The sequence below is a fragment of the Denitratimonas tolerans genome, assembly GCF_037203605.1.
Lineage (GTDB): Bacteria > Pseudomonadota > Gammaproteobacteria > Xanthomonadales > Xanthomonadaceae > Denitratimonas > Denitratimonas tolerans.
Window position 1 is genome coordinate 1 of the sequence record NZ_JBBDHC010000013.1, and the last position, 56555, is coordinate 56555.

52 protein-coding genes and 1 tRNA gene (1 of these 53 running past the window's edge) are annotated in these 56555 nt (G+C 69.9%); 41 read left to right on the plus strand and 12 right to left on the minus strand.

What is annotated here, in order from left to right:
- The first annotated feature begins 222 nt into the window (after positions 1–222).
- On the plus strand, positions 223–780 hold the full coding sequence (locus WB794_RS09460; protein ID WP_337335615.1) for an RNA pyrophosphohydrolase: 558 nt from the start codon (positions 223–225) through the stop codon (positions 778–780).
- A gap of 41 nt (positions 781–821) precedes the next feature.
- On the opposite strand, the gene WB794_RS09465 is transcribed toward WB794_RS09460, so the two are convergent.
- Positions 822–1949 (minus strand): peptidoglycan -binding protein, encoded by a 1128-nt coding sequence (locus tag WB794_RS09465; RefSeq protein WP_337335616.1) that lies wholly within the window; start codon positions 1947–1949, stop codon positions 822–824.
- A 3-nt stretch (positions 1950–1952) separates the two neighbouring features.
- The gene (locus WB794_RS09470; protein WP_337335617.1) at positions 1953–2999 is read right to left on the minus strand and encodes a flagellar motor protein MotA; all 1047 of its coding nucleotides are present in this window, start codon (positions 2997–2999) and stop codon (positions 1953–1955) included.
- Between the two features lie 90 nt (positions 3000–3089).
- Between WB794_RS09470 and WB794_RS09475 the strand changes: the two genes are divergently transcribed.
- The 17 genes from WB794_RS09475 (at position 3090) to rlmH (ending at position 19081) form a co-directional block, all read left to right on the plus strand.
- Positions 3090–3677 (plus strand): EF-hand domain-containing protein, encoded by a 588-nt coding sequence (locus WB794_RS09475; protein WP_337335618.1) that lies wholly within the window; start codon positions 3090–3092, stop codon positions 3675–3677.
- 69 nt (positions 3678–3746) lie between these two features.
- Positions 3747–4307: an RNA polymerase sigma factor gene (locus WB794_RS09480; RefSeq protein ID WP_337335619.1), complete on the plus strand. Its 561-nt coding sequence runs from the start codon at positions 3747–3749 to the stop codon at positions 4305–4307.
- A gap of 45 nt (positions 4308–4352) precedes the next feature.
- The gene (locus WB794_RS09485; RefSeq protein WP_337335620.1) at positions 4353–4805 is read left to right on the plus strand and encodes a hypothetical protein; all 453 of its coding nucleotides are present in this window, start codon (positions 4353–4355) and stop codon (positions 4803–4805) included.
- A gap of 88 nt (positions 4806–4893) precedes the next feature.
- Positions 4894–5367 carry a periplasmic heavy metal sensor gene (locus WB794_RS09490; RefSeq protein WP_337335621.1) on the plus strand — a complete coding sequence of 158 codons (474 nt, stop codon included), beginning with the start codon at positions 4894–4896 and terminating at the stop codon, positions 5365–5367.
- A gap of 55 nt (positions 5368–5422) precedes the next feature.
- Positions 5423–6601, plus strand: a complete 1179-nt coding sequence (locus tag WB794_RS09495; protein WP_337335622.1) for an efflux RND transporter periplasmic adaptor subunit — start codon at positions 5423–5425, stop codon at positions 6599–6601.
- On the plus strand, positions 6598–8571 hold the full coding sequence (locus tag WB794_RS09500) for a MacB family efflux pump subunit (RefSeq protein ID WP_337335623.1): 1974 nt from the start codon (positions 6598–6600) through the stop codon (positions 8569–8571). The genes WB794_RS09495 and WB794_RS09500 overlap by 4 nt, the downstream gene beginning before the upstream one ends.
- A gap of 45 nt (positions 8572–8616) precedes the next feature.
- Positions 8617–9258 carry a thymidine kinase gene (locus tag WB794_RS09505; protein WP_337335624.1) on the plus strand — a complete coding sequence of 214 codons (642 nt, stop codon included), beginning with the start codon at positions 8617–8619 and terminating at the stop codon, positions 9256–9258.
- A 97-nt stretch (positions 9259–9355) separates the two neighbouring features.
- Positions 9356–10960 carry an AAA family ATPase gene (locus WB794_RS09510; RefSeq protein WP_337335625.1) on the plus strand — a complete coding sequence of 535 codons (1605 nt, stop codon included), beginning with the start codon at positions 9356–9358 and terminating at the stop codon, positions 10958–10960.
- A 29-nt stretch (positions 10961–10989) separates the two neighbouring features.
- Positions 10990–11754 carry a general secretion pathway protein GspB gene (locus tag WB794_RS09515; protein WP_337335626.1) on the plus strand — a complete coding sequence of 255 codons (765 nt, stop codon included), beginning with the start codon at positions 10990–10992 and terminating at the stop codon, positions 11752–11754.
- 21 nt (positions 11755–11775) lie between these two features.
- Positions 11776–12459, plus strand: coding sequence for a rhomboid family intramembrane serine protease (locus WB794_RS09520; RefSeq protein WP_337335627.1), 684 nt, complete (start codon positions 11776–11778; stop codon positions 12457–12459).
- 141 nt (positions 12460–12600) lie between these two features.
- Complete coding sequence (leuS, locus tag WB794_RS09525; RefSeq protein WP_337335628.1) at positions 12601–15318, plus strand: leucine--tRNA ligase; 2718 nt, start codon at positions 12601–12603, stop codon at positions 15316–15318.
- Positions 15319–15342: 24 nt separating this feature from the next.
- Positions 15343–15984: a glutathione S-transferase family protein gene (locus tag WB794_RS09530; RefSeq protein WP_337335629.1), complete on the plus strand. Its 642-nt coding sequence runs from the start codon at positions 15343–15345 to the stop codon at positions 15982–15984.
- Positions 15981–16478 carry an LPS-assembly lipoprotein LptE gene (locus WB794_RS09535; RefSeq protein WP_337335630.1) on the plus strand — a complete coding sequence of 166 codons (498 nt, stop codon included), beginning with the start codon at positions 15981–15983 and terminating at the stop codon, positions 16476–16478. The genes WB794_RS09530 and WB794_RS09535 overlap by 4 nt, the downstream gene beginning before the upstream one ends.
- On the plus strand, positions 16478–17497 hold the full coding sequence (gene holA / locus WB794_RS09540) for a DNA polymerase III subunit delta (RefSeq protein WP_337335631.1): 1020 nt from the start codon (positions 16478–16480) through the stop codon (positions 17495–17497). The genes WB794_RS09535 and holA overlap by 1 nt, the downstream gene beginning before the upstream one ends.
- Positions 17498–17506: 9 nt before the next feature.
- Positions 17507–18163, plus strand: coding sequence for a nicotinate-nucleotide adenylyltransferase (gene nadD / locus WB794_RS09545; protein ID WP_337335632.1), 657 nt, complete (start codon positions 17507–17509; stop codon positions 18161–18163).
- Positions 18164–18196: 33 nt separating this feature from the next.
- Positions 18197–18592 carry a ribosome silencing factor gene (gene rsfS, locus WB794_RS09550; protein WP_337335633.1) on the plus strand — a complete coding sequence of 132 codons (396 nt, stop codon included), beginning with the start codon at positions 18197–18199 and terminating at the stop codon, positions 18590–18592.
- 18 nt (positions 18593–18610) lie between these two features.
- Complete coding sequence (gene rlmH / locus WB794_RS09555; RefSeq protein WP_337335634.1) at positions 18611–19081, plus strand: 23S rRNA (pseudouridine(1915)-N(3))-methyltransferase RlmH; 471 nt, start codon at positions 18611–18613, stop codon at positions 19079–19081.
- A gap of 71 nt (positions 19082–19152) precedes the next feature.
- On the opposite strand, the gene putA is transcribed toward rlmH, so the two are convergent.
- On the minus strand, positions 19153–22380 hold the full coding sequence (gene putA, locus WB794_RS09560) for a bifunctional proline dehydrogenase/L-glutamate gamma-semialdehyde dehydrogenase PutA (protein WP_337335635.1): 3228 nt from the start codon (positions 22378–22380) through the stop codon (positions 19153–19155).
- 139 nt (positions 22381–22519) lie between these two features.
- Here putA and WB794_RS09565 point away from each other — a divergent pair, with 139 nt between their 5' ends.
- Positions 22520–23197 carry a response regulator transcription factor gene (locus tag WB794_RS09565; protein ID WP_337335636.1) on the plus strand — a complete coding sequence of 226 codons (678 nt, stop codon included), beginning with the start codon at positions 22520–22522 and terminating at the stop codon, positions 23195–23197.
- On the opposite strand, the gene WB794_RS09570 is transcribed toward WB794_RS09565, so the two are convergent.
- Positions 23189–26692 carry a PAS domain-containing hybrid sensor histidine kinase/response regulator gene (locus tag WB794_RS09570; RefSeq protein WP_337335637.1) on the minus strand — a complete coding sequence of 1168 codons (3504 nt, stop codon included), beginning with the start codon at positions 26690–26692 and terminating at the stop codon, positions 23189–23191. The two genes, WB794_RS09565 and WB794_RS09570, sit on opposite strands and share 9 nt — an antisense overlap.
- Before the next feature lie 348 nt (positions 26693–27040).
- On the opposite strand from WB794_RS09570, the gene rplM reads away from it, so the two are divergent.
- From rplM to WB794_RS09585, 3 genes are all read left to right on the plus strand, one after another.
- Positions 27041–27469, plus strand: a complete 429-nt coding sequence (gene rplM, locus WB794_RS09575) for a 50S ribosomal protein L13 (RefSeq protein ID WP_337335638.1) — start codon at positions 27041–27043, stop codon at positions 27467–27469.
- A 10-nt stretch (positions 27470–27479) separates the two neighbouring features.
- Positions 27480–27872, plus strand: a complete 393-nt coding sequence (gene rpsI, locus WB794_RS09580; protein WP_337335639.1) for a 30S ribosomal protein S9 — start codon at positions 27480–27482, stop codon at positions 27870–27872.
- A 23-nt stretch (positions 27873–27895) separates the two neighbouring features.
- Positions 27896–27970, plus strand: a tRNA-Gln gene (locus WB794_RS09585).
- A gap of 89 nt (positions 27971–28059) precedes the next feature.
- Here WB794_RS09585 and bioH read toward each other — a convergent pair.
- Both bioH and WB794_RS09595 read right to left on the minus strand, forming a co-directional pair.
- Positions 28060–28821: a pimeloyl-ACP methyl ester esterase BioH gene (gene bioH / locus WB794_RS09590; protein WP_337335640.1), complete on the minus strand. Its 762-nt coding sequence runs from the start codon at positions 28819–28821 to the stop codon at positions 28060–28062.
- A gap of 17 nt (positions 28822–28838) precedes the next feature.
- Positions 28839–30050, minus strand: a complete 1212-nt coding sequence (locus WB794_RS09595) for an aminotransferase class I/II-fold pyridoxal phosphate-dependent enzyme (RefSeq protein ID WP_337335641.1) — start codon at positions 30048–30050, stop codon at positions 28839–28841.
- A gap of 150 nt (positions 30051–30200) precedes the next feature.
- Here WB794_RS09595 and WB794_RS09600 point away from each other — a divergent pair, with 150 nt between their 5' ends.
- From WB794_RS09600 to WB794_RS09610, 3 genes are all read left to right on the plus strand, one after another.
- On the plus strand, positions 30201–30917 hold the full coding sequence (locus WB794_RS09600; protein ID WP_337335642.1) for a ComF family protein: 717 nt from the start codon (positions 30201–30203) through the stop codon (positions 30915–30917).
- 207 nt (positions 30918–31124) lie between these two features.
- Positions 31125–31343: a hypothetical protein gene (locus tag WB794_RS09605; protein WP_337335643.1), complete on the plus strand. Its 219-nt coding sequence runs from the start codon at positions 31125–31127 to the stop codon at positions 31341–31343.
- Between the two features lie 25 nt (positions 31344–31368).
- A complete protein-coding gene (locus tag WB794_RS09610) occupies positions 31369–33888 on the plus strand; it encodes a diguanylate cyclase domain-containing protein (protein WP_337335644.1) in 2520 nt (839 codons plus the stop codon).
- Between the two features lie 15 nt (positions 33889–33903).
- On the opposite strand, the gene mutM is transcribed toward WB794_RS09610, so the two are convergent.
- Positions 33904–34716: a bifunctional DNA-formamidopyrimidine glycosylase/DNA-(apurinic or apyrimidinic site) lyase gene (gene mutM / locus WB794_RS09615; protein ID WP_337335645.1), complete on the minus strand. Its 813-nt coding sequence runs from the start codon at positions 34714–34716 to the stop codon at positions 33904–33906.
- A 112-nt stretch (positions 34717–34828) separates the two neighbouring features.
- Here mutM and WB794_RS09620 point away from each other — a divergent pair, with 112 nt between their 5' ends.
- Together WB794_RS09620 and xth are read left to right on the plus strand one after the other, a co-directional pair.
- Positions 34829–35212 carry an EF-hand domain-containing protein gene (locus WB794_RS09620; protein ID WP_337335646.1) on the plus strand — a complete coding sequence of 128 codons (384 nt, stop codon included), beginning with the start codon at positions 34829–34831 and terminating at the stop codon, positions 35210–35212.
- Between the two features lie 106 nt (positions 35213–35318).
- Positions 35319–36089 (plus strand): exodeoxyribonuclease III, encoded by a 771-nt coding sequence (gene xth / locus WB794_RS09625; RefSeq protein WP_337335647.1) that lies wholly within the window; start codon positions 35319–35321, stop codon positions 36087–36089.
- 86 nt (positions 36090–36175) lie between these two features.
- Here xth and WB794_RS09630 read toward each other — a convergent pair whose 3' ends face one another.
- Positions 36176–38368 carry a primosomal protein N' gene (locus WB794_RS09630; RefSeq protein ID WP_337335648.1) on the minus strand — a complete coding sequence of 731 codons (2193 nt, stop codon included), beginning with the start codon at positions 38366–38368 and terminating at the stop codon, positions 36176–36178.
- Between the two features lie 469 nt (positions 38369–38837).
- Between WB794_RS09630 and WB794_RS09635 the strand changes: the two genes are divergently transcribed.
- The 6 genes from WB794_RS09635 (at position 38838) to WB794_RS09660 (ending at position 43464) form a co-directional block, all read left to right on the plus strand.
- Positions 38838–39548: an RNA polymerase sigma factor gene (locus tag WB794_RS09635; RefSeq protein ID WP_337335649.1), complete on the plus strand. Its 711-nt coding sequence runs from the start codon at positions 38838–38840 to the stop codon at positions 39546–39548.
- Positions 39545–40204, plus strand: a complete 660-nt coding sequence (locus WB794_RS09640) for a DUF3106 domain-containing protein (protein ID WP_337335650.1) — start codon at positions 39545–39547, stop codon at positions 40202–40204. The genes WB794_RS09635 and WB794_RS09640 overlap by 4 nt, the downstream gene beginning before the upstream one ends.
- A gap of 82 nt (positions 40205–40286) precedes the next feature.
- Entirely contained in the window at positions 40287–40973 is a 687-nt protein-coding gene (locus tag WB794_RS09645; RefSeq protein ID WP_337335651.1) for a 2OG-Fe(II) oxygenase, read from the plus strand.
- A gap of 92 nt (positions 40974–41065) precedes the next feature.
- A complete protein-coding gene (locus WB794_RS09650) occupies positions 41066–42133 on the plus strand; it encodes a hypothetical protein (protein ID WP_337335652.1) in 1068 nt (355 codons plus the stop codon).
- Positions 42130–42789 carry an orotate phosphoribosyltransferase gene (gene pyrE, locus WB794_RS09655; protein WP_337335653.1) on the plus strand — a complete coding sequence of 220 codons (660 nt, stop codon included), beginning with the start codon at positions 42130–42132 and terminating at the stop codon, positions 42787–42789. The genes WB794_RS09650 and pyrE overlap by 4 nt, the downstream gene beginning before the upstream one ends.
- A gap of 18 nt (positions 42790–42807) precedes the next feature.
- On the plus strand, positions 42808–43464 hold the full coding sequence (locus tag WB794_RS09660) for a DUF4124 domain-containing protein (RefSeq protein WP_337335654.1): 657 nt from the start codon (positions 42808–42810) through the stop codon (positions 43462–43464).
- A gap of 1 nt (position 43465) precedes the next feature.
- On the opposite strand, the gene WB794_RS09665 is transcribed toward WB794_RS09660, so the two are convergent.
- From WB794_RS09665 to xdhA, 3 genes are read right to left on the minus strand one after another with little or no spacing between them, the layout of a single operon-like run.
- A complete protein-coding gene (locus tag WB794_RS09665; RefSeq protein WP_337335655.1) occupies positions 43466–44353 on the minus strand; it encodes an XdhC family protein in 888 nt (295 codons plus the stop codon).
- Positions 44346–46724 (minus strand): xanthine dehydrogenase molybdopterin binding subunit, encoded by a 2379-nt coding sequence (gene xdhB, locus WB794_RS09670; protein WP_337335656.1) that lies wholly within the window; start codon positions 46722–46724, stop codon positions 44346–44348. Before xdhB ends, WB794_RS09665 begins: the two co-directional genes overlap by 8 nt.
- Positions 46721–48106 carry a xanthine dehydrogenase small subunit gene (xdhA, locus tag WB794_RS09675; protein WP_337335657.1) on the minus strand — a complete coding sequence of 462 codons (1386 nt, stop codon included), beginning with the start codon at positions 48104–48106 and terminating at the stop codon, positions 46721–46723. The genes xdhB and xdhA overlap by 4 nt, the downstream gene beginning before the upstream one ends.
- 100 nt (positions 48107–48206) lie before the next feature.
- On the opposite strand from xdhA, the gene WB794_RS09680 reads away from it, so the two are divergent.
- The 5 genes from WB794_RS09680 to WB794_RS09700 are packed head-to-tail and all read left to right on the plus strand — an operon-like array spanning position 48207 to position 52426.
- A complete protein-coding gene (locus tag WB794_RS09680) occupies positions 48207–49262 on the plus strand; it encodes an adenosine deaminase (RefSeq protein ID WP_337335658.1) in 1056 nt (351 codons plus the stop codon).
- A gap of 5 nt (positions 49263–49267) precedes the next feature.
- Entirely contained in the window at positions 49268–49621 is a 354-nt protein-coding gene (gene uraH / locus WB794_RS09685) for a hydroxyisourate hydrolase (RefSeq protein WP_337335659.1), read from the plus strand.
- Between the two features lies 1 nt (position 49622).
- Positions 49623–50846, plus strand: a complete 1224-nt coding sequence (locus tag WB794_RS09690) for a urate hydroxylase PuuD (RefSeq protein ID WP_337335660.1) — start codon at positions 49623–49625, stop codon at positions 50844–50846.
- Positions 50847–50855: 9 nt separating this feature from the next.
- Entirely contained in the window at positions 50856–51539 is a 684-nt protein-coding gene (locus WB794_RS09695) for a BglII/BstYI family type II restriction endonuclease (protein WP_337335661.1), read from the plus strand.
- Positions 51540–51595: 56 nt separating this feature from the next.
- Entirely contained in the window at positions 51596–52426 is an 831-nt protein-coding gene (locus WB794_RS09700; protein ID WP_337335662.1) for an MT-A70 family methyltransferase, read from the plus strand.
- Between the two features lie 41 nt (positions 52427–52467).
- On the opposite strand, the gene WB794_RS09705 is transcribed toward WB794_RS09700, so the two are convergent.
- Entirely contained in the window at positions 52468–54087 is a 1620-nt protein-coding gene (locus WB794_RS09705; RefSeq protein WP_337335663.1) for a Na+/H+ antiporter, read from the minus strand.
- A gap of 254 nt (positions 54088–54341) precedes the next feature.
- Between WB794_RS09705 and WB794_RS09710 the strand changes: the two genes are divergently transcribed.
- The 3 genes from WB794_RS09710 to WB794_RS09720 form a co-directional block, all read left to right on the plus strand.
- A complete protein-coding gene (locus tag WB794_RS09710; RefSeq protein ID WP_337335664.1) occupies positions 54342–55094 on the plus strand; it encodes an SDR family NAD(P)-dependent oxidoreductase in 753 nt (250 codons plus the stop codon).
- The gene (locus WB794_RS09715) at positions 55094–55246 is read left to right on the plus strand and encodes a hypothetical protein (protein ID WP_337335665.1); all 153 of its coding nucleotides are present in this window, start codon (positions 55094–55096) and stop codon (positions 55244–55246) included. Before WB794_RS09710 ends, WB794_RS09715 begins: the two co-directional genes overlap by 1 nt.
- Positions 55247–55395: 149 nt before the next feature.
- On the plus strand, positions 55396–56555 hold the 5' end (the start) of the coding sequence (locus WB794_RS09720) for a Tex family protein (RefSeq protein WP_337335666.1). The gene runs 1228 nt beyond the window's last position; the window shows 1160 of its 2388 coding nt (coding positions 1–1160); it begins with the start codon at positions 55396–55398; its stop codon lies off the right edge, out of view.

Consider the following 56555-nt stretch of genomic DNA (forward strand, 5'->3'; position numbering starts at 1 on the left):
ATGCGAGAGTAGGTCATCGCCAGGGCCTTGTGCCAAAACCCCGCAGCTCACGCTGCGGGGTTTTTCTTTGCGCGCGCCAGTGCCGAAGATTTCGATCGCATGCCGGTCGGAGCGAGCGGCCTGGCGTCACAGCCGATTGCGCGCAGCGCGCCGACGGCTCCCGGGTTGTTCGAGGCGTGTGGCTGTGGCACTCTCGCTCGAGAAGTTCCTGGAGAGTGACCCGTGATCGATCCAGACGGATATCGACCCAACGTGGGCATCATCCTCATGCATTCCGACGGCCGTGTGTTCTGGGCGCGGCGGGCGCGGCGGGATGGCTGGCAGTTTCCGCAGGGCGGCATGCGCACGGACGAGACGCCGATCGAGGCCATGTATCGCGAGCTGGAGGAAGAAACCGGCCTTCGGGAAGAGCACGTGGAAGTGCTCGCCAGCACGCCGGGCTGGCTGCGCTACCGCCTGCCGAAGCGCTTCGTGCGCACTGCGCAGCGTCCGGTGTGCATCGGCCAGAAGCAGGTCTGGTTCCTGCTGCGCCTGGTGGCCGACGAGCGCCACGTCAAGCTCGATCTGACCGACAAGCCCGAGTTCGACCGCTGGCAGTGGGTGGATTTCTGGTACCCGTTCGAGCACGTCGTCGACTTCAAGCGCGAGGTCTACCTGCGTGCCCTGCGGCACGTCGCGCCCATCGCGCAGGCCGTGGCGGAGGCGGCGGTGATCCTCGGTGGCGTGCCGGAGAACGATGCTTCGGCCGCTGCGGGAATGCCGCAGCGCCGCGCTGGCTGAGCGTGCCCGAACGGTCCGCGGGCCGTTCGGTTGTTCCGCACTCAGCGGTTGGTGAGCTGGATCTCGATGCGTCGGTTGATCGCGTAGGCGGCTTCGTTGTCGCCGGGATCCAGCGGCCGGAACTCGCCGAATCCATTGGCGGACAGCCGATTGGCGGGCACGCCGCGGGTCACCAGGTACTTCACGATGGCAATGGCGCGCGCGCTGGAAAGCTCCCAGTTCGACGGGAAGCGTCCGGTGGCGATGGGGCGTCGATCGGTGTGGCCGTCGATGCGCAGCACCCAGTCCACGTCGCTCGGTATTTCGCTGGCGACTTCGCTGAGCGTGGTAGCCAGGGAATCGAGTTGCTGCCGCGCGACGGGCGTCAGTTCGTCGGTGCCGGAGGCGAAAAGCAGTTCGCTGGGAACCACGAAGCGGTCGCCCACGATCTGGATGTCCGAACGCCCGCCCAGCACTTCGCGCAGCTTGCCGAAGAAGTCGGAGCGGTAGCGCTGCAGTTCGTTGACGCGCTGCGCGAGCGCAAGGTTGAGCTCCTTGCCCAGCTCCTCGATGCGCACGTCCTTGGCCTTGCCCTGCGCGCGGGCAAGATCCAGCGAGGCGGCAATCTCTTCCAGCTGAAGGCGCAGTGCGGCCACTTGACGGTTCAGCAGCTCGACCTGCGCGGCGGATTTGGCCGAAAGCTCGGTCTGGGCGGCGAGCTTTTCGCGCTCCTCGTCAAGCGCGCCCAGCTGCGCGGCGATCTCGGCTTCGAGCTGGCGCTTCAGTTCGTCCAGCGCGCTGATGTCGGAGGAGAGACGCGCGATCTGCGCCTGGTCCTCCTCGCCGCGCGCCTGGGCCTGGGTCAGAGCGGCCTGGGTGGTGTCGAGAGACAGCCGCAGCGCGTCGCGTTCGCCGGATGCGGTGGCCAGCGTAGCGGAGAGTTCGTCCACCTGCTTCATTGCGACGGCCTTGGCGTCCTGCTCCATCGACAGCGTTTTCGCCAGCTGCGCCAGTTCGGCGTTGAGCTGCGCCAGCGCCCGGTCACGGCCGGAGAGGGCATCGGACAGCACGAACTGGCCGATCGTGAAAATCAGCAGCATGAAAACCAGCACCATCAGCAGCGAGCTGAGGGCATCGACGAAGCCGGGCCAGAAATCGATGCCGCGGCGGCGGCGTGCCAGTGAGGTCATGGCTCAGCGCCGGCCTTCGACCGCAGCGGCCAGCGTGCGCGACAGCAGGCGGAACTCGGCGCGCAGTTCGTCGCTGACCCGCGCTCCGCCGCCACCCTGCTGCGCCAGCGCCTTCAGCGCGTTGCGTACCTCGGCCTGGGTGTCGGCCAGTTCCGCCAGGCCACGTGATTCACGCGCGAGGTGCTCGGAAAGCCGCGCCAGGTGATCGTTCAATTCAGCCATCTGCTGTACGCTGCCGCGCCGCTCGCGCTCGCTGTCCACCAGCGCGCGCTGCATCCGCTCCAGACCATCCGCGGTCTGCTCCAGCAGCGCCTGCACGTAGGCCGGTACGCTGGCCTCGCCTTCACCCAGCGCGCCGCCGGACGACAGGCGCGTCATGCCCGAGAGCCAGTCCTCAACCTCCGTGTAGAAGCGGTTGGCCGCGCGCGCGGCGAGCAAATCGACGAGGCCCAGGATGAGCGAGCAGGCCAGGCCGAACAGGGAGGTGGAAAAACTCGTCGCCATGCCCGAGAGCGGTTGCTGCAGCTGCGACTTGAGCGTATCGAACATCGCCACCGCATCGCTGCCGGCACCCAGGCCCGCGATGATTTCCCCGACCGAGGCTATCGTGATGAGCAGGCCCCAGAAGGTGCCGAGCAGGCCTAGGAAGATCAGCAGGCCCACGAGATAGCGCGACAGGTCGCGTTGTTCCTCCAGCCGCAGGTGGATCGAGTCGAGGATCGAGCGCATCGACTGGGTGGAGAGCGTCTGCGGCTTGCGCCCGCCCTGCGAAAGCATGCGCGCCATGGGGGCCAGCAGCACCGGCGTTTCGAGCGTGCGCTCCGGGCTGGAGCGCCGGTAGGCCTCGATCCAGTCGACCTCGCGCTGCAGGCGCAGCACCTGGCGCAGGTTCGCGATGATGCCGATGGCGAACACCGCGAGGATCACCGCGTTGAAGATGGGCGTGGCCGAGAATGCGCGCAGCAACGGTGCGTACAGCGCACCGGCGACGAGGGCAATGGCGGCGAGGACGCCGAGTATCCAGAGGAGGACGCGCTGGGGCTGGCTCATGGAAATCCTGCGTTGGAACCGGAACGAGGGCCGCAGAGCATGGCGGCTGCTGGCTGAACCGTCGGGCGCGTGCCCGAAGGAGGCGGCGGGTTGGACAAGCTGAACGCCGACAGGTTCCGCTGCCGCGCATCGCGACGGAATCGCCGGCCCGGCACGTTGAAGACTCCGGATGCGCATCCCGCGCACCGTTTCAGAAATTTCGATGAAACAAGGAGTGTTCCCATGTCGAACCCACGTTTCCCGCTTCTTGCGCTGGCGCTGCCGGCGCTGCTCCTGGCCGTGCCCGCGTTCGCTCAGGCCCCGCAGGGCGAACGTCCCATGCGCGACGGGCGCGGATCGCAGCCGGTGGTTCTGGCTGAGGCCCACCAGCGCGCGATTGACCACGCCAGCGCGATTGATGCCAACGGCGACGGCGTCATCGACGCGGCCGAACTACAGGCCATGCACGAGAAGGCACGGACCGAGCGCGCGCAGCGTCGTCTTGACACGCTCGATGCCGATGGCGACGGGCGCGTGACGGTGGAAGAGTTCGTGGCCGCCCGCCAGGCCCGCCTTGCAAGCATGGATACCGATGGCGACGGTGTGGTCAGCGTCGAGGAATTCCGTGCCGCGAGCCATGGCAAGGGCCGCAGGCACCGTCACGGGCAAGGCCCCGGTCCCGGCCCGAAGCCGCGCTGACCGCAGCCGGCGGCTCTGCTAACGTCCATGGATGCGAGCCTCCCCTGGCCCCGATGGCAGGTTCCGGCGATGAGTTCGTCGCTGGAGCCTGCGCCCGTGCACGATCCGGATGCGGACGATCTCGTCTGCGCGGCGACCGGCGACGAGCGCGCGTTTTCGCGCCTGGTCGATCGCCATCTGCCCATGGTGTACCGGCTGGCCTGGCGCACGCTCGGCGTGGAGGCGGATGCCGAGGACGTGGCGCAGGAAACGTTTCTGCGCGCCCACCGCCAGCTGCCGCGCTGGCGCTCCGGGCAGGCGCGCTTTTCCACTTGGCTGTACCGGGTGGCGCTGAACCTGTGCCAGGACCACCTGCGCCGCCGCCGCGACTGGGTGCCGATCGACACCATGGAACTGGTCGATCACGATGCCGCACCCGAACGCGCGCTGGAGCGCATGGACGTGTCGCGCCGCGTTGCCGATGCCATCGCCGCCCTGCCCGTGCGCCAGCGCGAGGCCCTGCTGCTGTGCCACTTCGAAGGGCAGAGCAATGCCGAGGCGGCGCGGGTGCTGGAGGTGTCGGTGGATGCGCTCGAATCGCTCCTGGCGCGGGCGCGCCAGAACCTGCGCGCGGTGCTTGGTCATGAATGACCATCCCGCCCGCAGGCCGGTTTCACTGTATCAGGAGGCAAGACCATGACATCGCGTTCGCCCGCCGAAGCCAATCGCCTGCTCGCCATCCACGGTGCCGATCCGGCGCGTTGGCCAGCGCCGGATCGCGCGCTGATCGAGGCCGTCGATCCGGCGGCGCGCGCCGCGCAGGCGCGGCTGGACCAATCGCTGGCGGCGTTCGAGTCGCCGCCGCTTCCGATGCATCTGCGGACAGCGATCCTGGCGGCGGTACGGGCAGACAGCCAGTCGCGGCGTGCCGCCTGGCGCGCGGCGCTGCTGGCGCTGTGGCATGAATTGGGCGGGGCGCGCGTGGCGGCACCCGTGTTCGCACTGGCCCTGGCAGCCGGCATCGGATTGGGCAGTGGCCTCATGCCCGCCACCGGCCCGGGTGACGGCATCGACGACCTGCTGACCCTGGCGCTGATCGACGACACCTACCTTGCGCTGGCCCCTGACTGGAGCGGAAACGTCCCATGACCTGCTTGCATCTCCCGACCAGCCCCTTCCCGGAAGGCTGCGCCGCAGCGGTGCGGCGACAGGCCGGGCGCGCGCCGAGGATCCACCCATGACCCGATCCGTTCGCCTCATCCTGCTCGCTTCGCTCGCGCTCAATCTGGCCTTGGGCGCGAGCCTGGCGTGGCTTGTGTTCCAGCCCGGGCGCGCGGCGCTCGAGACGCGCCAGCGCGAGACGCCGACGATGTTCCGCCCCGAAGCCTTGCGCCGCGCCTTGCCGAAGGAGCGCAGCGAGGTGGTCGATGCCGTGCTCGCGCGGCACCGCGACGCCATGCACACGCGCATCCGGGCACAGTCACAGGCGCGCGATGGCGTACGCGAAGCGCTGCGCGCCGAGCCGTTCGTGCGTTCGCAGCTGGAGGATGCGTTTGCGCGGCTGCGCGACGCGGAAGGACACACCGCCGAAGAAGCCCATGCGCTGCTGGTCGATCTGGCCTCGCGCGCCACGCCGGAGGAGCGCGAGCGCCTGTCGCGCATCATGAAAAATCGCCATGGCTCGCGCGAGCGGCACAGGTCGGACCACTGAAATCCGGCCGCGCCGACCCTGTTTCCACCCCGATCGATTCGAAGAAGGAAGACCCATGGCCAACCCGCGCCGTCGCCTCGTTCCCCTCCTTGTGGCCGCCATCATCCTTGCTGCCGGCGGCCTGGCCTGGTGGAAGTTCTCCGGCACGAGCGGCCAGTCCACGGCGCAGGCCACCGCGGTCGCTGCCGTCGCCGACATCGAGAACACCGTTTCGGCGCTCGGCAAGATCGGCCCCAAGACCTATGTCGACGTGGGCGCGCAGCTTTCAGGCCAGCTCGAAAAGCTGCACGTGGAGGTGGGTGATCGGGTGACGCAGGGCGCGCTGCTGGCCGAGATCGACCCGCGGATCTATGAGAGCCGCGTGGACGGTGATCGCGCGCGGGTCGCCAGCCTGACCGCGCAGCTGGCCGAGCGCGGTGCCAATCTCGAGCTGGCGCGCATCACCCACGAGCGCAACGCCTCGGTGGCCGAGCGTGGCCTGATCGCGCGCGACGTGCTCGACACCAGCGCGGCGCAGCTCAAGCAGGCGCAGGCACAGGTCACCTCGCTGCGCGCCCAGCTCGAGGAGGCCCAGTCGACCCTGGAGGGCAACGAGGCGAATCTGGGGTATGCGCGCATTTATGCGCCCATCGCCGGCACCGTGGTATCGCTCACCGCGCTCGAAGGCCAGACCCTCAACGCCAACCAGATCGCGCCCAACATCCTGCGCATCGCCGATCTCGACACCATGACCGTGATCGCCCAGGTGGCCGAGGCTGACATCGGGCGCGTGCTCGTGGACATGCCGGCCTGGTTCACCACGCTCGGCCAACCCGATCGGCGCTGGCACGGGACGGTGCGCCAGATCCAGCCCACCCCCGACATCGTCAACGAGGTGGTGCTCTACAAGGTGCTGATCGACGTGGAAAATACCGATGGCGCGCTGCTGCCGGACATGACCGCGCAGGTGTTCTTCGTGATCGCCCAGGCGCAGCAGGTGGTCACGGTGCCGGCAGCGGCCGTATTCAGCCCGCCCGATGCGCGCGGGCAGAGTTTCGTGCGCGTGCCGGGGCCGGAAGGCACGCCGCCGCGTGCGGTGGAAACCGGGCTGCGCGATCGTGAAAAGGTGCAGATCGTTTCGGGCCTGGCGGCGGGCGACACCGTGCTCCTGCCCGATGCCGGCCCAGTGCGCGGGGCCGCGCCGGGCGCGGCCCCGCGGCCGCCGATGGGCATGATGGGCGGGCCGCGCCGATGAACGCCCCCGAGCGCGCGGCCGCGGCGCTGCCTGCGAAGAGCGCGACCCTGCTGCGCCTGTCGCAGGTGTGCCGCTACTACGGCAGCGGCGAGGCGCAGGTGAAGGCGCTCGATGGCGCGGATCTGGAGATCGGCGCGGGCGAGTTCGTCGCCATCATGGGCCAGTCCGGTTCGGGCAAGAGCACGCTGATGAACATTCTCGGCTGCCTGGATCGCCCGACCTCCGGGCGCTACGAGGTGCTGGGGCGAGACGTGGGCACGCTGTCGCCCGACGAGCTGGCGGCACTGCGCCGCGATGCCTTCGGCTTCGTGTTCCAGCGCTACAACCTGCTGGCCGATGCCACCGCCACGGAGAACGTGGAAATCCCCGCCGCCTACGCCGGATCGACGCGCCGCGAACGGCAGGAGCGTGCGGTCGAACTGCTGGGCGAACTGGGCCTGGGAGATCGTGCCGACCATCGCCCCAGCCAGCTTTCCGGCGGCCAGCAGCAGCGCGTGGCCATCGCCCGCGCGCTGGTGAACGATGCGCCGGTGATCCTCGCCGACGAGCCCACCGGCGCACTCGACAGCCAGAGCGGGCAGGACGTGCTGGCCCTGCTCAAACGTCTCAATGGCGAAGGCCGCACCGTCATCCTCATCACCCACGATCCGGGCGTCGCGGCGCATGCCGAGCGGATCATCGAGCTGCGCGACGGGCGGGTGGTTTCCGATGTTCCCGGAGCGGGGACATCGGCGCGCAGCGTGCCTGCCGCGCTGGGGGAAAAGCGCACGCGCGGGCTGGCGAGCGAGATGTCCGAAGCGGTGAAGATGGCGCTGCGCTCGATGCGCAGCAACCTGTTCCGCACTGCGCTCACCCTGCTGGGCGTGGTGATCGGCGTGGCCGCCGTGATCGTGATGCTGGCGATCGGTGACGGCAGCAAGCAGGACGTGCTCGATCGCATCGCGGCCATGGGCAGCAACCAGCTCTCGGTGCGTCCGGGCTTCAGCGGTTTCCGCGGTTCCGGCGACATCGCCACGCTCACGCCCGAAGACGCCGAGGCGATCCGCGCCATCGAGAACGTGCTGCTGGTGTCGCCCGAACGCTCGGGCAGCCAGGTGCTGCGCGCCGGCAGCCGCGACTACCGCAGCCAGGTGCAGGGCGTGTGGCCCGATTTCCAGGCGCTGCGCGACTGGCCGGTGGCGAGCGGCAGCTTCATCACCCGGGAGGACGTGCGCGGCTATGCGCCGGTGATCGTGCTGGGCCAGACCGTGGTGAAGAACCTCTATCCCGACGGCGCCGATCCCCTCGGCAGGTTCGTGCTGGTGCGCAACGTGCCCTTCGAGGTGATCGGCGTGCTCGGTGCCAAGGGCGCGTCGAGCTGGGGCCAGGACCAGGACGATGTGGCGCTGATTCCGCTGTCCACCGGCTTCATGCGTCTGTTCGGGCAGAGTTTCTTGAGCGGCATCACGGTGAAGGTGGCCAACGATGCGGCGATGGCGCGCGCCGAGGAGGCCATCATCGCGCTTTTGACCGAGCGCCACCGCACCGTGGATTTCCAGGTGCGCAATACCGCCTCGCTGCAGGAGGCCGTCACGGCCACGGCCGACACCCTGACCGCGCTGCTGGGGTCGGTTGCGGCCATTTCGCTGATCGTGGGCGGCATCGGCGTCATGAACATCATGCTGGTCAGCGTCACCGAACGCACCCGCGAGATCGGCATCCGCATGGCGACCGGCGCGCGCCGGCGCGACATCCTGCTGCAGTTCAACATCGAGGCCATCGTGGTGTGCGGCATCGGCGGCCTGCTGGGCGTGGCGCTGGGGCTGGGCGTGGGGATGCTGGTGCAGAACCTGGGCATGACGGTCGCGTTTTCCGCCGCGCCGGCGCTGCTGGCCTTCACCTGTGCCTTCCTCACCGGCGTGGTATTCGGCTACCTGCCGGCGCGCAAGGCGGCGCACATGGATCCGGTGGCGGCGCTGGCTTACGAGTGATCGCGCGGAGGATCGCGGTAGGATGCGTCCTCGCGCGAGGATTCCATGGCCAAGCTCTATTTCTACTATTCGGCGATGAATGCCGGAAAGACCACCACGCTGCTGCAAAGCGCGCACAACTATCACGAGCGCGGGATGCGCACGCTCATCCTCACGCCCAGGCTGGACAACCGCTTCGGCGAGGGCACGGTGGCGTCGCGCATCGGCCTGTCGGCGCGCGGGCGCATCTTCGAGCGCGACGACGTGCTCGATGCGCTGGTCGAAACCGATATCGCGGCCCATGGGCGGCTGCACTGCGTGCTGGTCGACGAGGCCCAGTTCCTCACCCGCGCCCAGGTCTGGCAGATCACCGAGATCGTGGATCGGCTGGACGTACCGGTGCTGGCTTACGGCCTGCGCACCGATTTTCGCGGCGAGCTGTTCGAGGGCAGCCAGTACCTCCTGGCCTGGGCCGACTCGATCACCGAGATCAAGACCATCTGCCACACTGGCCGCAAGGCCACGATGGTGGTGCGGGTGGACGAGCAGGGCCGCGCCGTCACCGACGGGCCGCAGGTGGAGATCGGCGGCAACGAGCGCTACGTCTCGGTGTCGCGCCCGGAGTTCAAGAAGATCGTCGCCGGCGAGGGGCGCATCGAACTGCAGCAGCCGCAGCTGCCCTTGCCCCCGACGCGTCCCGACGGTTGATTTAACCGATTCCTAACGCGAGTTTCCCCCGACGCTGGCTACAGTGCCTTCCCGTGCGCCTCACCGCGACGGACGTCCCGCCTGCCCTGTGGAGCGCATGTACCTCGATTTCTACGGCCTGCGCGAAGCGCCTTTTTCGATAACGCCGGATCCGCGCTTCGTTTTCCTTAGCGAACGCCATCGCGATGCGCTGGCGCACCTCCTCTATGGCATCGGCCAGGGCGGCGGCGGCGGCTTCGTGCAGCTGACCGGCGAAGTGGGCACCGGCAAGACCACGCTCTGCCGCCTCCTGCTGGAGCAGCTGCCCGACAACGTGCGGGTGGCGCTGGTGCTCAATCCGCGGCTGACCCCGCTGGAGCTTTTGCAGAGTATCGCCGAGGAGCTGAAGATCGACATTTCCGGGCGGCGCGAGTCGCTCAAGGGCCTGGTCGATGCGCTCAACGCCTTCCTGATCGACGCCTACGCCAAGGGCCTGCGGGTGGTACTGATCGTCGACGAGGCGCAGAACCTGTCGAACGAGGCGCTGGAGCAGATTCGCCTGCTCACCAATCTGGAAACCGCCACCCAGAAGCTCCTGCAGATCATCCTGCTGGGCCAGCCGGAGCTGCGCCAGATCGTGGCCCAGCCCGAGCTGCGTCAGCTTTCCCAGCGCATCACCGCGCGCTACCACCTGCAGCCGCTGGACGAGGGCGAAACCGATGCCTACCTGCGGCATCGGCTGGCGGTGGCGGGCAGCACGCGCTTTCCCTTCACGCGGCTGGCGGTGCGCCGCCTGCACCGTCATTCCGGCGGCGTGCCGCGGCTGATCAACACCATCGCCGATCGCGCGCTGATGGCCGGCTACGCGCGCGAGCAGGCGCAGGTGGGCGATTCGCTGGTCGATCGCGCCGCCGGCGAGGTGCTGGCCTCGCCGCTGCGGCGCTGGCGCGTGCGCCGGCTTGGCTGGCTTGTGGCCGTGGTGCTGCTGGCGGCGCTAATAACAACATTATGGGCTTGGCCGGTGCGCTCGCCCGAGGATCCGGTGCCGGCGGTGGCAGAGTCCGCGGAGCCGTCCGGGAGCGAGGGACGGGCGCTGCCTGACGTGCCTGTGGGCGAGCTTGTGGCGCGCGCCGATGCCACCCGCGAAGTCGCCTTCACCCGCCTTCTGGCCCAGTGGAAGCTGCGTGCCTCGGACGTGGGCGTGGCGACGGCCATGCGCTGCCCGGCGACGCTGGCACCCGGCATCCACTGCCTGCGCGGCAGCGGCAGCCTCGCCAAGCTCACCGCGCTGGGGCGGCCGGTGGTGCTGCGGCTCCATGTCGATGCGCAGGATGTCTGGGCCGTGCTGCTGGGCGTGGGCGAAAAGCAGGTGCGTCTGGCCCTGGGCGGGGAAACCCATGACATCCCGCGCGAGCGGCTGGATCCCTACTGGCTGGGCGAGTACTACGCCATCTGGCGCGCGCCGGCGTTCCTGTCCGGCACCACCCTGCGGCGCGGCGACAGCGGTCCCGCGGTCGAATGGCTGCAGCAGCGGCTGGTCGAGGGCGGCTTCGTCACGATGGACCTCGATGGACCGGCGCTGTTCGATGCGCGCATCGAAGCCGGGGTGCGGGCGCTGCAAGGTGCCACCGGCCTTTTGCCCGACGGCATCGTCGGCCCCGAAACCCTGATGGCGGTCAGCGGCATCGGCCGCGATGCCCCGCGCCTGCGGCGCACGCGCTGAGACGCGGCTGCAATGCGAGAACGCCGGCCATGTCATTGATTCTGGAAGCCCTGAAGAAATCCGAGGCCGAGCGCCGCCTTGGACAAGCGCCGGATATCTTGACGCCGGCACCGCGCGTGGCGGCGCGACGCCCGGCGTGGATCGGCGGTTTCGCGCTGGGCCTGGGCCTGGCGCTGCTCACCCTTGGCGCGGCGGCCTGGTGGTTCGCTGGTCGGACGCCCGATGCCGTGCCAACCGCGCCGGCGGCCGCCGTGGCCGATGGTCCGGCCGTCGAAGGTCCGAGCGTCGCACCCTCGAGCGCGCTGCCTACCCGCGCGCCGGCGCGGCGGCGGGCTCCCGACCTGCGCCCGCGGTCCGCGCCGGACCCGGTGCTGGCACCGGCTCCGGCAGTGCGCGACCCCGAGTTTTCCGGCCGCGAGCGCGAATCGGCGGCGCGGCCTGCGGGCAGTGGGCCGTTCGATATGCCGACGAGCGCCGCTCCGGCACTTGCGTCGCCGCATCCGGTGCCCATCGCGCCTTCCACGCCCGCGCCCGCGCCGGTCGCGCCGCCGGAACCGCTCGAGGCGCTTCCGGGCCTCGGCTGGCTCTCTGCGGCCGAGCGCGAGGGCCTGCCGCCGCTACGGCTGTCGATGCACGTCTACGACGAGGATCCGGCGGCCCGCTTCGTGCTGATCGACGGTCACCGCCTGCGCGAAGGCGATACGGTGGCCGAAGGGCTGGTGGTCGATACGATCCGGCCCGACGGCGTGGCGCTCGATCGGCGCGGCCGCCGCTTCCTGCTGCTGCGGCCCTGAGCGGCGCGGCGGGGGTTCGCGATGTTCATCCACGTTCCATCCCGCCGCCGCCCCGCCCCGCCTTGGGCGATGCCGCTCCTGGTGGTGGCCTGCATGACGGTCTGGATCTGGCTTGCCACGGGAGAGCCGGCCGCACGCGGCCCGTTCCTGCAGCGCTGGGGCACGGTGCCCGAAACCCTGTTCGCCGGCGGGGGGTTCTGGGACACGGTGCGCGACGGGCGCGTGCTGACCCTGTTCTCCGCGGTATTCGTGCATGCCGACTGGCTGCACCTGGTGGGAAACATGCTGTTCCTGGTGATCTTCGGCGTGCCGTCGGAGCGCGCGCTGGGGCCGTGGCGGCTGCTGGTGCTGTTCCTGGTCTGCGGCGCGCTTTCCAACCTCGCTGCCGCCTGGTCGCTCCAGCACACCCACGCGGCGGTCATCGTCGGTGCCAGCGGGGCGATTTCCGGCGTGATCGGTGCTTACCTCGCGCTGTTTCCGCGCGCCCACCTCGGTTTCGTGGTGCCGCTCGGGCTGTTCCTGGAGTTCGTGCGGACCCCGGCACCGCTGCTGATCGCGATCTGGGCGCTGCTGCAGCTCGGCTTCGTCTGGGTCGGCCCGGCCTTCGGTGCCGTGGCGTGGTGGGCGCACCTGACCGGTTTCGTGGTGGGCATGGTGATGGCGTTGCTCTGGCGTCCGGCCGTGGCCAGGCGGCTGCGGAGCTGACCGGATCGCCGGGTCGGCGGACTTTCCGTCGGCTTGGCTGGCCCGCCGGAGCACTTGCCGCGCGCCGGGCGTGCGCGTGCCGATTGAGCCGCATCGGGCTGCTGCGCTAGGCTGGCGCATTGCCTTCCCGTGTTCGCGACCATGCAAGAGACTTACGATCCCAAGGCGGTGGAAGCCGCCGCGCAGCAGTTCTGGACCGCGACCCGCGCCTTCGAAGTGAAGGAGCTGCCCGGGCGGCCCAAGTTCTACTGCCTCTCGATGCTGCCCTATCCGTCGGGCGCGCTGCACATGGGGCACGTGCGCAACTACACGATCGGCGATGTCATCAGCCGCTACAAGCGCATGACCGGCCACAACGTGCTGCAGCCGATGGGCTGGGATGCCTTCGGCCTGCCGGCCGAGAACGCCGCGATCAAGAACCGCACCGCGCCGGCGAAATGGACCTACGCCAACATCGGGCACATGCGCGAGCAGCTCAAGGCGCTGGGCTATGCGATCGACTGGTCGCGCGAGTTCGCCACCTGCCGGCCCGATTACTACGTGCACGAGCAACGCATGTTCGTGCGGCTGTTCGAAAAGGGTCTGGTGTACCGCAAGATGAGCGTGGTCAACTGGGATCCGGTCGACCAGACCGTGCTGGCGAACGAGCAAGTGGTCGACGGGCGCGGCTGGCGCTCGGGCGCGGTGGTGGAAAAGCGCGAGATCCCGCAATGGTTCCTGAAGATCACCGACTATGCCCAGGAACTGCTCGACGGCCTCGATGCGCTGCCGGGCTGGCCGGAGGCGGTCAAGACCATGCAGCGCAACTGGATCGGGCGCTCGGAAGGCCTGGAAATCGCTTTCCGGCTGGAGGATACGGACGAGCGCCTGTGCGTCTACACCACGCGCCCCGATACGCTGATGGGCGTCACCTTCATCTCGGTGGCCGCTGAACACCCCATTGCGCTGGCGGCAGCGGAAGGCTACGACGAGCTGCGCTACTTCATCGAGGAATGCCGCCACGGCGGCACCGCCGCGGCCGACGTCGAAACCCAGGACAAGCGCGGCGTTTTCACCGGGCGCTATGCGATCCATCCGGTCACCGGCGCGCGCGTGCCGATCTGGGCGGCGAACTTCGTGCTGATGGGGTATGGCACCGGTGCGGTGATGGCCGTGCCCGGTCACGACGAGCGCGACTGGGAGTTCGCGCAGAAATACGACCTGCCGATCCGCATGGTGATCGTGAGCGAGGCGGTGGCCGAGGCCATTGCCGAGCTGCAGCGCGACCTGCGGCGCAATGACGATGCGATGGAAGCGGCGCTGGGCGAATCGGCCCCGGTGGATGTCTACGAAGTGTCCGAGGCGGTGCGCGTGGTCGAGGACTTCGAGCGCCGCATCCAGGAGGAGGGGGCCTACGTCGAGCGCGGCATCCTGGTGAACTCCGACCAGTACGACGGCATGGACTTCGACGCCGCGTTCCAGGCCCTGGCGCAGCGTTTCGAACGCGAGGGCACCGGCGCGCGCAAGATCAACTATCGCCTGCGCGACTGGGGCGTCTCGCGCCAGCGCTACTGGGGCTGCCCGATTCCGATGATCCACTGCGAGCGCTGCGGCGTGGTGCCGGTGCCCGAGGACCAGCTGCCCGTGGTGCTGCCCGAGGACGTGGCGTTTTCCGGCGTGCGCTCGCCGCTCAAGGCTGATCCCGACTGGCGCAAGGTCGCCTGCCCGCAGTGCGGTGGCGCGGCCGAGCGCGAGACCGACACCTTCGACACCTTCATGGAGTCGAGCTGGTACTACGCGCGCTACACCTCGCCGGGCGCGGCGGACATGGTGGACGAACGCGCGCGCTACTGGCTGCCGGTGGACCAGTACATCGGCGGCATCGAGCACGCGATCATGCACCTGATGTATTTCCGCTTCTATCACAAGCTGTTGCGTGATGCGGGCATGGTCGATGGCGACGAGCCGGCGACCAACCTCCTGTGCCAGGGCATGGTGATCGCCGACACCTACTATCGCGAAAACGCCGACGGCTCGAAGGAGTGGTTCAATCCGGCCGAAGTTTCCGTGCAGCGTGACGACAAGGGCCGCGGCATCGGCGCGACCCTGGACAGCGACGGCCGCCCGGTGGCCATCGGCAGCGTCGAGAAGATGTCAAAGTCCAAGAACAACGGCGTCGATCCGCAGTCGATGATCGACAAATACGGTGCCGACACCGTGCGCCTGTTCTCCATGTTCGCCTCGCCCCCGGATCTTTCGCTGGAGTGGAACGAGGCCGGCGTGGAAGGCATGAGCCGATTCCTTCGCCGGCTCTGGGCGCAGGTAGCGCGGCACGTCGCGGCCGGACCGGTGGGAGCGCTGGACGTGCAGGCGCTCAGCGCCGCGCAGAAGACCCTGCGTCGGCAGCTGCACGAAACCATCCAGAAGGTTTCCGATGATTACGGCCGCCGCCTGGCCTTCAACACCGCCATTGCCGCGGTGATGGAGTTCCTCAACGCGCTGGCGAAGTTCGACGATGCCACCCCGAACGGCCGCGCGCTGCGCCACGAGGCGCTGTGCGCGGTGGTGCTGCTGCTCAATCCGATCACCCCGCACGTCGCGTTCGCACTGTGGCAGGCGCTGGACGAGCCACAGGCACTGATCGACGATGTGCCGTTCCCGCATGCCGACCCCACCGCACTGGTGCGCGATGCGGTCATGTTGGCGGTGCAGGTCAGCGGCAAGCTGCGTGGCACCATCGAGGTGCCGGCCAGCGCCACGCGCGAGGAAATCGAGGCGCGCGCGCTGGCTGAACCGGGCGTGGCGGCCTTCGTGGAAGGCAAGACGATCGCCAAGGTGATCGTGGTGCCGGGCAAGATCGTCAACATCGTCGCAAACTGAACGCAACGGATCGGAGGCCGGCGCATGATGCCCACGCTCAAGACCGACACGCCGCTGCTCTACGCCGCGCCGTTGTCGGGCTATTCGTACAAAGTGGTGCTGACGCTGCGCCTGCTGGGCATGGAATACGCGCTGCGGGTTGTGGATCTTTCCGTGCCGCGCGCGCTGCGGCCGGCCGAGTTCCGCGCGGTGGCGCGCTTCGGCGAAGTGCCGGTGCTGCTGATCGACGGCCTGGCGCTGTGCCAGTCCAACGCCATCCTCGAATACCTCGCGCGACGCCAGAGCGCCCTGCACGAGGGCGACGAGAGCCAGCGGCTGAAGGTGCGCGAATGGCTGGCCTGGGAGTGCGAGCGCATCGGCCTCAACCTGGCGCACGCCTGCGCCGCGCGCCATTTCGGGCATCACCCCGAGGCGGTGGCGAGCTGGTATCAGGCGCGCGCCGTGGAGGATTTCTCGCGCCTGGCGCAGGCGCTGGCGGATCGCCCCTTCCTGGTCGGCGACGCACCCACGATCGCGGACATCGCCTGCTTCGCCTGGCAGCCCTACGCCAAGGCGCTGGGCCTGTTCGTGCCGCTGCCGCCGGCCGTGGAAGCGTGGCAGAAGCGCATCCGCGCCTTGCCGGGATTCGTCGCGCCCGCCGACGCCTTCGCCGGAGCCGCGCCATGAGCACCGTGTGGCGTCTATCCGCGCTGCTGGCCGTGGCGTTCCTGGCCGGCTGCGGCTTCCAGCTGCGCGGGGAAATCACCCTGCCGCCCGAGCTTGCGCACATCCGGGTGCAGGTCGCCGATGCCTTCTCGCCGCTGCAGGGCAATCTCGAACAGGCGCTGGCCCGCGCCGGCGCGCGGGAGCCGACCGGCAAGGAGCGGTCCGCGCTGCTGCGCATCAGCCGCAACCAGATGAAGCGCATGCCGCTGTCGGTCGGGCGCACCGGGCGCGTGCAGGAGTACAGCATGCGCTATGAGGTGGTGATGACCCTGACCGATGCCACCGGCAGCGTGGTGGTGCCGGAACAGGAAATCGCGCTGGAGCGCAGCTACCAGTTCGAGACCCTGCGCGCGCAGGGTACGCCGGGCGAGGAAGAGGTCGTGCGCACCGAACTCGAGCGCGACATGACCCAGGCGATCCTGCGGCGCATCCGCGCCGCCGTCACCGATCCCTGATGACGCTCAGCCCGGCACAGCTCGAACAGCGGCTGGTGCGCGACGCGCTGCCGCCCGTGGTGCTGCTTGCCAGCGGCGAGCCGCTGCTGCTGCTGGAGGCCGGTGACGCGGTGCGCCGGCGCGCGCGGGAAGCCGGTTACGCCGAGCGCACCGTGTTCGACGTGGACGCGGGATTCGACTGGAGCGAGTTGGGCAGCGGGCTTGCGAGCCTGTCGCTGTTCGCCTCGCGACGTCTGATCGAACTGCGCCTTCCCACCGGCAGGCCGGGCAAGGAGGGCGGCGAGATGCTGGCCGCGATGGCACGCCAGCCTGCGCCGGACGTGGTGCTGCTGATCCAGGCCGCGCAGTGGAGCCGAGCGCACGAGACCGCCTGGGTGAAGGCGATCGACCAGGCCGGTTGGTTCGTGCCGATGTGGCCGGTGAAGCCGGCCGAGCTGCCGGCGTGGATCGGTCGGCGGCTGGCCGCGCGCGGCCTGGGCGCGGATGCGGGTGCGGTGGCGCTGCTGGCCGAGCGCGTCGAAGGCAACCTGCTTGCCGCCGCGCAGGAAATCGACAAGCTTGCGCTGCTGCATCCGGGTGCCCGCTTCGACGCCGCCGCGCTGCGCGCGCTGGTGGCCGACAGCGCCCGTCATGATGTGTTCGGCCTGACCGAGGCGGCCCTCGCAGGTGACGCCACGCACGCGCTGCGCATACTCGACGGCCTGCGGGGCGAAGGCGCGCAGGTGCCGGCGCTGCTGCCCTGGGTCGCCTCGCAGGTGGGCATCCTCGCGCGGCTCGCGGGCGTGCAGGCGCGGGGCGGCAATCTGGCCGCCGCGATGCAGGCGGCCGGGCTGTGGCAAAGCAAGGAACAATCGTTCCGGCGCGCGCTGGCGCGCGGCAGCGCCACGGATTTCGCGCGCCTGCTGGCCGCCTGCGGGCGGCTGGATCGCCTCTCCAAAGGCCGCGAGACGGGAGATCCCTGGCGCGAGATGGAACGGCTGATCGCAGGCATCGCCGCCCCCGGCGCGCTGCCCGCCTGAGTTTTGGCCATGCGCCTGCACGCGATCTATGGCGGCGCCTTCGATCCGATCCACCTCGGACACCTTGCCGTGGCGCGGGCCGCGCGCGACGTGCTGGACGCCAGCGTCGCGCTGGTTCCCACCGGAGATCCGCCGCACCGCGCCCCGGCCCGCGCCCCGGCCACCGCTCGCCTGGCGATGTGCGAGCTTGCGGTGGTGGGCATCGCGGACCTTTCCGTCGATGCGCGTGAGCTGCGCCGCAGCGGCCCAAGCTACAGCATCGACACCCTCACCGAGCTGCGCGCCGAACGCGGCATCGACGCGCCTCTGGCGATGATCCTGGGGGACGATGCCTTTGCCGGCCTTGCCGGCTGGGCGCGCTGGACCGAGCTGTTCGAACTGGCCCACATCGTGGTCGCCAGCCGCCCGCAGCCGCCCCGCCTGCCCGCCGCCGTCGCCAATGCGGTGGCGTCACGCCTGGCCAGTGCCCCGGCCGACCTGCGCGCGGCCCCGTCCGGACGGGTGCTGCGGCTGCAGATCGCGCCGCACCCGCAATCTTCCAGCATCATCCGGGCGCGCTGCGCGGCCGGCGAATCGCTGGAGCGGTGGGTGCCCGAGGCCGTCGCCGGCTACATCGGCCGGCACCGGCTGTACCGCGATCCGGCAGCGCGGGCGGACGGCGTATAATCGACCCAGTCCCTTCCGACCAAGGTTCGCCGTTTGTCCGCACAGACCGCCGCATCGCCGTTCCCCGATTCCCTGCTGCGCGTGGTCCGCGCCGCCCTGGAAGACCTCAAGGCCCTCGACATCCGCGAGATCGACGTGCGCGGCAAGACCGGTGTCACCGACTTCATGGTCGTCGCTTCCGGCACCTCCACGCGCCACGTCAAGTCGATCGCGGAGGAGGTCCAGCGGCGCGCCAAACAGGCTGGATTCGCACCGATCGGGGTGGAAGGCGAGCGCGAAGCCGAATGGGTGCTGGTGGACCTGGGCGATGCCGTGGTCCACGTCATGCTGCCGCGGGTGCGCGAGCTGTACATGCTCGAACGGCTCTGGGGCGACGGCGCGCGCTCCCAGACACCCGCGCAGGACGATGCCCAGCCAAGCTCCGCCTGAGCGCCGCGCGGCGCGCACATGAAGGCCCGCCTGATCGCGGTCGGCGAGGGCGCGCCCGGCTGGGTCACCGAGGGATTCTCCGAATACCGCAAGCGGCTCTCCCACTGGCTGCCGCTGGATCTGGTCGAAATCGCGCCGGGGCTGCGGGGCAAGGGCCGCGACCCGCGTCGCGCCATGCAGGACGAAGGCGCGCGCGTGCTGGCAGCGGTGCCCAAGGGCGCGCGCGTGGTGCTGCTCGATGGCGGCGGCCGCCCGCATTCCTCCGAAGACCTCGCCGCGCGGCTGGAACACTGGCGCGCGGGCGGACAGGACCTGGCCTTCCTGATCGGTGGCCCCGATGGCCACGCACCCGAAGTGCGGACGGCCGCGGCGGAGTCCTGGGCGCTGGGCCCCGCGACGTTGCCGCACATGCTGGTGCGGCTGATCGTGGCGGAGCAGCTCTATCGCGCGGCGAGCATCCTGGCCAATCACCCGTATCACCGGGGGTGAAGGCGGGTGATTGGCCAGGCAGCAAGCCGCCGCCGAGGCGGACGAAATCCCGCGCCCGCGCAGAAGCGCCCTCAATCCTCCAGCGTCAGCAGCGACGCATTGCCACCCGCCGCCGTCGTATTGATCGTCAGCGTGCGCTCAGTGCAGAAGCGCGCGAGGTAGTGCGGTCCGCCGGCCTTGGGTCCGGTGCCCGAAAGCCCCTCGCCGCCGAACGGCTGCACGCCCACCACCGCGCCGATCATGTTGCGGTTCACATAGCAGTTGCCGGCGCGCACGCCGCTGGAAATCTTCTGCACGGTCTCGTCGATGCGGCTGTGGATGCCGAGTGTGAGGCCGTAGCCGGTGGCGTTGATGGCGTCGATCACCGCGTCGAGCTTTTCGGCGTCGTAACGGATCACGTGCAGCACCGGGCCGAAGATTTCGCGCTGCAGGCGATCCAGCGAGTCGATCTCGTAGGCGCGCGGTGCGAAGAAGCTGCCGTGCTCCGTGTCCTCGCCGGGGGCCACGACGGCGATCGGGCGCGCCTCCGCGTCCATGCGCTCGGCGTGGGTGGTGAGCATGGCGAGCGCGTCGGCGTCGATGACCGGCCCCACGTCGGTGGAAAGCAGGCCCGGGTCACCCACCTTCAGCTCCGCCATGGCCCCGGCGAGCATGGCGATGACCCTGTCGGCGATGTCGCGCTGCACGAACAGGATGCGGGTCGCCGAGCAGCGTTGCCCGGCCGAGCCGAACGCACCGGAGATGGTGTCCTTCACCAGCTGCTCGGGCAGTGATGAAGAGTCGGCGATCATCGCGTTCTGGCCGCCGGTTTCGGCGATCAGTACGCCGATCGCGGCATCGCGTGCCGCCAGCGCACGGTTGATGGCGCGGGCGGTCTGGGTGGAGCCGGTGAAGGCGACGCCCGCGACGCGCGCATCGGCCGTCAGCGCCGCGCCCACGGTGGCACCGTCGCCGGGTACGAACTGCAGCACATCGGCAGGCACGCCGGCTTCGTGCAGCAGGCGGGTCATGTGGTAGCCGACCAGGTTGGTCTGCTCGGCCGGTTTGGCGATCACGGCGTTGCCGGCGACCAGGGCCGCGGCGATCTGGCCGGTGAAGATGGCCAGCGGGAAATTCCACGGGCTGATGCATACGAACACGCCGCGCCCGTGCAGGAAGAGCTGGTTGGATTCGCCCGTGGGGCCGGGAAGCGTCGTACCCTGCGCCAGCATCTGGCGCGCCTGCTGGGCGTAATAGCGCAGGAAGTCCACCGCCTCGCGCACTTCGGCCACGCCGTCGGCCAGCGTCTTGCCGGCTTCCTTGGTGCACAGCGCCATGAACTGCGGCATCCGCGCCTGCAGCAGGTCGGCCGCATGTTCGAGGATCTTGGCGCGGGAGCTTGCGGGCATCGCGTCCCACGCAGGCTGTGCCGCCACGGCATTGGCCAGGGCGCGTTCGATGGTGGCCGCATCGGCGGCCTGCCAGGTGCCGACCTGCTCGCGGCGGTCGGCCGGATTGGTCACCTCCTGCAGCGGCGCGGACGACTGTGCGCCAGGCACCAGCGGCGTGGCCGCCCAGGGCTGCACGGCGGCATTGATCTGCTCGGCAAGGCGCGCGAGGTCGTCATCGTTGGCGAGATTGACGCCCATGGAGTTCTTCCTTGTTTCGCCGTAGAGGTCGGCGGGCTGCGGGATGTGGGGATGGGGTTTGAAGTCGAAGCCGGCGACGGTGGCGACCGGATCGGCCACGAGATCGGCCGGAGCGACCGCCGGATCGGTGATGCGGTTGACGAAGCTGGAGTTGGCCCCGTTCTCCAGCAGGCGCCGCACGAGGTAAGGCAGGAGGTCTTCGTGGCTTCCCACCGGCGCATACACGCGGCAGGGCGTGTCCAGCGCGTTGGGCGAGACGACTTCGTCGTGCAGGTCCTGACCCATGCCGTGCAGGCGCTGGAACTCGTACTGGCACACCTCGCCACCGCCGCTTCTGCCCAGCGCCAGGCGCGCGTACTCGTTGACCGCAGCGATGGTCTGGGCGTTGTGGCTGGCGAACATCGGGTAGAGCGCGTCGGTCGCGCCCAGCATCTTGCGCGCGCAGGCCAGATAGCTCACGTCGGTGTTGGGCTTGCGGGTGAACACCGGATAGCCGACATGGCCGTCGACCTGGGCGCGCTTGACCTCCGAATCCCAGTACGCCCCCTTGACCAGGCGCACCGGGATGCGGCGGCCCACCCGGCGCGCCAGCGCGATCAGCCAGTCGATCGCGGCCGGCGCGCGCTTCTGGTAGGCCTGCACCGCAAGGCCGAGGCCTTCCCAGCCGGAGATCGACGGGTCGGTGTAGACCTTTTCGATCAGCTCCAGGCTCAACTCCAGGCGGTCGGCTTCCTCCGCATCGATGGTGTAGCCGATGCCCTTGAGCCGCGCCAACCGCGCCAGCTCGAGCACGCGCGGTGCCAGTTCGGCCATGACACGCGCGCGCTTGGCCACCTCGTAGCGCGGGTGCAGGGCCGAGAGCTTGATCGAGATGCTCGGCGCGGCGAACACGCTGGTGCCCACGAAGCTGCCGTTGGGGCCGCTGCTGCCGATCGCTTCGATCGCATGGCGGTAGGCCTCGAAGTAGCGGTCGGCGTCGGCTTGGGTGAGCGCGGCTTCGCCCAGCATGTCGTAGGAATGGCGATAGGCGACGTTGTCCTTGCGGCGCGAGCGCTTGAGTGCCTCGTCGATGGTGCGTCCCATGACGAACTGGTGGCCCATGATGCGCATGGCCTGGCGCACGGCCAGGCGGATCATCGGCTCGCCCGCGCGCCCGACCAGGCGGCGCAGCGCCTCGCCGAAGCTGCGGCGGGTATCGTCGCCCAGAGCGACCAGTCGGCCGGTGAGCATCAGGCCCCAGGTCGAGGCGTTGACCAGCACCGAATCGCTGCGCCCCAGGTGCGTCTCCCAGTTCGCCTCGCCCAGCTTGTCGCGGATCAGGCGATCCGCGGTCTCCTGATCGGGGATGCGCAGCAGCGCCTCGGCCACGCACATCAGCAGCACACCTTCCTCGCTGGAAAGGTCGTACTCGCGCATGAAGGCTTCGATCGCGCCCTGGTCCTCGGCCTTTTCGCGCACTCGCACCACCAGGCGTTCGGCAGTGCTCTGGATAGCGGTCTGGGTTGCCGCATCCACCCGCGCCTTGTCCAGCAGCGCGGCCAGGTGGGCCCCTTCATCGATGGCGTAAAGCGGGGTCAGGGCGGCCAGCGGCGTATCGCGCCTCGGCAGCTCGGGGCTGAGTATGGGTTTCACGGTGCTCTCCGGCAGGAAGGGTGCGCGCAGCCCGCACATTTTAGTCCACGCGGACCGCGGCGCGGGACCGGTGCAATGGCATGGACATTGCGCTCTGCCCACGCGTGCACGGATCACCCCGATGGGTCATGCTTGGGCCTCGGGCAAGGGGTGCCCGCGCCGCGTTGCCGATCCATCGATGACCACGATCCTGATTGCCGACGATCACCCGCTGTTTCGCGATGCGATGCGCCGCGCCGTGCTGCAGGTGCTGCCCGATGCGCGGCTGCTGGAGGCCGACCGCGTCGCGGCGCTGGTCGAACTGGCGGAGGAGCATCCGGCCTCGGATCTGGTCCTGCTCGACCTCAACATGCCCGGCGCACACGGCTTCAGTGCGCTGGCACACATCCGCGCCACCTTCCCCGCGCTGCCGGTGGTCGTGGTTTCCGCGCGCGAGGAGCCGGCCCTGATGCGCCGCGCGATCGGGCACGGCGCGGTCGGCTTCATTCCCAAATCCGCCACCATCGACACCATCGGGGAGGCGCTCCACGCGGTGCTCGAAGGCGATACCTGGCTGCCGCCAGGCGTTGCCGCCAATGGTGCGCTCGATCCGGAGGAAGAAGACCTTGCGCGACGGGTCGCCGATCTCACTCCGCAGCAGTACCGCGTGCTGGCAATGGTTTGCAATGGGCTGCTCAACAAGCAGATCGCCTGGGAGCTGGAAGTTTCCGAGGCCACGATCAAGGCGCACATGACGGCGATCCTGCGCAAGCTCGGCGCGCACTCCCGCACCCAGGCCGTGCTGCTGGCCGGTCGCCTGACGCTCGATGGACGCAGCCTGCCGCCACCGTCCGACGAAGACGACGCGTCAGCCTGATCCGCTGTCGCCAACCGGGCGACGCCGCGCCAGCGCGGCGATCAGCGCGCGCAGCGCCGCCGGACGCACCGGCTTCTGCAGCACGGGATAGCCCGCGCTGCGCGCGCGCAGCGCCAGGCCCTCGCTGCTGTCGGCGGTGATGAGCGCGCCGGGAACCGAGCGCCCGCCGGCCTCGCGCTGCAGGATGTCGAGCGCGGCCAGGCCATCGAGCGCCTCGCCCAGGTGGAAATCGATGAGGATGAGATCCGGCCGCGCCTCGCGCACGCGGCCCAGCGCGGATTCCAGCCCGGTCGCGGTCGCCACCCGCACGCCCCAGCGTTCCAGGAGCGCCACCGTGCCCTCCAGGATCGCCGGATCGTTGTCCACGCAGAGCACGCGCAGCCCGGCGACGTCGCGCGCCGGCTCGGCGGCGGGCTCGGCGACGGGTTGCGGTGGCGCCTCGGCAATCGGCACCTCCAGCCCGAACACGCTGCCCCGGCCCAGGCGCGAGGTGACGAAGAGGCGGTGCCCGAGCATGTGCGCGATGCGGTCGCAGATCGACAGCCCCAGACCGAGCCCCTGTTCGCCCCAGGGCGAGGGCTGGTCGAGCCGCTCGAACTCGTCGAAGATCGAACGCACGTGTTCGGGCGCGATGCCCGGCCCGGTGTCCCACACCTGCCACTGCGCGTGGTTCCCGCGGCGGCGCAGCGACAGCAGCACGCCGCCGTGGCGGGTGTAGCGCAGCGCGTTGGCGAGGAAGTTCTGCAGGATGCGCCGCAGCAGCCGGCGATCGCTGTGCAGCCACAGGTCCTGCGCATGCACCCGCAGCTCCAGCCCGCGCGCGGCGGCGAGCGGGGCGAACTGCTCGTGCAGCGACTGGCTCAGTCGCAGCGCCGATACCGCGGAGAGTTCCGGCCGCAGCGCGCCGCTGTCCAGGCGCGAGATTTCCAGCAGGCTTTCGAGCAGATCCTCGGCGTTCTTGAGCGCACTGTCGATGCGATCGACCATCTGTCGCGCATCCGCGGCATCGGCGGGCGCTTCCATCAGCGCGGCACTGAACAGGCGCGCGGCGTTGAGCGGCTGCAGGAGGTCGTGGCTGGCACCGGCCAGGAATCTCGTCTTGCTCAGGTTCGCGACCTCGGCCTCCAGCTTGGCCGCGCGCTGCGCCTCGACCGCTTCGCTCAGCTCGCCGGTGCGCTCGCGCACCCGCAGCTCAAGGGTCTCGTTGGCCTCGATCAGCGCGTGTTCCACGCGCTTGTAGTCGGTCACGTCGGTGTAGGTGGTGACGTAGCCGCCGCCCGGCATGGCGCGCCCGCGCATCTCGTATACGCTGCCGTCGCTGCGCACCCGCTCGAACACATAGGGCGATCCCTGTCGCATGAAGGCGATGCGCTTTTCGACCTGTGCCTCCACCTCGCCCGGCCCGCAGCCGCCGCGTTCGGCGTTCCAGCGGATCAGCTCGGCCACCGGTCGGCCCACGTACACGGTACCGTCCGGATAGTCGAACATTTCCATGTAGCGCCGGTTCCACGCCACCAGGCGCATGTCGGCGTCGATCACGCTGATGCCCTGGGAGATGTTCTCCAGCGTGGCGGCGAGCAGGGCGCGGTTGAAGCGCAGCTCCTGCGAGGTTTCGTCCAGCAGCGCCACCACCTCGCCCAGATCCATGCCGGTGCCGCGCAGCGCCGTGGTCAGCATGCGGCGCGCGGTGGCAGCGCCGATCGAGGCCGACAGGAGGCGTTCGGTGTGCTGCAGCAGGCTGCGATCGGCGGCATCACCCGGCGCGAGATCGCGCCCGCTCTGCTCGCGGTAATCGGCAAACGCGCGCTCCACCGCGCGCGCACCGACGATGCGCTCGACAATGGTGCGCAGATCCGCCACCGAGATGCGCCCGCGCCACTCGCCCTCGGCGCTGGCCGGGCGCTGCGTCCAGGGTTCGACGAACGGCAGCGCGCGCAGGCGATCCTGCACCGCGGGCCGGTAGCGCAGGCTCAGGAAGACGAAGCCGGCGATGTTGAACAGCAGCGACCAGAACACGCCGTGCGTGAGCGGATCCCAGCCCGACAGGCCGAACAGCGCATTGGGCCGCAGCAGGGCGAGCCCGAAGACACCCTCGCTGATCCAGCGCGGTTCCAGGCCGACGGAGGCGGCCACGGTCGGCAGCAGCAGCGTGTACATCCAGATCAGGAAGCCGGCGACGAGGCCGGCGTAGGCACCGGCCCGGCTGGCACCGTGCCAGTACAGCCCGCCGATGATGGCCGGCGCGAACTGCGCCACGGCGGCAAAGGCCAGCAGGCCGATTTGCGCCAGCCCCTCCTGGTCCACGGTGACCCGGTAATAGACATAGGCCGCCATCGCCAGCGCCACGATGGCGGCGCGGCGGATGCCGAGCACGACGCGTGACAGATCCCGCGCAGGATGCGCGTCGACCCAGCGCAGGCGCAGCGCCAGCGGCATGATCAATTCGTTGGAAACCATCGTCGCCAGCGCCACGGTCGCCACGATCACCATGCCGGTGGCGGCGGAAAACCCGCCCAGAAAGGCCACCAGCGCGAGCGCGTCCTGACCGTGCGCGAGCGGCAGCATCAGCACGTAGGTATCCGGGTCCACCGACGAGCCGCCGAAGGCGCTGATGCCGGCCAGCGCGATCGGCACGACCAGCAGGCTGATGATCGCCAGATACGCCGGGAACAGCCAGCGCGCCCGCTTCACGTCCCCGGGATCCTCGCATTCCACCACGCCCACCTGGAACTGACGCGGCAGGCAGATGATCGCGAGAAAGGCCAGCAGCAGCTGCGAAAGGAAACCCGGCGGCAGGGCGGTGCTGCCCAGCGCCGAGGCCTGGAAGCGGGCGAGGAAGCCATCGGAAACCTGCGCCCAGGCAAACAGCCCGACCGCGACGAAGGCCAGCAGCTTGACCAGGGATTCCAGCGCCACCGCCAGCATCAGCCCGTGGTGGTGCTCGGTGGCATCGATCTGGCGGGTTCCGAACAGGATGGAAAAGACGGCCAACAGCGCCGCCAGGTAGAACGCCGGCTCGCGCAGCGGTGCCGGCGGGCCGCGGTGGCCCAGGCCGCTCAGAACCTCGATGCTCATCGCGCCGGCCTTGAACTGCAGCGCGAGGTAAGGCACCGCGGCGATCAGCGCGACGATCGTGACCAGCGCCGCCAGGCCCTGCGACTTGCCGTAGCGCGAACCCACGAAATCCGCGATCGAGGTGATGTTCTGCTCGTGCGTCACCTGCACCAGGCGCTGCAGCAGCCCCAGCCCGAAGGCGAAAATCAGGATGGGCCCGAGGTAGATCGGGAGGAAGCCCCAGCCGGAAGACGCCGCCGTGCCGACGGCGCCATAGAAGGTCCAGGAAGAGCAGTACACCGCCAGCGCCAGGCTGTAGATGATCGGCCGCAGCGGCGTGCGCTCGGGATACAGCGGTCGCCGGTCGCCGAAGTAGGCCACCGCGAACAGCAGCGCGACATAGCCCAGCGATACCGCCAGCAGAACCCAGCCTGCGACCATCGACTCCCGCCCTTCATCGCGCCGGACTGCGCCGGCTCTGCCCGCATCCTACGGGAATGCCGCGCGGCAGGCTTCGCACGGGACGTCGGCGCGACCGCGCGCGGTCGCCGGGCAGGCGCGTGCCGCACCGCCTTCGCGCGGCATCGCTTGGCGAACGGCTTGAACTGCCGTATCATGGCCGGCCCGGTCGCCGCGAACAGCGTGCCAGGCCGGATTCCTCGCCGGGGCGCATGCCTCTGGCCGGCCACGAATCTCCGGAATGTTGCGCGGGTCTCGTCGATCCCGTATCATTCCGCGTCTTTCGTCTTGCCTTTTCAGCAAGCCAACCGTTTTTTTCGAGTAGCTGTCATGAAGACCTTCAGCGCCAAGCCCGAGACCGTCAAGCGCGACTGGTACGTGGTCGACGCCAGCGGCAAGACGCTGGGCCGCCTGTGCTCCGAGCTCGCTACCCGCCTGCGCGGCAAGCACAAGCCCGTCTATACCCCGCACGTGGACACCGGTGACTATCTGGTCGTCATCAATGCCGAGAAGATCCACACCACCGGCAACAAGGTGCAGGACAAGAAGTATCACCGCTTCACCGGCCATATCGGCAACCTCAAGACCGAGACCCTCGGCCAGGCGCTGGATCGCCACCCCGAGCGCGTCATCGAGATCGGCGTGAAGGGCATGCTGCCGAAGAACACGCTGGGCCGCGAGATGTTCCGCAAGCTCAAGGTCTATGCCGGTCCGAATCATCCGCACACCGCCCAGCAGCCGCAAGTGCTGGACATCTGAGTAGACGCCCATGGCAATCCAGCAGAACTACGGCACCGGCCGTCGCAAGTCCTCCACCGCCCGCGTGTTCCTGCGCCCGGGTTCCGGCGTGATCACGATCAACCATCGTTCGATCGAGCAGTTCTTCGGCCGCGAGACCGCGCGCATGATCGTTCGCCAGCCGCTTGAGCTGACCCGGATGAACGACAAGTTCGACGTGCTGGTCACGGTGGAAGGTGGCGGCATCACCGGCCAGGCCGGTGCGATCCGACTGGGCCTTGCCCGCGCGCTGGTCGAGTACGACGAGAACCTCAAAGGCGACCTGCGCCGCGCCGGGTTCATGACCCGCGACGCCCGCGAAGTGGAGCGCAAGAAGGTCGGCCTGCACAAGGCACGTCGCGCCACGCAGTTCTCCAAGCGCTGATATCGGCGCACAGTCGAGCTTCTAGCCCCGTCGCCAAGCGGTAAGGCACCTGACTCTGACTCAGGCATTCGGTGGTTCGAATCCATCCGGGGCTGCCACACGAAAAGACCCGCCGCAAGGCGGGTCTTTTTTGTGCGCGGTATCGGGCTGCCCCGCCGCCGCACGTCCGAACAAGGACGGCGTGGATTCACGCCGCGCGCGCGGCGAGCTCACGCAGGGCCGCGGCGACGCGCCCCGACTCGGTCAGGAAGGGCATGTGGCCGGTGTCTAGTTCCAAGTAGCGTCCGCTCGGCGCGGCATCCGCGGCCCAGCGCATCGCGGCGGGCGACACCATGCGATCGCGCCGGCCGGCGAGCCAGAGCGAGGGCATCGCCAGCGTGCCGACGACGGCGCGCAGGTCCGCGGCCTGCAGCACCTCCAGGCCCTGCTCCAGTGCCCTTGCCGAAGGCCGGCCGTGTTCGAAGGCGCGTGCCTCCAGTGCGCGAAGCGTCGCTGCATCGAGCGATGAGCCGGCCGCCTCCAGCGCCAGGAAGCGTTCGATCGTGGCGGTGAAGTCCTGCGCCAGCCCTGCGGCGAACTGCTCGAACACCTGCGGCCGGGTGCCGAAGTCCCAGCCATCGCCCGCCACGAAGCGCGGGCTGGAGGCCACCGCCGCCAGTGCCCGAATCCGCTCGGGCGCACGCGCCGCGGCCTTGAGTGCGAAGAGTCCGCCCAGCGACCAGCCGACCCAGATCGCGCCGGCGGGGACGCGCTGGAGCAGCGCATCCGCGGTGGCATGCGGTGCGAGCTCCAGCTCTCCGCGGCTGCGCCCGTGACCGGGCAGATCGACCAAGTGGATGGTGAAGTCATGCGCGAGGTGCCCGAGCAAGGGCTCGAACACGCCGCCGTGCATCGCCCAGCCGTGGATCAGCACGAGCGGCGGCCCGTTTCCAAGTGTCCGGATGAACATCGGCGACAGTGGAGGACTCAGGCGTTGATCACGGCCGCGGCGCGCAGCACCCGCGCGAGCGCCTCCAGCAGGGCGTCGATGTCCGCGTCCTCGTGCAGCGCGCTGAGCAGCACGCGCAGCCGCGCGCGGCCGTCCGGCGCGGTGGGCGGACGCATCGCGTCGACGCGGAAGCCCGCCTGTTCGAGCACGCGCGCCGCGGCCACGGCGGCGGCATTGGCACCCACCAGGATCGGCTGGATGGGCGTGGTCGAATCCACCATCGGAAGGCCGAGCTGCTGCGCGCCGCGCCGGAAGCGTGCGACCAGGGCTGCGAGTTTGAAGCGTCGCCAGCTTTCCGCGCGCGAAATTTCCAGCGCACGCAGCGCCGCTGCGGCGAGTGCCGGTGGCATCAGGGTCGCATGGAGGCAGGTCGAGGCGCGCTGCGCGATGGCCTCGAGCAGCGCGTCCGGTCCAACCAGGACGGCCCCCGAAGCGCCGAGCGCCGTGTCCAATGCAAGCAACTGCAGCGGCACTTCTCGCACGCCAAGGCCGGCGTGGGCAACGCTGCCGCGCCCTTCGGGGCCGACCACGCCCACGCCGTGCGCATCGCTCACATGCAGGGTTGCGTTTTCGGCCCGCGCCAGCATCGCAAGCAGCTTCAGCGGTGCCAGGTCACCGTCCATGGCGAACACACCGTCGGATGCAAGCAGCGCGGCGGCCGCGGGGCTGTCCTGCAGCAGCTTCAGCGCCCCGTCCGGCAAGGCGTGGGGATAGTGGCGCAGCTGCGCCCCCGCGAGCCGGGCGGCATCGGCCAGGCTGGCATGGTTGAGATGGTCCTGCACGCACAGGTCGCCTTCGCGCAACAGGGCTTGCATCACCGCGAGGTTGGCAAGGTAGGCCGAGCCAAAGGCCAGCGCGCGCGGATAGCCCTGCCATTGCGCCACGGCCTGCTCCAGCGCATGGTGCTCGGCAAATGCCGCGCCGGATTGGGGCGTCGCGCCGGTGCCCACGCCGCGCCACGCGGCGGCCTCCTGCAGCGCCGCGACCACCGCCGGATGCTGCGCCAGGCCCAGCGAGTCGGCGCTGCTGAAGTCGCGCAGCACCCGCCCGTTGATTTCGATCGCGATGCCCTCGCGGGCCGCGATGCGTCGACGCGGCGACAGGCTGCTCGCCAGCGTGGCCTGGTGCGGATCATCGCCGCGAGGCCAGAGCGCCGGCCGGGCCTGGTTGCGTGACTTCACCCCGCTCATTGTGCGCATCGCCTGGTGGCGCAGGGCGGCGTGCCGAACGACGCGGCGCGGCGGCTCCGGGGACGGGCAGCGCTGGCAGGCAGTAGCGGCATCGGGATCGCGCGAGTGGGTCGCCGGTGGCACAGTGTACGCAGTCTGGAAACCGAATCGATGTCTGTCAACCGCCTGCCCGTGATCGTGTCGCGCCTTCGCAGCAGCCTGTCGTTCGGCCTGTTGCCGGCGCGCTGTCTGATCTGCGGTGCGCGCGCGGGATCGCGGGATCTGTGCCACGCCTGCGCCGCCGCCCTGGCGCTGAACGAGCCGGCGTGTCCGCGCTGCGCGCTGCCGCTGGAGGCGGCCGCTCCGGCCTGCGGCGCGTGCCTGGCCGATCCTCCGGCGTTTGCGTTGGCCGCCGCCGCATGGCGCTACGAGGCGGCGATCGCGCAACTGGTGCCGCGCTTCAAGTTCCACCGCGACCTGGCCTGCGGGCGCGTGCTCGGCGAACTGGCCGCGCGGCGGCTGGCCCAATGGCCCGGATGGGTCGGTGCCGAGCGCGTGGTGCCGGTTCCGCTGCATCACACCCGGCTGGGCCAGCGCGGCTACAACCAGGCGCTGGAACTGGCGCGCTGTCTGGCTGCCCCGCACGCGCTGCCGGTCGACGGCTACAGCATGCGCCGCTCCCGTGCAACGCCGGCCCAGACCACGCTCGACGCCGCCGCGCGCCGGCGCAACCTGCGCGGTGCGTTCCAGGCCGCGCCGCAGGCGGGCATCGTGGTATTGGTCGATGACGTCATTACCACCGGTGCCACCCTGGACGAGGCCGCGCGCGTCCTGCTGCGCGCCGGCGCACGCGAAGTGCGCGCCGTGGCGATTGCGCGCGTGCCGTGAGGCGTGCGCCAGCACGCGTGCCGCACGCGCTCGAACAGAAGAATCCGGGTCGCCGGAGTGCTCGCGCCGGCGCATCTGTGATACCGTCGCGCATCGCGTTCCGATCTTGCGGGATGGGTCGCAATCGCCGCACTTTTTGCCCAGTGCCGGGGGCCGCACAGGTGGCCTGTCGGCGGGGTAGCGTCATTTGATCAGGGGGATCACGGCATGTCGAAACTGTTGGAGTTCATGCGCGAGCTGGGCCGCAGCGCGGAGCTCGCCCGCGACTACGAGGCCGATGCCGATGCGGTGATGCGCAAGGCCGGCCTTTCGGAAGAAGAGAGTCGCGCGCTGCGCGAGAAGGACTACGCCACGATCAAGCGCCTCACCGGTTTGAGCGATGGCCAGTTCGCCACCAACCACATCGTTCGGGCCTACGACGAATAACCGGGCGGCCGCTCCGCGATTCCGCATGGCCAGAATCTTCACTGTCCTGAGCGCGCTGATCCTGGCGGCGTCGGGCTTGGCGTTTGATGCCGGCCGCGTGGCATCGGCTGCCTGGAATGAGGCTGATGCCGAACTTCCCGCGGGCGCATTCGGGGTGCAGGCGGCGTTTGCCCAGCGCCCGTCGGAAGGCATCACCCACACGGATCCGGCAGCGGACGAGAAGGATTACGAACGGCTGCGCAACTTGGCCCTGTCCGGGGACTATGTCGGCGCGCAGCGCGGGCTGATGCAGCTGCTGGCTCATGATGACCTGCCGGTGGTGCTGCGGATGCGCGTGTATGTCACCACCATCAGCATCGCCACCATCTTCGAAGACTGGCCGCAGGCGTTCTCCCTGCTCAACGAGGCCATGCCCTACCTGCCGGCGGCACCTGAGGAGGCAGCGCGGATGCTGGGTGCCGCGGCCCAGCTTTACGCCACGGTCGGCGAGACCGGGCGCGCGCTCGATCTGGGCGTGCGCGCCGTCCGCGCAGCAGAGGCCAGCACCGACCCGCTCCCGCTCTGTCACGCGATGACGGCGCTCGCCATCGCCTATGAAAGCGATGAGATTTTCGGGATCGCGCAGCAGTGGCGCGAGCGTCAGGTCGAGGCCTGCACCCGCGCCGGCGATGCGCTGTTCGCCGCCAATGGCAAGTATGGCCTCGGCATGGCGCTGGCAATGCAGGGGTTGAACCGGCAGGCCCTGGAATGGGGCGAGACATCGCTGGTCGACTACGAGGCCCATGCCTATGACGCCGGTGCCAGCGACGCCAGGCTCCTGATCGCCCGGAGCCTGGTTGCCCTTGGCGAGGAGCCGCGTCGGGCGGACGCGCTGCTGTCCGATCTCGCCGCGCGCTATCGCGATCACCACCCCGCGGCGCTGAGCCTGGCCGAAGTCGAGAAGCTCCGCTCGGCTCTCGCCGAATCACGCGGCGACACCCAGGCGAGCCTGGCGCACCTCAAAGAGGCCATGAAGCACTCGCAGGAGGCCGAGCGCCGCGCCCGAGCACGGCGGCTGGCCTATCTGCAGATCGAGTTCGACACCCAGCTCAAGGAGCAGAAGATCTCGCTGCTGGAAGCCGAGAAGGCGCTGGCCGAGGCGAACGCGACCTCCGCGCACAGGCGTCAGCTCCTGCTGGCGACCGGCCTCGTCGGCCTGGTGGCCTCGTTCGTGCTGCTGCTGCTGCTGCTGCGTCGCACCTTGCGCGACCGCAAGCGCTATCGCTGGGGAGCCGAGCACGACGGACTCACCCGTCTCATCAACCACCAGCATCTGCGCAAGGTTGGCGAAGCCGCCTTCGCGCGGGCCGGGCAGGCGGGCGTCCCGTTCACCGCCATCGCGGTGGACATCGACCTCTTCAAGCAGATCAACGACACCCACGGGCACGCGGCCGGCGACGAGGCGCTGTGCGCGATGGGCACCTGGATCCGCGACGTGGTGGGCGATCGCGGCATCGCGGCGCGGCGCGGCGGCGACGAGTTCATGATCCTGATCGAGGGCGATGTCGCGCAGGCCAAGGCGCTGCTGCAGCGCCTGCGCGAACGGATCGTTCCCGTCGTCGTCCACGACCGGCCGATGGCGTTCACCATCAGCGCCGGCATCTGCCAGACCGATGCGCGCACGGACTCGTTCGAACAACTCCTCCACCGTGCCGACAAGGCGCTGTACCAGGCCAAGCGACAGGGGCGCGACCGTCTCGCCTGCTGGAACGAGGAGGTACCCGATTCGACGCTCGAGGCGTCGACCGGCAGCCTCGTGGTGGTGGGCTGCGGCATCCAGTTCGGCCGTCACGTCAGCGAGCGCGCGCTGTCGGAAATCCAGCAGGCGCAGGTGGTGTTCTGCCTGGCCGATCCCTTCGCGTTGGCCATGATCACGCGCCTGCGCCCCGATGCCGTCAATCTCGGCCTGCACTACGCGCCGGGCCGGGACCGGCGCGAAACCTACCGCGACATCGACGCGGCGATCATGCGCGAAGTGCGCGCCGGCAAGGCGGTCTGTGCCGTGTTCTACGGCCACCCGGGCGTCTTTGCCGATGTCCCGCACCGGGTGATCCGCAAGGCGCGCGCCGAGGGGCTGGTGGCGCGCATGGAGCCGGGCATCTCGGCCGAAGCCTGCCTGTATGCCGACTTGGGAATCGACCCCGGACAGCGCGGCGTGCAGTCGCTGGAGGCCACACACTTCCTCTGCTACGACCGCCTGATCGACCCGCAGGGGCCGGTGCTGCTGTGGCAGGTGGCGCTGGCAGGCGACTGGTCCTGCACCCGCCTCGAGGCCGATCCGGACGGACTGCGCGCGCTGGTCAAAAAACTTGCGCGCTGGTATCCGACCGAGCACGAGGTGATCCTCTACGAAGCCGCGCAGCTTCCCATCGATGTCTTCCGCGCCGAACGCCTGCGCCTTTGCGACCTGCCGGAGGCCAGCTACAAGGAGTACACCACCTTGGTGATTCCGCCGCTGGCGACCGAGCTGCGGCGCGATCCGGCGTTCGCAGCGATGCCGGATTGACGCAAGGGCGCGGACTCAGCGCTGGCAGCGCGGACAGTACACCGTCGCGCGCTGGCCCCAGTCGGCGGCGCGCAGCGTGCCGCCGCAGGCCTTGCAGGGCTGTCCGGCGCGGCCGTAGACGGACAGTTCCTGCTCGAAATAGCCCGGTGCGCCGTCCGGCGCGAGAAAATCGCGCAGCGTGGTGCCGCCGCGCGCGATCGCCCGCGCGAGGATGTCCTTCACCGCCAGCGCGAGCCGCTCCCAGCGCGCCAAGGCAATGCGCCCGGCGGCCCGGCCGGGATGGATGCCGGCGCGAAACAGCGCCTCGGCGGCGTAGATGTTTCCCACGCCCACCACGATGTGCTGGTCCATCAGGAAATGCTTGACCGGCGCGCTCCGTCCCGCCGCCGCGCGCGCGAGCCAGTCGGCATTGAAATCATCCGACAGCGGCTCGGGTCCGAGGCCGGCCAGCAGCGGATGCAGCGTGCCCGCCGGCTGCCACAGCAGCGCCCCGAAGCGGCGCGGGTCGTGCAGGCGCAGGAGGTGGCCATCATCGAGCACGAGATCGGCGTGGTCGTGCGCGCGTACCGGCGCGTCGTGCGCCAGCACGCGCAGGTTGCCCGACATCCCCAGGTGCACGATCACGCTGCCCGACCGGGCATCGAGCAGCAGGTATTTCGCGCGCCGCCGCACCGCGTCGATGCGCTGACCGGGCAACTCCTCGCCGATTTCGCGTGGAATCGGCCAGCGCAGGTCGGGCCGCCGCAGCACCGCCGCGCGCACGCGGCGTCCGACGACGTGCGGCGCGATGCCGCGGCAGGTGGTTTCGACCTCGGGAAGTTCGGGCATGGCGGGCAAAGCGTGACGGGGCACCTGATTGTCGTGCCGGAACGCCCGGAATGCGACGCGGCGCGGTGACTTTGCCGGCAAAGGCGGCGATGATCCGCCCAGGGAGAATCCAATGCCGCCGATGTACCCTCGCCCGTCCGAAGGTTCCGCGTCCCTGCGCCTGCGTCACGCCTGCGCGGTCGCCGCGGCGCTGCTGTCCGCTTCCTTCGCCACCCAGGCGCAGGCCAGCCGCAGCGAGTACCTGGGCTGGTTCGATACCGATGGCGACGGGCGCGTCTCGCTGGCCGAGTATCAGGACTACCTGAGCCAGGGATTCCACGCCATGGACCGCAACGGCGACGGCGTGCTGTCGGCCAGTGAAATGCCCGCCGGCGTCCGCCTGCGCACCGCCACCACGCTCGAATCCCGCCGCCGCGCCCTGACCCGCATGTTCGACCGGCTCGACCTCGACAACGACGGCTACCTGGACGCCAACGAGCTGACCGCGGTGCCGTGAGTGTCGATGGCGGCGTGCGTGCAGGGCGGCCTGCTGGTGACCTGCGCGGGCTACCGGTTTTCCCGGGTGCGCGCCAGAATGGCCGGGCACCCACCGTGGATCGCCCATGAAAATCGCCAGCTGGAACGTCAATTCGCTCAATGTGCGGCTGCCGCACCTGCTCGACTGGCTGGGCCGGGCGCAGCCGGATGTGGTGGGGCTGCAGGAAACCAAGCTCGAGGACGCGCGCTTTCCGGCCGATGCACTGGCGCAGGCCGGGTATCGCAGCGTGTTCCACGGGCAGAAGACGTACAACGGCGTGGCGATTCTTGCGCGCGAGCGGGTGATTTCCGACGTGCAGGCCGGCATTTCCGGCTTCGAGGACGATCAGGCGCGCGTGCTTGCGGCCACCGTGGACGGCGTGCGCGTGATCGATCTCTATGTGGTCAACGGGCAGTCGGTCGGCAGCGAAAAATACGACTACAAGCTGCGCTGGCTCGCCGCCGCGCACGACTGGATCGCGGCCGAGCGCGCGCGCCATCCCGAGCTTGTCGTGCTGGGCGATTTCAATATCGCGCCGGAGGATCGGGACGTGCACGATCCTGCGGTCTGGGGCGACGACAGCATCCTGACGTCCACCGCCGAGCGCGCGGCGCTGCGGCGGCTGTTCGGGCTGGGCCTGCACGACAGCTTCCGCCTGTTCGAAGCCGAGGGCGGACATTTTTCCTGGTGGGACTACCGCGCCGCCGGATTTCGCCGCAACCTCGGGCTGCGCATCGATCTCATTCTGGCCAGCGAGGCCCTGCGCCCGCGCCTGACTGCCGCCGGCATCGACCGCGAACCGCGCACCTGGGACCGCCCCAGCGACCACGCGCCGGTGTGGCTGGCGATGGACTGATCCGTTTCCCGCGCCGCGGCGATTCGCAGGCCGGCCCTGCGCGGCCGACGCGGGGTCCGTGCGTCCGCCTGGCGGGTGATCCCCGCTCAATACAAATCCACCGGATCCACGTCCAGCGACCAGCGCACGCGGCGCGCTTCGGGCAGGTCGAAGAGCGCGGGATACAGCGTGCGCAGCAGCGACTGCAGGGCGGGACGATGGGTGGATTCGAACAGCACTTGGCCGCGCAGCCGGCCGGCGCGGCGCGGCATCGGCGCGGGCATGGGCGGATGTGCCGCCACCTCGGCGCTGCCCTGCGCGCGGGCGAGCGCGTGGGCGGCGGCGAGGAAGGCATTGAGCGGTTCGGCGTGGGGCGACTCGGCGCGCAGCAGGGCCAGGTGCGAGAACGGCGGGAGGCCGGCGGCGGCGCGTTCGGCCAGCTCGGCCTCGGCGAAGGCCGGGTAGCCGCGCGTCACCAGGGTTTGCAGCAGCGGATGATCGGGATGATGGGTCTGCAGCCAGACTTCGCCCGGACGCTGCGCGCGCCCGGCGCGGCCGGCGACCTGCACCAGCAGCTGCGCCATGCGCTCGCCGGCGCGGAAGTCGGCGCTGAACAGCCCTTCGTCGGCGCTGGTGATGGCGACGAGCGTGAGCTTTGGCAGGTCGTGGCCCTTGGCCAGCATCTGGGTGCCGACGAGGATGCCGGGCGCGTCGCCGAGGGCGTCGAAGTGCTTGCCCAGCGCATCGCGTCCGCGCGTGGTTTCCCGGTCAACGCGGATCAGCGGCACGCCGGGGAAGCGCGCCGCCAGCGCTTCTTCCAGCCGTTCGGTGCCGGCACCCTGCGGCACCAGCGCGAGGCCGCCGCAGTCCGGACAGGCCGGCGGCACGCTGCGGCGGTGGCCGCAGTGGTGGCAGATCAGCCGGTGGCGCCCGTGCAGGGTGAGCGGACGGTCGCAGCGCGCGCAGTCGGCGTGCCAGCCGCAGTCGTGGCACAGGAGCACCGGCGCATAGCCGCGGCGGTTGCGGAACACCAGCGCCTGCTCGCCGCGCGCCAGGCAGTCGGCGATGGCGTCCAGCAGCGGGCGCGAGAGGCCGTGTTCCAGGCGCTGGCTGCGCAGGTCGAGCACGCGCACGCGCGGCGGGCGCGCGCCGCCGGCGCGTTCGCGCAGCGTGAGCCAGGCGTAGCGTTTGCTGCGGGCGTGCTGGAGGGTTTCCAGGCTCGGCGTGGCGCTGCCGAGCACCGCGGGCACGCCGAGGCCGCGGGCGCGCACCAGGGCGAAGTCGCGGGCGTGGTAGCGAAAGCCGTCCTGCTGCTTGTAGGAGCCGTCGTGCTCCTCGTCGATGATGATGAGGCCGGCGTCGGGCAGCGGTGAAAACACCGCCGAGCGCGTTCCGATCAGCACCCGGCCCTCGCCCCGCGCCATGCGCGCAAAGGTGGCGGCGCGCTCGGTTTCCGACAGACCCGAGTGCAGCGTCAGGACGGGCACGGGCAGGCGCTCGCCGTAGCGGCGTATGGCCTGCGGGGTGAGGCCGATCTCGGGCACCAGTACCAGCGCCTGGCGGCCGCGCGCCAGGCAGGCCTCGATCGCGGCCAGATACACCTCGGTCTTGCCGCTGCCGGTCACCCCTTCCAGCAGCGCCACGGCGAATCGGCCGGCGAGGGCGTCGATGGCTGCGGTCGCCTCTGCCTGCTCGGGTGAGCGCTCGGGCGCGGCGCGTGCGGGAGCGTGCGCTTCGCGCGACGGCACGCGCAGGATCGACGCGGCCAGACCGCGCGCTTCGAGCCGGCGCAGCGCATCGCGCCAGCCGGGGCCGATGCTTGCCGCCAGCGCGGCCTCGTCGCGCTCGCCCTGCGCCAGATAGTCGGCCAGCGCGCGCGGGCGCGAGCCGCGGCGCAGTCCGGCCAGCGCGGTGCCGCCGGCCTCGGTGAGATGCCAGAACGCGGTGCGCGTGTCGGGCAACGGCTCGCCCTGCCGCAGCGCCACCGGCAGGGCGGTGGCCAGCACCTCGCCCAGCGGACGCTGCCAGTATCCGGCGGCCCAGCCGAGCGCCTGCCAGAGCGGGGGATCAAACAGCGGCACCTCGTCCAGCACGGCCTCGGCGGTGCGCAGTTCCGGCCCCTCAGGAGCGGCCGTGCCGGCTTCGACATAGAAACCCACCAGCGAGCGGCTGCCGAACGGCACCTTCACCCGACACCCGGCTGCTGGCGTGGATGCGCCGTCCGCCGGCCGATAGTCGAACAGGCGCGGCAGCGGCACGGACAGGGCGATTCGCCAGGTTGCGGGTGCGGGAACAGGCATCGACGCAGTGTAGACGCAGCACCGTGACCGCCGTTCCACAGTTACTGCAAAGATCTGTGCGCGGATTGATGAATTGCCGGTAACTTCCTGTCGTGACAGACGAAACGAGTGAAATCCACACCTCCTGTGGATAAGTGTGTGGACCATCCACCGTGGTCGGGTGCGCCGGCCCCATGGCTGGGCCGGCTACGGCACCTTGGTCAAAAAATCGTCACAAGATCAATTTCCATTTATATCAACATGTTATGAATAATGCTTGCGCGGCGAAGCGGGTTGTCGCGCGGAAATCGACGCCGCGCGGCGTCGCTCGATCGCGCTGTGCACAACGCATGTGCCGCAAGTCCTTGTGTTGCTTGGGTGCAGCGCCGAATGTGCGGAAGTCAAGCCCCACGGATAGGGTAGGCTGGCGGACAGGGATGGGGGTGGGCGCGCTGCTATCCTGACCCGCCACGCCGCCAGTTTCGACCCGATGCCGCCCCCTTCCTCCGCGACCGCCCCGTCGTTTCTCTCGCTGCCGGAAGCGTCGGCGCGGCGTCTGCTGCACGAGGCGCTGGCGCGACTTTCCCCCCTGCAGCGGCAGGTGATGCTGCTGTGCCTGCAGGAGGGCGTGGATGCGGGAGAGATCGCCCGGCGGCTGGGCGCGGCACCCGCAGCGGTCGGCGCGTCGCTTGCCTTCGCCACCTCCCAGCTGCGCGTGCAGCTTTCGGATCGGCCGCAGGATCGCGAGTCCACCGAATGGCTCAAGCGCTGCCGGGTGCTGTTGGCCAAGGGGGCGGGCGGCGCTGGTGCCGCACCGCAGCACGGCGAATCCGTGCCTGTACCGGAAGTGCCTTCGGCCGCGACAGCGCCGGTGGCGGCTGCTGCGGCATCGCCGCGACCTGCCGCTTCGCCACGGCAGCGGTCGCCCGTGACGCTCGGGCTCTGGCCGCGGCTCCCGGCGGCGTTGGCGCTGCTGGTGCTGGGCGCGGGACTGGCGCTCGGCTGGCAGGCCTGGCGCGCCGCGCGCCCGCCGGTCGTGAAGGTTGCGCCCGGCCCCCAGCGCATGCCGCCGCCGACGGCACCGGAGGCTCCGCTCACCGCGCCGGACTTCATGCTGGTGCTCTTTCGACAGCAGCATCCGGAGGTGCTCGACGACCTCGAGTTCCACGTCTGGCTGTCCGAACAGGAAGCGCTGCGATGAAAGTTGCCGCGCTCTGCGCTCTGGTGCTGCTCGCCGGCGCGGCCTCGGCACAGGCTCCTGCCCCCGCGGGCGCGCCGGATGCGGCGGCGCTGCGCCAGACCCTGGCACCCTTCGATACTCTGCTGGCCGGCCTGCCGCCGGTGCTGCGCGAACGTCTGGAGCTGCATGCGCGGGCCTGGCTGGCGCTGTCGCCCGAGGCGCAGGCACGGCTGCGGCTGGACCTGACCGCCTGGGACGACCTGGCCCCGCAGGAGAAACTCGCGTTGCGCGAGCGTTTCGACGCCTGGGAGCATCTCGACGAACCGACCCGCGGCGCGGTGCTCCAGGCCGAAGCGCGGCTGGCGCAGATGCCCGCCGAAGTGCGCGCGGGATGGCGTGCGCGCTTCGACGCGCTTTCGCCCGAGCAGCGCCGGCGCTACCGCTTCGATCCGCCCACGCGCGCCGCGATGGACCTGGCCGGCCAGCTTTTTCCGTTCGTGCCGGCCGAGGAACATGCCGATACCCTGGCGCTGCTGCGGGCGCTGACGCCCGCCCAGGTCGACGCCCTGCGCCGGGAGCTGCGGCGGCTGCCGCCGAACCGGCGCGATGCCTTCCGGGTACGCCTGCTCGAACAGGATGTGCAGGGACGCGCCGCCCTGCTGGATGCCGCTCCCTGACCGCACCGGAAGGCCCGCGACGGCTGCCGCGCAGCGGGTTCTGCTGCTACCCTTCCGTCCCCGCGCCGCGCCCGTCATCGCCATGAACGATTTCATCGAGATCCACGAAAACGCCCTCGCGCGCGAGGACTGCGCCGCCATCGTTGCGCGCTTCGAGGCCGAGGGCGGCGGCACGCCCGGGCGCGTGGGCTCGGGCTATTTCCCCGAGCTCAAGGACAGCAGCGACATCACCCTGGAGGGGCGGCCGCAGTGGGAGGACGTGCAGAACCTGCTGCTGGATGCCGCGCTGCGCGCCACCAAGGCCTATCTGCGGCGCTATCCGTATGCGGCGCTCGCTCCGCTGATGCTCCAGACCGGCGACCCGCCGCGCCGCCTGCACGCCCATGATCTCGAAACCATGGACGATGCCACGCTCACCCGCCTGGTGCAGACGGTGCTGCGCCCCGGCTCCATCAACCTGCAGCGCTACACCGCCGACAAGGGCGGCTATCCCTACTGGCACTGTGAGCTGTTTCCGCGCGACGAGCAGTGCGAAACGCTGCATCGGCACCTTTTGTGGACGCTCTATCTCAACGATGATTTCGAGGAAGGCGAGACCGAGTTCCTCTACCAGAACCGCAAGGTGACGCCGCGCACCGGCAGCCTGCTGGTGGCACCGGCCGCTTTCACCCACACCCATCGCGGCAACATGCCGCGCGGCGGTGCCAAGTACATCGCCACCAGCTGGATCCTGTTCCAGCGCGCTGCCCAGATGTTCCCCTCGGGCTGATGCCGACGGCAGGCGGCAGGGGCATTCGGCACGCCGGGCGGCTTGCGTATACTTTCTCGACCGGCCGGATCGGCCGATGCGGGATCCGTGATTTGGACATCGACCCGGCCTCGCGCCACCCTGCCGATGCCATCGAGGGCGAGCTGCCCGATGGCGATGCCGCCGCCGCGCTGCTGCTGTCGCGCCGCCCGGAACTGGTGCCATGGATCCTGCAGTGGCAGCGCGAACTGATTGAAACCTTTGGCGAACCCCTGCGTCAGGACGCTGCTCGCAGCGCGGTCGCGCTGAGCATCGCGCTGGCGCGGATGGGCCTGCGCCACGGCAGCTGGGGCGAGGACTTCCACGCCTACCACAACGAGAACCACGCGCTCGAGCTGATGGATGGCCGCCTCGGCCAGCTGGTGTCCACGGCCGGAGAGGCGTTCGACGGGCGCGACCGGATCGCGCTGATGCTGTTCTGCGCCTGCCACGACCTGCGCCAACGCGAGGACGGCGAGGGCGACGGGCCGGTGGGTCCGAACGAGGCCGCCAGCATGGCCGAAAGCCGGCGCATCCTCGCCGCCGCCGGCTTCGATCCGCAGCGTGATGCCTGGCTCTACGGAACCCTGGAGCTGGCCATCGCCGGCTCGACCTTCGACGCGCGCCCGCTGCCGCCGGACAGCCGCAGCAACACCGCGGAACTTGCCGCGCGCGGCGGCGCGCTTGCGCCGCATCTGGCGCAGTGGCTGGACGCGCGCGAGCCGCAGTGGCGCAGCGACGCTGTCCGCCAGCACGCCCTGGCCCTGGCCCAGGTCGCCTCGGATCTGGACACCGCCAACGTCGCCGAGCCGATGCTGGAGCTGGCCGCCAGCTCGATCCGCCTGTGCGAGGAGCGCGAGATGCGCGCCGGGCGTTCACTGGACGATGCGCAATCGGTCGCGCCGTGCTTCGCCTTTCTCACCGAAGGACAGGAGCGCTATTTCTTCGAGCTGCACCGCTTCTGCTCCGAACCGGGACGTCTGGCTTTCGCCGAGGGCAAGGCCGCCAACGCCGCCCCGATGCGCGCGCTGCTGGACGCGCTGCGCGCGGATTTTGCCCGGGACCCGGGCCAGTGCCAGTGCGGGCTGGACGTCATTCGCCACTTCGCGCGGCTGGCGCTGCGGGTCTCCGAATGCGAGTGAAGGACCACCAGTTCCGATTCTTCGATCTGGCGCTGCGCTGCCAGGTGCTGCGCTTCGGGGAATTCACCCTCAAGTCCGGGCGCGTGAGCCCGTACTTTTTCAATGCCGGGCGCTTCGACCACGGCGCGGCGTTGGCCACGCTGGCAGAGTGCTATGCGCAGGCGCTGGAGGAATCGGGACTGGCCTTCGACATGCTGTTCGGCCCGGCCTACAAGGGCATCCCGCTCGCCACGGCGGTTGCGATCGCGCTGGCCGCGCGCGGACGCGACGTGCCGGTGGCCTTCAACCGCAAGGAAGCCAAGGACCACGGCGAAGGCGGACTGATGATCGGCGCGCCGCTCAAGGGCCGCGTCCTGATCGTCGACGACGTGGTGACCGCCGGGACCGCGGTGCGCGAATCCATCGCCATGATCGGCGCGGCCGGCGCAACGCCCTGTGGCGTGCTGGTCGCGCTCGATCGGCAGGAGCGAGGTGAATCGGGGCTGTCCGCCACCCAGGAGATCACCGCCGGTTCCGGCATTCCCGTGGTCGCCGTCGCGCGGCTGGAAGAATTGCTGGCCTATACTTCCGGCCAGCCGGCGCTGCAAGAGCACCTTGGGCGCCTGCAGGCCTACCGCGCACGTTATGGCGTCGCACAGGCCGCACCGTCCCACTGAAGTCCCGCAGGATTCCGAGTGAAAACGACAGCTGCCCTTCCCCTGATCGCCGGCCTGCTCTGCCTTGCGCTCGGCGCGATTTCGTCCGACGCACAGGCCCAGCGCAAGCTTTACCGCTGGACGGACAAGGACGGCAACGTGCACTACACCGACACGTTGCCGGCCGAGGCGGCCAAGGACAAGCAGGAAGAACTCAACAGCCAGGGCATGACGGTCAAGACCACCGAGCGCGTGCGCACGGCCGAAGAGCAGGCCGCCTGGGAGGCGGAACAGGCCGAGCTGGAAAAGGTGCGCCTTGTCGCCGAGCAAAAGGCCAAGATGGATTCGGTGCTGGTCTCGTCCTATCCGGCCGAGTCGGATTTGCAGCGCGCCTACCGCGAGCGCTTCGACCTGATCGAACAGAGCCTGGAATCCGCGCGGATCGGCATCCGCAGCCAGGAAAAGAGCCTGGCCGAGCTTCTCGATCACGCTGCCGATCTCGAACGCAACGGCAAGCCGGTGCCGGTGCAGATCAGGGATTCGATCACGCGTGCGCGCTCGCAGGTCGCCGACCAGCGCGCCTATCTCACGCGCCGCGAGACCGAGCGCACCGCCCTGCGCGCCGAGTTCGACGAGCTGCTGGCGCGCTATCGCGAGCTCAAGGGCATCACGCCGCCCGCGCCGGAAAGTCCCTGAGTCACCCTGACGCGCGACGCGCGCTGCGTCGCGCGATGAGCTGCGCCAGGATCCCGACCGCGATCTCGTGCGGCGTCTCGTCGCCGATCGGCAGGCCCACCGGTGCCTGCATGCCTTCCAGCCACGCCGCGTGCGCGGGAAGCGCGCGGCGCACCTGCGCGATGCGCCTGCGGCTGCCCATCATGCCGAGGAAGGCGCAGCGGCTGCCGGCAAGCGCGTCCAGCGCTGCGACGTCGGTCGGGTAGTCGCGGCTGAGCAGCACGATGTAGAGATCGCGTGCGGTGTTCGCGGCGCGGCGCAGGCTCCCGGATGTCGCGTCGATGCAGGTTGCCGTGATATCGCGATCGGGTGGAAAACACTCGGGCCGTGAATCGGCCAGCCAGACCTCGAAGTCGACCAGGCCGGCGAGCTGCGCCAGCGCGTGGCCGCAGTGGCCGGCACCCGCGATCAGCAGGCGCGGGCGCGGATGCAGGACCTGCGCGGCCGCATCCCGATCACCCATCCCGGCACCCGACAGCTCCGTCGCTTCGCCTTCCGCCAGCGCCGACGCGATGGCCTGCGCGCGGGCGGCATCGTCAACGCCCTGCCAGACCCGCACGGCGACCCGCATCGTGCCGCCGCAGATGCCGGCCGAGCCGGGTTGGCCGGTCAGTGCAATCTCCAGCGTTTTGCAGCCGCCGGCGGCGGCAAGCAGCGCGCGCGCGGTTTCGATCACGCGCGCCTCCATCGCGCCGCCGCCGACGCTGAAGGCAATGCGGTCGGCTTCGATCAGCATCCGCGCGCCGGGCTTGCGCGGGGTTGCGCCGCGCGCCGCGACGACGCTCGCCAGCGCCACGCCGCGGCCATCGGCCAGCCGGTCGGCCAGCCGGGCGAACAGGGCTTCATCCATGGCTGAAGGTCCGACGACCGCTTGCTTCCTCCTGTGCGCGGGGAAGCGGATCGGATCGGGCGGACGTTTCGCGCACGGCATCAATCGCCCGGAAGATCGCTTCGGGCGTGGCCGGCGCGCCAAGTTCCACCCGGCGCGGATCACCGCCGAACGCCGCAACCGCGTCGCGGATCGCTTCGCGTGCGGCAATGGCCAGCATCAGCGGCGGTTCGCCTACGGCCTTGGAGCCGAATACGGCGGCGGTCGCGGGCGGGGTCGGAGGGATATACAGGCGCACCCGGAAATCCTCGGGCACATCGCCCAGCGTCGGAATCTTGTAGGTGCTGGGCGCATCGGTGAGCAGCCGGCCCTGATCGGAGAACCGCAGCTCCTCGCAGGTCAGCCAGCCCAGGCCCTGCACGAAGCCGCCTTCGATCTGGCCGCGGTCTATGCCCGGATTCAGCGAGTCGCCGACATCGTGCAGGATGTCCACGCGCAGCAGGCGGTGTACGCCGGTGTCGCCATCCACCTCGACCTCGCACACCGCTGCGCCGAACGCGAAGTAATGGAACGGATGCCCCTTGCCGGTGGCCGGATTCCAGCGCAGGCCGGGCGTGCGGTAGTAGCCGGTCGCCGACAGGCTCACGCGCTGCGCATAGGCCGCCTTCACCAGCGTGACGAAGTCCACGCGGGCATCGGGCGCGCTGCGCAGGAAGGCGGCATCATCGCTGAACTCGACCTGGTCCGCATCGCCATGCAGCAGGTTCGCGGCCACCGGGCGCAGTCGCGCAATCAGGGTTTCGCAGGCCGCCTTCACCGCCTGGCCGTTGAGGTCGGCGCCGGTGCTGGCGGCGGTGGCCGAGGTGTTGGGCACCTTGTCGGTGCTGGTGGGCATGATCCGCAGCCGCGCGGCGGAAACGCCCAGCGTGCGCGCCGCCACTGCGAGCATCTTGGTGTGCAGGCCCTGGCCCATCTCGGTGCCGCCGTGGTTCAACTGGATGCTGCCGTCGGTGTAGATGTGCAGCAGCGCGCCGGCCTGGTTGTACTCGGTCTTGTTGAAGGAAATGCCGAACTTGATCGGCGTGATCGCGATGCCGCGCTTGCTGTGCCGATGCGCCGCATTGAACGCGGCGACCTGCGCGCGGCGTGCGGAAAAATCACCGCGTTCCAGTGCCTGCTGCCACAGTTCGTGCATGTGGTTGCCGGTCACCGGCTGGTCGTAATGCGTGGCCTGGCCCTCGCGATAGAAATTGCGTTCCCGCACCTCATGCGCGGGAAGGCCCAGATGGCGGGCGATCTGTTCGATGATTTCCTCGCCCACGATCACGCCCTGCGGCCCGCCAAAGCCGCGGAACGCGGTATTGGACGGCAGGTGCGTCCTGCAGATGCGCCCGACCACGCGCACGTTCGGGCAGAAGTAGGCGTTGTCCACGTGCACCATTGCGCGCGAGAGCACCGGCGGGGAGAGTTCACAGCTCCAGCCGCCGTTGGCGATCAGCTCCACGTCCAGCGCGCGCAGCCTGCCGTCGCGCTCGCAGCCCACGCGCCAGCGCCCGAGGAAGGGGTGGCGCTTGCCGGTCATGCGCATGTCCAGACCGCGTTCGAGCTTGATCCGCACCGGCCTGCCGGTGCGCCACGCCGCCAGTGCGGCGACGGCGGCATAGGGATTGGCCTGGGTTTCCTTGCCGCCGAAGCCACCGCCCATGCGCAGCGAGCGGCACACGACCTGGTTCGCCGGCAGCCCGAGCACATGCGCGACGATGGCCTGGGTTTCGCTCGGGTGCTGGGTGGATGCCGTCACCTGCACCACGCCTTCCGAATCCACGCTGGCCCAGCTGGCCTGGGTTTCCAGATAGAAGTGCTCCTGCCCGCCGACGTGCAGTTCGCCGTGCAGTACCACCGGCGCGGCGGCCAATGCGGCTTCCACGTCGCCGCGCACGATCTGCGAGGGCAGCATGTGGAAGGCGTCGGCGGCCAGCGCCGCCTCGATGGTCAGGATCGGCGGCAGCGGTTCGTATTCCACGCGTACCCGCTCCGCCGCCGCGCGTGCGGTGGCTTCGTCCCTGGCCACCACCCAGGCCACCGACTGGCCGTGGAACGACACCACATCGTCCGCGATCACCGGCTCATCGTGCAAAATCGTGCCGGAGTCGTTTTCGCCGGGAATGTCGGCGGCGGTCAGCACCGTGGCCACGCCCGGCACGGCCAGCGCCTGCGCCACGTCGATGCGCAGCACCCGCGCATGTGCGTGCGGGGAGGTCACCGGCCAGACGCTCAGCAGGCCCTGCGGCGGATGCTGCTCGTCGGTGTACACCGCGCGGCCGGTGACGTGGCCGACGGCGCTTTCGTGCTTGAGCTGCGAGGGGTCTTGCGCGGGGGGCTTCCGGCTCATGCCGCGCCCTCCACGCCGAGCTTTTCGCGCGCGAATTTCGCGAACAGGTTGCCGCACAGCGCGCGGCGGTAGGCGGCGCTGGCGCGGTGGTCGGAGAGCGGCGTGAACGCCTGCGTCAGCGCGGTGCGCGCAGTTTCCACGGCGGCGGCATCGAGTGGCTTGCCGAGCAGCGCGGCTTCCACCTCCAGCGCACGCTTCGGCGTGGCGGCCACCCCGCCGAACGCGAGCCGCGCGTGCGTGACGACGCCCTGCGCATCGCGCGCCAGCGCGAACGCGGCGGCAACGATGCTGATGTCGTCGGTCTGGCGTTTGGCGACCTTGTATCCGGCCTGCGCGATGTCATCGCGCCGCGGCAGCGTCACCGCGACGATGATCTCCTCCGGTGCGCGCGCCGTCTTGCGGTAGTCGAGGAAGAAGTCCGCCAGCGCGACGCTGCGCCGCCCGCTCGGCCCCGCCAGTTCGAGCGTTGCATCCAGCGCCAGCAGCACCGGCGCGAGGTCGCCGATCGGCGAGGCCGAGCCGAGGTTCCCGCCGAGGGTCGCGCGATTGCGCACCTGGCGCGCGGCGAACCAGGGCAGAAGCTCGTCCAGCGCCGGGAACAGGCCGGCGAGTTCGCGTTCGATCCGCGTCAGCGGTACGCCCGCGCCGATGCGGACCCGCGTTTCATCCACGTCGATGGCGTGCAGTTCAACGACGCGATCCAGCGCGATGAACGCCGGCGCGACGGCCTGCCCGCGGCTGAGGTTCACGCCCAGATCGGTGCCGCCGGCGATGAAGGCCGCCTCCGGATGCGCGGCTTTCAGCGCCAGCGCATCAGCCAGCGCTGCCGGGCTGTGGAACCCCTCCAGCGCCGCCGCGCCCTGCGGCGCGCGCGGTGCCGCACGCAGCGCATCGAACCGGTCGGTGTCGCGCGGGTGCATGCGCAGCGCCGCCGTCGCATCGCGGATCGAGCGATAGCCGGTGCAGCGGCACAGGTTGCCTTCCGTCGCGTGGTCGGAGAGTTCGCCCTCGTAGTAGCCGGCGAACAGGCTCATCACGAAGCCCGGCGTGCAGTAGCCGCACTGCGAGCCGCCGTGGTCCACCATCGCCCGCTGCACCGGATGCAGGCTCGCGCCCTCGGCCAGGGCTTCGACCGTCAGCACCTCACGTCCCGGCAGCGCGCCCATCGGCAGCAGGCAGCTGTTGACCGCGACGAAGTGCGAGCCACCCGCGCCGTCGGGCTCGCGCAGCACCACGGTGCAGGCACCGCAGTCGCCATCGCCGCAGCCCTCCTTGGTGCCGGTGAGGTGGCGTTCGCGCAGCCAGCGCAGCAGCGGCTGCTTCGGGTTTTCGTCGGCCAGGTCCAGCGCCCGTCCGTTCAAGGAAAATGTCGTCGGATTCATGCGTGAAGGTTAGCGCAGCCGGTTGTCCCTGCGCGCGCGGCGCTACCGCTTGACCTGCGGGTTGTTGCAGACTCGACGCTTTCCACTTCCTCACCACGCCATGGCCCCGACGCCACCGCCGCTTGATCCCGCCCTCGAACGCCTGGTGCGCACCATGCCCAAGGCCGAGCTGCACATCCACATCGAAGGCTCGCTGGAGCCCGAGCTCATCTTCGTGCTGGCGCAGCGCAACGGGGTGAGCCTGCCGTATCCGAGCGTGGAGGCGCTGCGCGCCGCCTACGCCTTCACCGACCTGCAAAGTTTTCTGGACATCTACTATGCCGGTGCCGGCGTGCTCGTGACCGAGCAGGATTTCTTCGACATGGCCTGGGCGTACCTGGAGCGCGCCCGCGCCGACGGCATCACACGCGCGGAAATCTTCTTCGATCCGCAGACCCACACCGAGCGCGGCGTGCCGTTTTCCACCGTGATCGGCGGCCTGGCCCGGGCTTGCGACGAGGCACGCGGCGCGCTGGGGGTGAACGCCGCGCTGATCCTGTGCTTCCTGCGCCATCTCTCCGAAGAAGCCGCCCTCGCCACGCTGGAACAGGCCCTGCCGTACCGCGACCGATTCATCGGCGTGGGGCTGGATTCGAGCGAGGTCGGCCACCCGCCGGAGAAGTTCGCGCGGGTGTTCGCCAAGGCGCGCGACCTCGGCCTTCGCCGCGTCGCGCACGCCGGCGAGGAAGGCCCGCCCGCCTACATCCGGAGTGCGCTCGACGTGCTCCACGCCGAGCGCATCGACCACGGCGTGCAGTCGCTCAAGGATCCCGCACTCGTCGCGCGGCTCAAGGCCGAACGCATTCCGCTCACCGTCTGCCCGCTGTCGAACGTCAAGCTGTGCGTATTCGAGGATCTTTCCCGCCACAACCTGCGCGAGCTGCTCGATGCCGGCCTCGTGGCAATGATCAATTCGGACGACCCGGCCTACTTCGGCGGCTACCTCAACCGGAACTTCGTGGAAACCTTCGCCGCGCTCGGTCTGGATGCCGGCCACGCCTACCGCCTGGCGCGCAACGGTTTCGAGGCCAGTTTCGCCACGCCGGAAGAAAAGGCCGCCGACATCGCCGCGCTGGATCGGCATTTCGACGCCTGCGGCTTCGCGGCACCGGAGTGATGCATATGGGCAGGCTCACCACCCACATCCTCGACACCGCGCACGGCGGCCCCGGTGCCGGCATCGCGATTTCCCTGTTCCGCGTCGAAGGCACGCAGCGCGTGGCGCTCGGGCGCTTCACCAGCAATCTCGACGGCCGCTGCGATGCGCCGCTGCTGCAAGGCGAGGACTTCGCCGTCGGCACCTACGAACTGGATTTTGCCGTCGGCGAGTACTTCGCCAAGGCCGGCGTGGCGCTGCCGCAGCCGCCTTTCCTCGATGTGGTGACGCTGCGCTTCGGCATCGCCGATGCCGGTGCCCACTACCACGTGCCGCTGCTGGTCTCGCCCTTCAGCTACAGCACCTATCGCGGAAGTTGATATGGCGGGTTTCTGGATCGATGCAGGTGCCTTCCTGCTGCGCTGGCTGCACGTGGTGGCGGCGATCGCCTGGATCGGCGAATCGTTCTATTTCGTCGCGCTCGATCGCGGCCTGAAAGCGCCGAAGCGGGCGCAGCCAGGACTGGCCGGGGAAAGCTGGTCGGTACACGGCGGCGGCTTCTATCACAAGCAGAAATACCTGCCCGCGCCGGCGCAGCTGCCCGACGACCTGCACTGGTCCAAGTGGAAGAGCTACACCACCTGGCTGTCGGGTTTTGCCCTGTTCTCCATCGTGTACCTGGTCTCGCCCCAGGTATGGCTGGTCGATCCGCGCGTGATGGCGCTGTCGCCCACGCTGGCGGTGCTCTGCGCGCTCGCGCTGCTGCTGGGCGCGTGGCTCGCCTACGACCTGGTGTGCAGGGCGGTGGGGTTTCGCGATCGTGCGCTCGGCGCGCTGGTCGGCGTGCTGGTGCTGGCGCTGTGCCTGATCGCCACCCACCTGTTCGCCGGGCGCGCGGCCTTCCTGCTGGTGGGCGCGGCGCTGGCGACGATCATGTCGGCCAACGTGTTCTTCGTGATCATTCCCGGCCAGAAGCGCATGGTCGCGGCGCTGGAAAAAGGCGAGCCCCCGAATCCGCTGGACGGCGCGCGCGGCAAGCAGCGTTCGGTGCACAACACCTACTTCACCCTGCCGGTGGTGTTCGCGATGCTGAGCACGCACTACGCGGCGGCGTGGTCGCATCCGCACAGCGGCCTGGTCCTGGCGCTGTTCATGGCCGCGGCGGCGGCCATCCGGCAGTTCTTCGTGCTCTGGCACAGCGGCCAGCGCGCCTGGTGGCTGCCGGCGCTGGGCGCTGCGCTGCTGCTGGCGACATTCGCGTGGCTGCGGCCGATGCCGATGCCCGCCGCGCAGTCCGCGCATCCCGAAGCCGCCGTACCGGGTGCCGGCAGCGCCGCAGTCGATGCCGCGACAAGCCTTCCCGCCGCCACCGCCACGCTGCGCGGCATCCTCGCCGAGCGCTGCGGTGCCTGCCACGCCGCGCAGCCGAGCCTGCTGGCGGCACCGGCCAAGGGACTGAGCTTCGATACGGATGACGCCATCGAACGCCATGCCGCCCTGATCCACCAGCAGGCGGTGGTGCTGAAGATCATGCCGCCCGGCAACCTGACCGAAATGACCGATGCCGAGCGCGACCTGGTCGCGCGCTGGTTCCACGCCCGATGAGCCGATGACATGAACCTGACCGAGTCCTACCGCGACTGCTTTTCACCCGAGGTGCTGGCGCGCTACCAGTTTGCCGAAACCCGTAATGCGGCACGCATCCTTGCGGTGACCAACGGTGCGGCATTCGGGCAACTGCAGGACGTGCTGCATCGATTCGAGTTGCGGACGGATGACTTGCTCAAGCCGGGTGGTCAGGAGAGCGACTTGGCCGCAAGGTTGAACCGGATGTTCCGGGACTGCGGCTGGCGCGAGGCTCGCGTGGATACGCTGATACGGCTTTCCCTCCAGCTCACGCCACTGCCCGGTATCGGCGAGGCGCGCAGGAAGCCGATCATCACGGAAACGGTGAATAAGGGTTACGAGGTGGACAACTTCCGCGACCGCATCGCTCTGGACGTGGAGTGGAATGCCAAGGACGGCAACCTGGATCGTGACATCGGGGCATACCGCGCACTTTACGATGCGGCGTTGATCGACGGGGGCGTGCTGGTTACGCGCACGCTGGATCTGCGAAATCTCGGGCGCGATCTGGCCAAGGAGGCAGGCGTTCCCGAGGCGCAAGCCAAGCGGATCCTCAACACCACAACCACAACTAACAGCGAAAAGCTGCTGCCGCGGCTGACACGCGGGGATGCGGGCGGATGCCCGATCCTTGCGGTGTTCATTGCGCGCGAGACGCATGTCCCCGACTAGCCGGTAGGCTCAAGATCCAATACAATTCGCTCCGAAGATCTAAATTGGGGAGAGCTATGGCCGTGCCCTTGCGCGAGCAGAAGCATGACGTTCCACTGCCGCAGACAAGTGGCGGCTGGACCACCATCCTTGCCGATCCGCCGTGGCGCTTCACGAACCGCACGGGAAAGGTTGCACCCGAACATCGTCGGCTGGACCGCTATGCCACGATGGATCTGGCGGCGATCTGCGCGCTGCCGGTCGCGGCGGTGGCTGCGAAGAATGCGCACCTGTATCTGTGGGTGCCCAATGCGCTCCTCCCGGAAGGGCTGGAGGTGATGCGGTCTTGGGGGTTCCGCTACGTGTCCAACATCGTCTGGGCCAAGCGGCGCAAGGATGGTGGCCCGGACGGGCGTGGCGTTGGGTTCTATTTCCGTAACGTGACCGAACTGCTGCTGTTCGGGGTTCGCGGGTCATTGCGCACGCTGGCACCGGCGCGCAGTCAGGTGAACATGATTGAAACCCGCAAGCGTGAGCACTCACGCAAGCCTGATGAGCAATACCAGCTGATCGAGGCGTGTTCGCCCGGCCCTTACCTTGAGCTGTTCGCGCGCCACCCGCCGCCGGGGTGGTCAGCCTGGGGCGCGGAGTCGGCACCCGAAATCGCGCCTCGCGGGCGTCAGCACAAGGGTTATGGAGGCGGGCCGATCCAGATGCCACTGCTGGAGCCGCATGCGCGTCTGGCCGGGAGTGATGCCCACGCGGTCGCGTATGCACTGCGTGACAAATACGAGAACGGGCATTCGATTCGTGAACTGTCGGAAGAGTCGAGCTATTCCATCACGCGGGTGCGCGGCCTGCTGCGCATGGCGGAGACGCCGCTGCGGTCGCGCGGGGGCTCGCGCTGACGGTGTGAAGTCCGGCGCGGTCGGGGCCTGAGGTGCGGCGCTCAGCCGCCCCAGCGCAGCTCGGCCAGGTCCAGCTCGCGGATGAGTTTCTGGTAGCTGGTGTCGTCGATGGTGCGTTCGCGGCGCAGTCGGGCGAGCGCGCGACGTTCGGCGGCGACGCCGATCAGGCGCAGTTCGCGCTCGATGTCGTGGGCGTGCGGCGGATGCCCGGCTTCGCCTTCGTGAGGCTGGCCGTGGCCGAGGCGGCGGCGGTAGTCCTCGGCCAGATGGGTGGCGATGGCGGCGTACAGCTCCGGGTCCGGATGCTTTGGCGTTTCGACTGCGCCGTGGTCCTCGATGGCGCGCAGTGCGGCCGCGGCGGCGGTCCGGCGCGCGGGTGCCTCGCTGGCGTGCGAATCGCCCCGGGGGATGCCGCGCAAAAGGCGCGGCAGGGCGAAGCTGGCGATGAGGAGCGAGGCGAGGATGACGCCGGCGGCGAGGAAGATCGCCAGGTCGCGGGCAGGGAAGGGCGATCCGTCGTCGAGCGTCAGCGGCAGCGTCAGGATGCCGGCGAGCGTCACGGCACCGCGCACTCCGGCCAGCGACATGGCGACGACGACGCGGCGGTCGGTGGCCGCATGCGGCAGCCCGCGCCGCCGCGCGCTCCAGGCTGAAACGCGCATGGAGGCGGCGACCCAGGCGTAGCGCAGGCCGGCCAGGGCGCCGACCACGGCGGTGACGTAAACCGCCAGCCACCACGGGCTGGCGTGGCCGGTTTCGCCCACCACCTGGATTGCGCCATCGACCAGTGCGGGCAGCTGTTCGCCCAGCAGCACGAAGATCACCCCGTTGGTTGCGAACTGCACCGTGTCCCAGAAGGCGCGGCGCTGCACGCGGGTGCCGGCGAGCAGGCGCGTGCTTTCCAGCAGCGCCATGCTGATGCCGGCCGCGACCGCCGCGAGGATGCCCGAGGCGTCGATGGCCTCGGCCGTGAGATAGGCCGCGAACGGAGTGAGCAGCCCGATCAGGATGCTGGAACCGGCGTCCTCGCCGATGCGCCGCTGCACCAGATCGAGCGAGCGGGTGACGCCCCAGGCGACGACCGCGCCGACCGCCAGCCCGGCCAGTGCGACCCAGACGAAGTTGAGCGCGGCCTGGGCGAGCGAGAACGAGCCGGTGAGCGCGGCGGCGACGGCAAAGCGCATGCAGACCAGGCCGGAGGCGTCGTTGAGCAGCGATTCGCCTTCCAGGACGTGCATCAGCCGGGGCGGGATCGGGGTGCGCGAGGCGATGGCCGAGACCGCGATCGGATCGGTGGGCGAGAGGATCGCCGCCGCTGCGAATGCCACCGCCCAGGGCATCGCCGGGATCATCCAGTGCAGGAACGTGCCCAGGCCCAGCACGGTGAACACCACCAGCCCCAGCGCCAGGCCGATCACCATGCCCTTGTCGCGGAACAGCCCGTCCTTGGGGATGCGCCAGCCGTCCAGGAACAACAGCGGCGGCAGCAGCAGCAGGAAGAACACTTCCGGATTGAGCGCGACGCTTTCCCCGGTGTATTCGGCGATGCCGTAGCCCAGGGCGATCTGGATCAGCGGCAGAGGTACCCGCAGCGCCCGCGCCAGCGGCCCGCTGATCGCCACCGCCAGCAGGAACGCCAGGATGGTCATGATGGTGCTCATCGGCGGGCGTGCGCTGGCGCTGGGGTGGAGGGCATGTCCGAATTCTACCCAGCGGTGCCTGTACCTGAAGCCATGCCGTTCGGCCACAATGGCCTTCCGGGTTCGACGCCCCGATCCGACGCGGCGGGAGAATTCCGGGCGGGCCTTGCGCCCGGGTCGCGCGCCTCCGCCTGCGGCCGGGTCGCGATTGACCGTGCTGGCCGGCAGCCGCTTCCGCGCTATCCACCTTCGGGCTCACCATCAGGAGATCGACCATGAAATACACCTTCAAGGGCAATGTGGCGCTGATCAGCGGCGGCGGTTCGGGCATCGGCGAGGCGGCGGCGAAGCTGCTGGCGGCCAACGGCGTCAGCGTGGTGGTGTCGGACCGCAACGCCGAGGCCGCCGAACGGGTGGTGGCGGACATCACCGCATCCGGCGGCAAGGCCGTGGCGCACATGGGCGACGTGGCGAGGCCGGAAACCGGACAGGAAGCCGTGGACTGCGCGGTGAAGAACTTCGGCGCGCTGCATCTGGCCTTCAACAACGCAGGCGTCGGCGAGGCCACCCGCCCGCTGGCCGAAATGGACCCGCAGGAGTGGCAGCAGATCATCGACATCAACCTGGGCGGGGTGATGCACGCCATGCGCGCGCAGATTCCCGCGATGCTGGCCGCCGGCGGCGGTGCCATCGTCAACATGTCCTCGATCCTGGGCCTGGTGGGCGACCCCGGCGCGCCGGCCTACGTCGCGGCCAAGCATGGCGTTACCGGGCTGACCCGCTCGGCGGCGCTGGCCTACGCCAGTCGCGGCGTTCGCATCAATTCGATCCATCCGGGCTACATCGACACGCCGCTGCTGTCGGGCCTGGCGCCCGAGCTGATGAAGGTGCTGGTCGGCCGCCACGCCATCGGCCGCCTCGGGCAGGCGGATGAGGTGGCCCACGCCGCGACCTTCCTGCTGTCCGAAGGTGCCGGCTTCATGGTCGGTGCCACGCTGGAAGTCGACGGTGGCTACACGGCGGCCTGATGCGAACCCATCCACCCTCGTTCCTGCCCTCGATGACCGTTGCGCGGGCGCTGGCGGCGGCCTCGTGCAGCCTGGCGGTGGGCCGGGTGCCGGCGGACGCCGCCGCTTCCGACCCGCGCGCCCTGGGCTGGATGCAGGGCTTCCCGAGCTGAAGGACCGTGCCTTCGGTGACCGAGTACCTGATGGCGCGCGATGCCGCCGCGGGCCCGGCGGGCGGATGCCGGACGCGCCAGCGCCGGCTTCAGCCGATAGAATCCCGGCCCCTGCGCAGATTGCGCGCGTTGCATCTTCCCGAGAATTCATGATCGACACCACGCGGCACATCACCCGGACCATCGCCACCGACATCGCCGCCAGCCCCGTACAGGTCGAGGCCGCCATTGCGCTTCTGGACGCAGGCGCGACGGTTCCGTTCATCGCGCGCTACCGCAAGGAAGCCACCGGCGGGCTGGACGATACCCAGCTGCGCCTGCTGGAAGATCGGCTGGCCTACCTGCGCGAGCTGGAAGATCGCCGCGCGGCGGTGATCGCGAGCATCGAGGAGCAGGGCAGGATGACCGACGCGCTGCGCGCCGACCTTGCCGCCGCCGACACCAAGGCGCGGCTGGAAGACCTGTATCTGCCCTACAAGCCCAAGCGCCGCACCAAAGGGCAGATCGCGCGCGAGGCCGGGCTGGAGCCGCTTGCCGACGCGCTGTTTTCCGATCCCTCGCGCTCGCCCGAGACCGAAGCGGCCGCCTATGTGGACGCGGACAAGGGCGTGGCCGACGTGAAGGCCGCGCTCGACGGTGCCCGCGCCATCCTCACCGAGCGCTTCGCCGAAGACGCCGAGCTGGTGGGCGCGATGCGCGATTTCCTGCAGGCGAACGGCCGCATCCGCGCGCGCGTGATCGCCGGCAAGGAGGCCGAAGGGGCCAAGTACAGCGACTACTTCGACCACGTCGAAGCCATCGCGCAGATTCCCTCGCACCGCCTGCTCGCGCTGTTTCGCGCCAGCAAGGAGGGGATCATCGACGTGGCGCTCGTGCCCTTTGCCAGCAGCGCGCCGAAGGTCGTGGCCTCCGATGCGCTGGATGAGGCCATCGCCGCCGGCCACGCCGAAGCCGAGGGCCGCATCGCGGTGCGGGTGGGCATCGCCGACCGGGGCCGTGCGGCGGACCGCTGGCTGCTCGACACCGTGCGTCAGACCTGGCGCGTGAAACTGCACCTGCACCTCACCGTCGATCGCTTCGCGCAGGCGCGCGCCGCAGCGGAAGATGAGGCCATCCGCATCTTCGGCGACAACCTCAAGGATCTGCTGATGGCCGCGCCTGCCGGTCCCAGGGTCGTCATGGGCCTGGACCCGGGCATCCGCACCGGCGTGAAGGTGGCCGTGGTCGATGCCACCGGCAAGCTCCTCGATACCGCCACGGTGTATCCGCACGAGCCGCGCCGCCAGTGGGATGCCTCGCTCGCCGAACT

Coding starts and splice junctions, on each gene's coding strand:
- WB794_RS09510 (WP_337335625.1), top strand. CDS start 9,356: ATGTACCTCGATTTCTACGGCCTGCGCGAAGCGCCTTTTTCGATAACG.
- WB794_RS09495 (WP_337335622.1), top strand. CDS start 5,423: ATGGCCAACCCGCGCCGTCGCCTCGTTCCCCTCCTTGTGGCCGCCATC.
- WB794_RS09535 (WP_337335630.1), top strand. CDS start 15,981: ATGAGCACCGTGTGGCGTCTATCCGCGCTGCTGGCCGTGGCGTTCCTG.
- xdhA (WP_337335657.1), bottom strand. CDS start 48,106: ATGAATCCGACGACATTTTCCTTGAACGGACGGGCGCTGGACCTGGCC.
- uraH (WP_337335659.1), top strand. CDS start 49,268: ATGGGCAGGCTCACCACCCACATCCTCGACACCGCGCACGGCGGCCCC.
- WB794_RS09570 (WP_337335637.1), bottom strand. CDS start 26,692: ATGGTCGCAGGCTGGGTTCTGCTGGCGGTATCGCTGGGCTATGTCGCG.
- WB794_RS09700 (WP_337335662.1), top strand. CDS start 51,596: ATGGCCGTGCCCTTGCGCGAGCAGAAGCATGACGTTCCACTGCCGCAG.
- WB794_RS09530 (WP_337335629.1), top strand. CDS start 15,343: ATGATGCCCACGCTCAAGACCGACACGCCGCTGCTCTACGCCGCGCCG.
- WB794_RS09665 (WP_337335655.1), bottom strand. CDS start 44,353: ATGGATGAAGCCCTGTTCGCCCGGCTGGCCGACCGGCTGGCCGATGGC.
- WB794_RS09485 (WP_337335620.1), top strand. CDS start 4,353: ATGACATCGCGTTCGCCCGCCGAAGCCAATCGCCTGCTCGCCATCCAC.
- WB794_RS09690 (WP_337335660.1), top strand. CDS start 49,623: ATGGCGGGTTTCTGGATCGATGCAGGTGCCTTCCTGCTGCGCTGGCTG.
- rplM (WP_337335638.1), top strand. CDS start 27,041: ATGAAGACCTTCAGCGCCAAGCCCGAGACCGTCAAGCGCGACTGGTAC.
- WB794_RS09490 (WP_337335621.1), top strand. CDS start 4,894: ATGACCCGATCCGTTCGCCTCATCCTGCTCGCTTCGCTCGCGCTCAAT.
- putA (WP_337335635.1), bottom strand. CDS start 22,380: ATGTGCGGGCTGCGCGCACCCTTCCTGCCGGAGAGCACCGTGAAACCC.
- WB794_RS09645 (WP_337335651.1), top strand. CDS start 40,287: ATGAACGATTTCATCGAGATCCACGAAAACGCCCTCGCGCGCGAGGAC.
- bioH (WP_337335640.1), bottom strand. CDS start 28,821: ATGTTCATCCGGACACTTGGAAACGGGCCGCCGCTCGTGCTGATCCAC.
- nadD (WP_337335632.1), top strand. CDS start 17,507: ATGCGCCTGCACGCGATCTATGGCGGCGCCTTCGATCCGATCCACCTC.
- WB794_RS09710 (WP_337335664.1), top strand. CDS start 54,342: ATGAAATACACCTTCAAGGGCAATGTGGCGCTGATCAGCGGCGGCGGT.
- WB794_RS09520 (WP_337335627.1), top strand. CDS start 11,776: ATGTTCATCCACGTTCCATCCCGCCGCCGCCCCGCCCCGCCTTGGGCG.
- WB794_RS09630 (WP_337335648.1), bottom strand. CDS start 38,368: ATGCCTGTTCCCGCACCCGCAACCTGGCGAATCGCCCTGTCCGTGCCG.
- WB794_RS09600 (WP_337335642.1), top strand. CDS start 30,201: ATGTCTGTCAACCGCCTGCCCGTGATCGTGTCGCGCCTTCGCAGCAGC.
- xdhB (WP_337335656.1), bottom strand. CDS start 46,724: ATGAGCCGGAAGCCCCCCGCGCAAGACCCCTCGCAGCTCAAGCACGAA.
- WB794_RS09680 (WP_337335658.1), top strand. CDS start 48,207: ATGGCCCCGACGCCACCGCCGCTTGATCCCGCCCTCGAACGCCTGGTG.
- WB794_RS09640 (WP_337335650.1), top strand. CDS start 39,545: ATGAAAGTTGCCGCGCTCTGCGCTCTGGTGCTGCTCGCCGGCGCGGCC.
- xth (WP_337335647.1), top strand. CDS start 35,319: ATGAAAATCGCCAGCTGGAACGTCAATTCGCTCAATGTGCGGCTGCCG.
- WB794_RS09605 (WP_337335643.1), top strand. CDS start 31,125: ATGTCGAAACTGTTGGAGTTCATGCGCGAGCTGGGCCGCAGCGCGGAG.
- WB794_RS09635 (WP_337335649.1), top strand. CDS start 38,838: ATGCCGCCCCCTTCCTCCGCGACCGCCCCGTCGTTTCTCTCGCTGCCG.
- WB794_RS09500 (WP_337335623.1), top strand. CDS start 6,598: ATGAACGCCCCCGAGCGCGCGGCCGCGGCGCTGCCTGCGAAGAGCGCG.
- WB794_RS09465 (WP_337335616.1), bottom strand. CDS start 1,949: ATGACCTCACTGGCACGCCGCCGCCGCGGCATCGATTTCTGGCCCGGC.
- rlmH (WP_337335634.1), top strand. CDS start 18,611: ATGAAGGCCCGCCTGATCGCGGTCGGCGAGGGCGCGCCCGGCTGGGTC.
- WB794_RS09620 (WP_337335646.1), top strand. CDS start 34,829: ATGCCGCCGATGTACCCTCGCCCGTCCGAAGGTTCCGCGTCCCTGCGC.
- WB794_RS09515 (WP_337335626.1), top strand. CDS start 10,990: ATGTCATTGATTCTGGAAGCCCTGAAGAAATCCGAGGCCGAGCGCCGC.
- mutM (WP_337335645.1), bottom strand. CDS start 34,716: ATGCCCGAACTTCCCGAGGTCGAAACCACCTGCCGCGGCATCGCGCCG.
- WB794_RS09715 (WP_337335665.1), top strand. CDS start 55,094: ATGCGAACCCATCCACCCTCGTTCCTGCCCTCGATGACCGTTGCGCGG.
- WB794_RS09505 (WP_337335624.1), top strand. CDS start 8,617: ATGGCCAAGCTCTATTTCTACTATTCGGCGATGAATGCCGGAAAGACC.
- WB794_RS09610 (WP_337335644.1), top strand. CDS start 31,369: ATGGCCAGAATCTTCACTGTCCTGAGCGCGCTGATCCTGGCGGCGTCG.
- rpsI (WP_337335639.1), top strand. CDS start 27,480: ATGGCAATCCAGCAGAACTACGGCACCGGCCGTCGCAAGTCCTCCACC.
- WB794_RS09695 (WP_337335661.1), top strand. CDS start 50,856: ATGAACCTGACCGAGTCCTACCGCGACTGCTTTTCACCCGAGGTGCTG.
- holA (WP_337335631.1), top strand. CDS start 16,478: ATGACGCTCAGCCCGGCACAGCTCGAACAGCGGCTGGTGCGCGACGCG.
- WB794_RS09595 (WP_337335641.1), bottom strand. CDS start 30,050: ATGAGCGGGGTGAAGTCACGCAACCAGGCCCGGCCGGCGCTCTGGCCT.
- leuS (WP_337335628.1), top strand. CDS start 12,601: ATGCAAGAGACTTACGATCCCAAGGCGGTGGAAGCCGCCGCGCAGCAG.
- WB794_RS09705 (WP_337335663.1), bottom strand. CDS start 54,087: ATGAGCACCATCATGACCATCCTGGCGTTCCTGCTGGCGGTGGCGATC.
- WB794_RS09470 (WP_337335617.1), bottom strand. CDS start 2,999: ATGAGCCAGCCCCAGCGCGTCCTCCTCTGGATACTCGGCGTCCTCGCC.
- WB794_RS09480 (WP_337335619.1), top strand. CDS start 3,747: ATGAGTTCGTCGCTGGAGCCTGCGCCCGTGCACGATCCGGATGCGGAC.
- WB794_RS09565 (WP_337335636.1), top strand. CDS start 22,520: ATGACCACGATCCTGATTGCCGACGATCACCCGCTGTTTCGCGATGCG.